The 57,671-nt window shown below is 64.2% G+C and carries 47 protein-coding genes (1 of these 47 running past the window's edge); 23 read left to right on the plus strand and 24 right to left on the minus strand.

The window, feature by feature from the left end; all coding sequences use genetic code 11:
• Positions 1-33: 33 nt before the first annotated feature.
• On the plus strand, positions 34-210 hold the full coding sequence (locus ABID58_RS05385; protein WP_187434946.1) for a hypothetical protein: 177 nt from the start codon (positions 34-36) through the stop codon (positions 208-210).
• A gap of 104 nt (positions 211-314) precedes the next feature.
• On the opposite strand, the gene ABID58_RS05390 is transcribed toward ABID58_RS05385, so the two are convergent.
• The 3 genes from ABID58_RS05390 to ABID58_RS05400 form a co-directional block, all read right to left on the minus strand.
• Positions 315-770, minus strand: coding sequence for an arsenate-mycothiol transferase ArsC (locus ABID58_RS05390; protein WP_354032173.1), 456 nt, complete (start codon positions 768-770; stop codon positions 315-317).
• A gap of 105 nt (positions 771-875) precedes the next feature.
• A complete protein-coding gene (locus tag ABID58_RS05395; RefSeq protein WP_354031835.1) occupies positions 876-1,373 on the minus strand; it encodes a YkgB family protein in 498 nt (165 codons plus the stop codon).
• Between the two features lie 377 nt (positions 1,374-1,750).
• A complete protein-coding gene (locus ABID58_RS05400) occupies positions 1,751-3,481 on the minus strand; it encodes a methyl-accepting chemotaxis protein (protein WP_354031836.1) in 1,731 nt (576 codons plus the stop codon).
• A 221-nt stretch (positions 3,482-3,702) separates the two neighbouring features.
• Between ABID58_RS05400 and ABID58_RS05405 the strand changes: the two genes are divergently transcribed.
• The 4 genes from ABID58_RS05405 to ABID58_RS05420 all read left to right on the plus strand — a co-directional run bounded on the left by ABID58_RS05405 (position 3,703) and on the right by ABID58_RS05420 (position 10,197).
• Complete coding sequence (locus ABID58_RS05405) at positions 3,703-5,085, plus strand: ethanolamine ammonia-lyase subunit EutB (RefSeq protein ID WP_354031837.1); 1,383 nt, start codon at positions 3,703-3,705, stop codon at positions 5,083-5,085.
• 171 nt (positions 5,086-5,256) lie between these two features.
• Complete coding sequence (locus tag ABID58_RS05410) at positions 5,257-6,843, plus strand: B12-binding domain-containing radical SAM protein (RefSeq protein ID WP_354031838.1); 1,587 nt, start codon at positions 5,257-5,259, stop codon at positions 6,841-6,843.
• On the plus strand, positions 6,840-7,625 hold the full coding sequence (gene eutC / locus ABID58_RS05415; RefSeq protein ID WP_354031839.1) for an ethanolamine ammonia-lyase subunit EutC: 786 nt from the start codon (positions 6,840-6,842) through the stop codon (positions 7,623-7,625). The genes ABID58_RS05410 and eutC overlap by 4 nt, the downstream gene beginning before the upstream one ends.
• 205 nt (positions 7,626-7,830) lie before the next feature.
• Positions 7,831-10,197, plus strand: a complete 2,367-nt coding sequence (locus tag ABID58_RS05420) for an efflux RND transporter permease subunit (RefSeq protein ID WP_354031840.1) — start codon at positions 7,831-7,833, stop codon at positions 10,195-10,197.
• Between the two features lie 166 nt (positions 10,198-10,363).
• Here the strand turns inward: ABID58_RS05420 and ABID58_RS05425 are convergent, their stop codons facing one another.
• A complete protein-coding gene (locus ABID58_RS05425) occupies positions 10,364-10,861 on the minus strand; it encodes a hypothetical protein (protein ID WP_148752094.1) in 498 nt (165 codons plus the stop codon).
• 457 nt (positions 10,862-11,318) lie between these two features.
• Between ABID58_RS05425 and ABID58_RS05430 the strand changes: the two genes are divergently transcribed.
• The 8 genes from ABID58_RS05430 to ABID58_RS05465 all read left to right on the plus strand — a co-directional run bounded on the left by ABID58_RS05430 (position 11,319) and on the right by ABID58_RS05465 (position 18,364).
• Complete coding sequence (locus ABID58_RS05430; protein WP_027533949.1) at positions 11,319-11,552, plus strand: hypothetical protein; 234 nt, start codon at positions 11,319-11,321, stop codon at positions 11,550-11,552.
• A 191-nt stretch (positions 11,553-11,743) separates the two neighbouring features.
• Positions 11,744-12,640, plus strand: a complete 897-nt coding sequence (gene hpnC, locus ABID58_RS05435; protein ID WP_354031841.1) for a squalene synthase HpnC — start codon at positions 11,744-11,746, stop codon at positions 12,638-12,640.
• The gene (gene hpnD, locus ABID58_RS05440; protein WP_354031842.1) at positions 12,630-13,469 is read left to right on the plus strand and encodes a presqualene diphosphate synthase HpnD; all 840 of its coding nucleotides are present in this window, start codon (positions 12,630-12,632) and stop codon (positions 13,467-13,469) included. Before hpnC ends, hpnD begins: the two co-directional genes overlap by 11 nt.
• Complete coding sequence (gene hpnE / locus ABID58_RS05445; RefSeq protein WP_354031843.1) at positions 13,469-14,725, plus strand: hydroxysqualene dehydroxylase HpnE; 1,257 nt, start codon at positions 13,469-13,471, stop codon at positions 14,723-14,725. The genes hpnD and hpnE overlap by 1 nt, the downstream gene beginning before the upstream one ends.
• A gap of 63 nt (positions 14,726-14,788) precedes the next feature.
• Positions 14,789-16,756, plus strand: coding sequence for a squalene--hopene cyclase (gene shc / locus ABID58_RS05450; RefSeq protein WP_354031844.1), 1,968 nt, complete (start codon positions 14,789-14,791; stop codon positions 16,754-16,756).
• The gene (locus ABID58_RS05455; protein ID WP_354031845.1) at positions 16,753-17,502 is read left to right on the plus strand and encodes a phosphorylase; all 750 of its coding nucleotides are present in this window, start codon (positions 16,753-16,755) and stop codon (positions 17,500-17,502) included. The genes shc and ABID58_RS05455 overlap by 4 nt, the downstream gene beginning before the upstream one ends.
• A 198-nt stretch (positions 17,503-17,700) precedes the next feature.
• Positions 17,701-17,976, plus strand: a complete 276-nt coding sequence (locus tag ABID58_RS05460; RefSeq protein WP_148752088.1) for an AbrB/MazE/SpoVT family DNA-binding domain-containing protein — start codon at positions 17,701-17,703, stop codon at positions 17,974-17,976.
• Positions 17,963-18,364 (plus strand): type II toxin-antitoxin system VapC family toxin, encoded by a 402-nt coding sequence (locus ABID58_RS05465; protein WP_354031846.1) that lies wholly within the window; start codon positions 17,963-17,965, stop codon positions 18,362-18,364. The genes ABID58_RS05460 and ABID58_RS05465 overlap by 14 nt, the downstream gene beginning before the upstream one ends.
• Positions 18,365-18,469: 105 nt before the next feature.
• Here the strand turns inward: ABID58_RS05465 and ABID58_RS05470 are convergent, their stop codons facing one another.
• From ABID58_RS05470 to ispH, 4 genes are all read right to left on the minus strand, one after another.
• Positions 18,470-18,928 (minus strand): nuclear transport factor 2 family protein, encoded by a 459-nt coding sequence (locus ABID58_RS05470; protein ID WP_354031847.1) that lies wholly within the window; start codon positions 18,926-18,928, stop codon positions 18,470-18,472.
• Positions 18,929-18,992: 64 nt separating this feature from the next.
• The gene (locus tag ABID58_RS05475; RefSeq protein ID WP_354031848.1) at positions 18,993-19,598 is read right to left on the minus strand and encodes a protoglobin domain-containing protein; all 606 of its coding nucleotides are present in this window, start codon (positions 19,596-19,598) and stop codon (positions 18,993-18,995) included.
• A gap of 359 nt (positions 19,599-19,957) precedes the next feature.
• On the minus strand, positions 19,958-21,118 hold the full coding sequence (gene hpnH, locus ABID58_RS05480; protein ID WP_354031849.1) for an adenosyl-hopene transferase HpnH: 1,161 nt from the start codon (positions 21,116-21,118) through the stop codon (positions 19,958-19,960).
• Positions 21,119-21,153: 35 nt separating this feature from the next.
• The gene (ispH, locus tag ABID58_RS05485; protein WP_354032174.1) at positions 21,154-22,080 is read right to left on the minus strand and encodes a 4-hydroxy-3-methylbut-2-enyl diphosphate reductase; all 927 of its coding nucleotides are present in this window, start codon (positions 22,078-22,080) and stop codon (positions 21,154-21,156) included.
• Positions 22,081-22,540: 460 nt separating this feature from the next.
• Here ispH and hpnN point away from each other — a divergent pair, with 460 nt between their 5' ends.
• Positions 22,541-25,129, plus strand: coding sequence for a hopanoid transporter HpnN (gene hpnN, locus ABID58_RS05490; RefSeq protein WP_354031850.1), 2,589 nt, complete (start codon positions 22,541-22,543; stop codon positions 25,127-25,129).
• Here hpnN and ABID58_RS05495 read toward each other — a convergent pair.
• The gene (locus ABID58_RS05495; RefSeq protein WP_187434943.1) at positions 25,097-25,726 is read right to left on the minus strand and encodes a DUF2147 domain-containing protein; all 630 of its coding nucleotides are present in this window, start codon (positions 25,724-25,726) and stop codon (positions 25,097-25,099) included. The genes hpnN and ABID58_RS05495 overlap by 33 nt on opposite strands.
• Before the next feature lie 142 nt (positions 25,727-25,868).
• Here ABID58_RS05495 and hpnO point away from each other — a divergent pair, with 142 nt between their 5' ends.
• Positions 25,869-27,260, plus strand: a complete 1,392-nt coding sequence (hpnO, locus tag ABID58_RS05500; RefSeq protein ID WP_148752081.1) for an aminobacteriohopanetriol synthase HpnO — start codon at positions 25,869-25,871, stop codon at positions 27,258-27,260.
• Between the two features lie 93 nt (positions 27,261-27,353).
• Here hpnO and ABID58_RS05505 read toward each other — a convergent pair whose 3' ends face one another.
• From ABID58_RS05505 to ABID58_RS05525, 5 genes are all read right to left on the minus strand, one after another.
• A complete protein-coding gene (locus ABID58_RS05505) occupies positions 27,354-28,118 on the minus strand; it encodes an anti-sigma factor family protein (RefSeq protein WP_354031851.1) in 765 nt (254 codons plus the stop codon).
• Complete coding sequence (locus ABID58_RS05510; RefSeq protein WP_187434942.1) at positions 28,115-28,663, minus strand: sigma-70 family RNA polymerase sigma factor; 549 nt, start codon at positions 28,661-28,663, stop codon at positions 28,115-28,117. Before ABID58_RS05510 ends, ABID58_RS05505 begins: the two co-directional genes overlap by 4 nt.
• Positions 28,664-28,802: 139 nt before the next feature.
• On the minus strand, positions 28,803-29,141 hold the full coding sequence (locus ABID58_RS05515) for a cupredoxin domain-containing protein (protein WP_148752078.1): 339 nt from the start codon (positions 29,139-29,141) through the stop codon (positions 28,803-28,805).
• A 24-nt stretch (positions 29,142-29,165) separates the two neighbouring features.
• Positions 29,166-30,110 carry a metallophosphoesterase family protein gene (locus tag ABID58_RS05520; protein ID WP_354031852.1) on the minus strand — a complete coding sequence of 315 codons (945 nt, stop codon included), beginning with the start codon at positions 30,108-30,110 and terminating at the stop codon, positions 29,166-29,168.
• 316 nt (positions 30,111-30,426) lie between these two features.
• Entirely contained in the window at positions 30,427-32,046 is a 1,620-nt protein-coding gene (locus tag ABID58_RS05525) for a GMC family oxidoreductase (RefSeq protein ID WP_354031853.1), read from the minus strand.
• Between the two features lie 175 nt (positions 32,047-32,221).
• Here ABID58_RS05525 and ABID58_RS05530 point away from each other — a divergent pair, with 175 nt between their 5' ends.
• The gene (locus ABID58_RS05530; protein WP_354031854.1) at positions 32,222-33,394 is read left to right on the plus strand and encodes a M20 aminoacylase family protein; all 1,173 of its coding nucleotides are present in this window, start codon (positions 32,222-32,224) and stop codon (positions 33,392-33,394) included.
• Between the two features lie 73 nt (positions 33,395-33,467).
• Here ABID58_RS05530 and ABID58_RS05535 read toward each other — a convergent pair whose 3' ends face one another.
• From ABID58_RS05535 to ABID58_RS05545, 3 genes are all read right to left on the minus strand, one after another.
• Entirely contained in the window at positions 33,468-35,090 is a 1,623-nt protein-coding gene (locus tag ABID58_RS05535; RefSeq protein ID WP_354031855.1) for an inorganic phosphate transporter, read from the minus strand.
• 99 nt (positions 35,091-35,189) lie between these two features.
• Positions 35,190-36,632, minus strand: coding sequence for a UdgX family uracil-DNA binding protein (locus ABID58_RS05540; RefSeq protein ID WP_354031856.1), 1,443 nt, complete (start codon positions 36,630-36,632; stop codon positions 35,190-35,192).
• Complete coding sequence (locus tag ABID58_RS05545) at positions 36,632-37,867, minus strand: putative DNA modification/repair radical SAM protein (protein ID WP_148752072.1); 1,236 nt, start codon at positions 37,865-37,867, stop codon at positions 36,632-36,634. The genes ABID58_RS05540 and ABID58_RS05545 overlap by 1 nt, the downstream gene beginning before the upstream one ends.
• Positions 37,868-38,029: 162 nt before the next feature.
• On the opposite strand from ABID58_RS05545, the gene ABID58_RS05550 reads away from it, so the two are divergent.
• Genes ABID58_RS05550 through ABID58_RS05560 form a run of 3 tightly spaced genes read left to right on the plus strand, consistent with a single transcriptional unit; the run spans position 38,030 to position 43,699 of the window.
• On the plus strand, positions 38,030-38,833 hold the full coding sequence (locus ABID58_RS05550) for an ImuA family protein (protein WP_354031857.1): 804 nt from the start codon (positions 38,030-38,032) through the stop codon (positions 38,831-38,833).
• Positions 38,733-40,322: a Y-family DNA polymerase gene (locus ABID58_RS05555; RefSeq protein ID WP_354031858.1), complete on the plus strand. Its 1,590-nt coding sequence runs from the start codon at positions 38,733-38,735 to the stop codon at positions 40,320-40,322. The genes ABID58_RS05550 and ABID58_RS05555 overlap by 101 nt, the downstream gene beginning before the upstream one ends.
• Complete coding sequence (locus ABID58_RS05560; protein WP_354031859.1) at positions 40,319-43,699, plus strand: error-prone DNA polymerase; 3,381 nt, start codon at positions 40,319-40,321, stop codon at positions 43,697-43,699. Before ABID58_RS05555 ends, ABID58_RS05560 begins: the two co-directional genes overlap by 4 nt.
• 156 nt (positions 43,700-43,855) lie before the next feature.
• On the opposite strand, the gene ABID58_RS05565 is transcribed toward ABID58_RS05560, so the two are convergent.
• Positions 43,856-44,143, minus strand: coding sequence for a hypothetical protein (locus tag ABID58_RS05565; protein WP_148752069.1), 288 nt, complete (start codon positions 44,141-44,143; stop codon positions 43,856-43,858).
• 53 nt (positions 44,144-44,196) lie between these two features.
• On the opposite strand from ABID58_RS05565, the gene ABID58_RS05570 reads away from it, so the two are divergent.
• From ABID58_RS05570 to ABID58_RS05580, 3 genes are all read left to right on the plus strand, one after another.
• On the plus strand, positions 44,197-45,612 hold the full coding sequence (locus tag ABID58_RS05570) for a CoA transferase (protein ID WP_354031860.1): 1,416 nt from the start codon (positions 44,197-44,199) through the stop codon (positions 45,610-45,612).
• Between the two features lie 145 nt (positions 45,613-45,757).
• The gene (locus tag ABID58_RS05575) at positions 45,758-47,002 is read left to right on the plus strand and encodes an efflux RND transporter periplasmic adaptor subunit (protein ID WP_148752067.1); all 1,245 of its coding nucleotides are present in this window, start codon (positions 45,758-45,760) and stop codon (positions 47,000-47,002) included.
• A gap of 33 nt (positions 47,003-47,035) precedes the next feature.
• On the plus strand, positions 47,036-50,152 hold the full coding sequence (locus tag ABID58_RS05580) for an efflux RND transporter permease subunit (protein ID WP_354031861.1): 3,117 nt from the start codon (positions 47,036-47,038) through the stop codon (positions 50,150-50,152).
• 8 nt (positions 50,153-50,160) lie between these two features.
• Here the strand turns inward: ABID58_RS05580 and ABID58_RS05585 are convergent, their stop codons facing one another.
• From ABID58_RS05585 to ABID58_RS05600, 4 genes are all read right to left on the minus strand, one after another.
• Positions 50,161-50,790: a LysE family translocator gene (locus ABID58_RS05585; protein ID WP_354031862.1), complete on the minus strand. Its 630-nt coding sequence runs from the start codon at positions 50,788-50,790 to the stop codon at positions 50,161-50,163.
• 200 nt (positions 50,791-50,990) lie between these two features.
• On the minus strand, positions 50,991-51,902 hold the full coding sequence (locus ABID58_RS05590) for an amidohydrolase family protein (protein ID WP_354031863.1): 912 nt from the start codon (positions 51,900-51,902) through the stop codon (positions 50,991-50,993).
• 42 nt (positions 51,903-51,944) lie between these two features.
• Positions 51,945-52,502, minus strand: a complete 558-nt coding sequence (locus tag ABID58_RS05595) for a P-loop NTPase family protein (protein ID WP_354031864.1) — start codon at positions 52,500-52,502, stop codon at positions 51,945-51,947.
• Positions 52,503-52,848: 346 nt separating this feature from the next.
• Positions 52,849-54,246, minus strand: coding sequence for a TolC family outer membrane protein (locus tag ABID58_RS05600; protein ID WP_354031865.1), 1,398 nt, complete (start codon positions 54,244-54,246; stop codon positions 52,849-52,851).
• Between the two features lie 259 nt (positions 54,247-54,505).
• On the opposite strand from ABID58_RS05600, the gene ABID58_RS05605 reads away from it, so the two are divergent.
• The gene (locus tag ABID58_RS05605) at positions 54,506-56,365 is read left to right on the plus strand and encodes an acetyl-CoA hydrolase/transferase C-terminal domain-containing protein (RefSeq protein WP_354032175.1); all 1,860 of its coding nucleotides are present in this window, start codon (positions 54,506-54,508) and stop codon (positions 56,363-56,365) included.
• A gap of 3 nt (positions 56,366-56,368) precedes the next feature.
• Here ABID58_RS05605 and ABID58_RS05610 read toward each other — a convergent pair whose 3' ends face one another.
• The gene (locus ABID58_RS05610; protein WP_354031866.1) at positions 56,369-57,148 is read right to left on the minus strand and encodes an enoyl-CoA hydratase; all 780 of its coding nucleotides are present in this window, start codon (positions 57,146-57,148) and stop codon (positions 56,369-56,371) included.
• A 159-nt stretch (positions 57,149-57,307) separates the two neighbouring features.
• Positions 57,308-57,671: the 3' portion of a hypothetical protein gene (locus tag ABID58_RS05615; RefSeq protein ID WP_354031867.1), read on the minus strand. The gene runs 302 nt beyond the window's last position; only the last 364 of its 666 coding nucleotides appear in the window; its start codon lies off the right edge, out of view — the gene reads right to left on this strand; it ends in the stop codon at positions 57,308-57,310.

Here is a 57,671-nt window from a genome sequence, read left to right on the forward strand (position 1 = left end):
ATCGGCAGCCTGAATCCGAACCTGAACGTCAATTTGAATGCGACCCTGAAAGCCGATGCTGACCTCGCATTGCTCGTCCCGAGCTACACGTTCGCAACTCCGGTTTTAGGTGGTCAGTTGGCGGTACAGATGGCAGCGATCGTCGGGCGCAACGGCGCCACCGTCAACGGGACACTATCCGTTTCGCTGCCGCCCTTCGGCTTGGTGTGAACCGACAGCATCGGCGATTCCGTCACTGGCTTCGGCGACCTCTATCCGAAGATGATGCATCGGGGCTCTTCATTTTGAAGCGCGCATGAACGCGGATATTCGCACTATCGCTGGCGGCTCTGCAGGCTCCCGATCAGCCGCCCAACCAGCTCATCGATTTTGCCCAGCGCCGTTGGCGGATCGAGGAACTCGATATCGTCCACGTTCCAGTATTCGACGCGATGGGCGACACCGGCAAAGCGGCGCTCGATCATGGGGCGATGCTCGGCATCCTTCAGTGCGACCACAAGGGCTGCCTGCGCAAAGTCGTCGTCCGTGCAGAGCACCGGATCGCGCGCAGCGCCTTCAGGCACAATGCCTTTGGCTTGCAAGGCATTCACCGTGTAGGGCGACATCGGCCCCACGTTTTCAGGAAAGAGAAGATCTTCGGCGACGCCGCGCGAGAAGGCCTGCCAACCCAGCCCTTCGAGCCCGGCCTGATGGTTGAAAATCTCCTCGGCATAGCGGCTTCGATAGTAGTTGCCCGTGCAGAGAAACAGCACGCGATTGGTCTTGTTCATCAAGTCGTATGTCCATCAACGATCTGCCACATGCCATGGGGATGTCATGTGGTCCCGCAATTCGAAGAAGCTAACACGTGTTCGTGCCGAAAGACACGTGGCTTCTCAACAGCGCAGCCGCGTAACGACCTGTGGCAGTGACGCCAGCAGCAGCACGACGCAGACGCAAAACAGCACAATGTCCTTGAACAGGAACTCGCCTGCCAGATTCCAGGCCATCGGGTCGGTTGAGATGCTCCATGTCACGACGCCAGGCGTGGTGAAAAAGAACGACCAGGTGACGGCGAAAGTGACCACTCCCATCAACGATCCCAGCGCTGAGAGGATCGGGCTGAACGCACCGGCAGCCAGCAAGGCCGCAATCACGAATTCAGTGACACCGAGGACATAGGCTTCGCCCCTCAATCCGAAGACCGATAGCCACGAGACAAGCGGGCTGTTGCTGATGAATTGCGCGATGCCCTGGGCCGACTGCAGCGTGAACTTCTGCATGCCGAACGACACGAAGATCACGACCATGACCCAGCGCAGGATCGCCAGCGGTCGATAGGACCCGGCCCCGTCCTCTGCAATGTGGAAGGTTGCTCTCGCTAGCTCGTTCATTTCACCGGCCCTCGATGATGCATTATTGGCGGTACGGCCGCATTGCCGGCTCGTTACGTGCGGAGGGCGTGTTTCCGTTCACGATTGTGTGCGGCGCGGCCGGGCTCGGATCACGAAAATAGTCGTTGGACACGTCCGCTGTACGTGTGTCGCGATCGTCTCTGGCCCGCCCCTGGGGTTCGGTTCGGGAGCATCGCCATGATGACATCATGCCGGTGTTTTGCCCGACGCGTCAAGGAAATTTCGTAAAATCAGCAGTCGTGTGACGCCAGCGGTCAAGCCATTGATAAGGCTCACCGCGCCTACTGTGCATGGGGTTGTTTTCGCGTTTTTGGTTGAAGCGGGCCTGCCCTGCGGACAGCGGCAGACGCGCGCGATCATCCCGCCTTCGCGACGCGGCTGTCCGAGCGCAGGTTCTGGAAGAACTTTTCCACCTCGCGCGACAGCGTGTCCGCCGTCGCGGTCAGGCTGCTTGCGGCCGTCAGCACGGACGTCGCCGCCGTGTCGGTCTCGCCGATGGCGTCGCGGAGCGAGGTGATGTTGGCAACCAGCGTCTCGTTGCCCTGGGCGGCGCTTTGCGCGTTGGAGGAGATCTCGCGGGTGGCCTGGTCCTGCTGGCCGACGGCGCCGGCAATCGCGGAGGTGACCTCGTTGATCTCGCGCACAGCGCCGCCGATCTCGCGGACGGCATCGACCGCGCTGCGGGTGGAGGACTGGATCATCGCGACGTTCTCGCCGATGTCGGCGGTCGCCTTCGCGGTCTGTCCCGCCAGCGCCTTCACTTCGTGCGCGACGACCGCAAAGCCGCGGCCGGCGTCACCGGCGCGCGCAGCCTCGATGGAGGCGTTGAGCGCGAGCAAATTGGTCTGCTCGGCGATCGTCTGAATGAGGGTCAGCACGCCGTCGATGCGCTGCGTGGCGGCGGCGAGGCTCTCGATCTCGGCGATCGATTTTTCGGTGCGCTGGCCGGTCTGCTCCACCGCGCCCGCGGATTGCCGCACCTGGCGGCCGATCTCCTCGACCGATGCCGACAGCTCCTCGGCGGCACCTGCCACCGCACTGACGTTGTGCGAGGCCTGCTCGGTGGCGTTCGCCGCCGTGCCGGCGCGGCTGCTCGCATCCGCGGTGACGCGGGTGATGGTCTGTGCGGTCTCGCGCATGACGGTGGCGTTGTCGCTGAGGCCGCGCATGATCGCGCCGATCGCCTCGCGGAACGCTTCGACCGACTGCTCGATGTGGCGCGCGCGCTCTTCGCGTGCCGCAGAATCCTGCGAGACCTGCGAGGCGAGGTTGCGGTTGCGCCCCATCGCGTCCTGGAACACTTCGATGGCGCGGGCCAGTGCGCCGATCTCGTCGGCGCGGCCGGCGTGCGGCACCACGACATTCTCGGCGCCGTCGGCGACCTGCTTGATGGTCGCGGTGATCGCGGCGAGCGGCCGCGCGATCGAGCGGGCGATGATGATGATGCCGATCACGACCAGCGCCAGCGCGACGCCGGCGAGACACGTCAGCACGAATGAGAGCGTACGGTTGGTCTCGGTCTCGCGCGCGATCTGCCTGGCGCGCTCGGCATAGACCTTGGAGAGCGCCTCGAGATCCTTGTTCAGCGCCGAGCGCACGGCGCGGTTGGCGTCGTTGTCGCCCCATTCGCGGCCCGCGGCCGCATTGATCTCGACGCCGCGGCGGACCAGCTCCTTGCGGAAGTCGACGAACTGCTCGATGCGCTTCTTGAAGGTGGCGAACTGCTCGGCGTCGTCAGCCTTGACGATGCTCTCCCATCCCTTCACGACATTCAGGATTTGCCCGTTGAACTTGAGCAGGCCATCGCCGTATTTCTTCACGACCGCCGGTTCGGTCGACATGTAGACGCCGCGCGATTCCATCACGACCGCATAGACCAGCGAGTTGACGCGCTCGACGTTCAGCGCCGCCGCATTCGCCGTCTCGATCGCGCTGGTCAACTCGGCGCCGCGGCGGCTGTTGTAGTCCGACAGCATAGCGATCGCCGCGATGAGCAGGGCGAATAGCGCGAAGATCGCATAGAGCTTGGTGGCCAGCGAGAAACGGCCTGCCAGGCCGGCGGTATTCCCAGATCGGTCTGATGTCATGGTGCGGGGGCCCGAATGGCCAGGAGTGGCCGGACTGCGCGGTCTTCTAAAATTGATGCAAAACTATGCAGAATGAAGATGGACGCAGCGTTAACGCGGCCGTTGGCCCCCCTTCGCCCCAGGTCGAAAGAAAGGTAAGATATTTCAGCGTCTTGATCCAAAGGTATAGTTTCAAGATCGCCTTGGAGTCGGTCACTGGCCGACGAACCCCGGAGGGGCCTTTGGTCTACCGCCACGCCATCGACGCCACGACCTACACCTTTCCCGACCTGCGCGACCTCCTGGCCAAGGCGACGCCGCCGCGCTCCGGCGACCGGCTGGCCGGCATTGCCGCAGAGAGCGCCGAGCAGATGATCGCCGCGCGGATGGCGCTGGCGGACGTCCCACTCGGTCAATTCCTTAACGAGGCCGTCGTCCCCTATGAGGCCGACGAGGTGACCCGGCTCGTCATCGACAGCCATGACGCCAAGGCGTTTGCCCCCGTGGCCTCGCTGACGGTCGGAGCCTTCCGCGACTGGCTGCTGTCGGACGCGGCCACGGCGGAGGTCTTGCGCAAGCTCGCGCCCGGCATCACGCCGGAGATGGCGGCCGCGGTGTCGAAGCTGATGCGCAACCAGGACCTGATCCTGGCGGCGCGGAAATGCGAGGTCATCACCGCCTTCCGCAACACCATCGGCCTGAAGGGCCGGATGAGCACGCGGCTGCAGCCCAACCATCCCTTCGACGATGCCAGGGGCATCACCGCCTCGATCCTCGACGGCCTGCTGCTAGGAGCCGGCGATGCCTGCATCGGCATCAATCCGGCAAGCGACGATCCGGCCGTCATCGCGCAATTGCTGCGGCTATTGGACGAGATCATCGCGCGGCTGAAGATTCCGACCCAAGGCTGCGTGCTGACCCATGTCACCACGACACTGGCGCTGATCGGGCAGGGCGTGCCGGTCGACCTCGTCTTCCAGTCGGTCGCCGGCACCGAGGCCGCCAATCGAAGCTTTGGCATCGACCTCGCGCTGCTGAAGGAGGCGCAGGCAGCCGGGCTGTCGCAGAAGCGCGGCACGGTGGGCGAGAACGTGATGTATTTCGAGACCGGCCAGGGCTCCGCGCTGTCGGCCAACGCCCATCACGGTGTCGACCAGCAGACCTGCGAGGCGCGTGCCTATGCGGTGGCCCGTGCCTATGCGCCATTGCTGGTCAACAGCGTGGTCGGCTTCATCGGTCCGGAATATCTCTATGACGGCAAGGAGATCATCCGGGCGGGGCTGGAGGATCATTTCTGCGGCAAGCTGCTCGGCCTGCCGCTCGGCACCGACATCTGCTACACCAACCATGCCGAGGCGGACCAGGACGACATGGACAATCTGCTGACGTTGCTTGCCGCCGCCGGCGTCACCTTCATCATGGGGGTGCCCGGCGCCGACGACGTCATGCTGAACTACCAGTCCACCTCCTTCCACGACGCGCTCTATGTCCGCGACGTCTTCGGCGCGGCCCGCGCGCCGGAGTTCGACGACTGGCTGGTCCAGACCGGAATTGCGAGCGCCGATTTCCGGCTTGCCGGTGATGCAGGCCTGTTGCCCGATTTCGCCTCCCGGTTGATCGCGTGACGCGAAAGTCCCGCAAAAAACATCATCCGACGGCGTGAACCGGGGAAACCATTGGTGCGTCTCATGAATTAGTTCGGTGCCACAATATTGAGGAATTCCGGTCGCAGCGTTACGCTATGTTTCTGGAGACCTCGTCAGTACCGTTCGTAGAACGTGGTTGGGGGAAGTTCGATGCGCGCTGATAGCAACGGAACGAGCCGGCATATTCTCTGTGTCTTCCCGCGTTACACGTCGTCTTTCGGCACCTTCGAGTATGCCTATCCGCTGACCGACGGCGTCCGCGCCTTCATGCCGCCGCAGGGGCTGCTGTTGCTCGCCGCCTATCTGCCGAAGGAGTGGCAGGTCAAATTCGTCGACGAGAATCTTCGCCGCGCGACAAAGGAAGAGTTCGAATGGGCGGAGGCCGTCTTCGTCAGCGGCATGCACATCCAGCGCCAGCAGATGAACGACATCTGCCGCCGCGCCCATGAGTTCGATCTGCCGGTTGCGCTCGGCGGCCCCTCGGTCAGCGCTTGCCCGGACTATTACCCGTCATTCGACTATCTCCATGTCGGCGAGCTCGGCGACGCCACCAATCAGCTGCTCGAAATCCTGTCGCGCGATACGTCTCGCCCCGAGCAACAGGTCGTGCTGACGACCAAAGACCGCGTGCCGATGACGGAGTTTCCGATTCCGGCCTATGAGCTCGCCGATGTGAAGCGGTATTTCCTCGGCAGCATCCAGTATTCCAGCGGCTGCCCGTATCAATGCGAGTTCTGCGACATCCCCGGTCTCTATGGCCGCAACCCGCGCATCAAATCGCCCGAGCAGATCATCGCCGAGCTCGACCGCCTGCGCGAATGCGGCATGACCGACACGGTCTATTTCGTCGACGACAATTTCATCGGTAACCGCAAGGCGGCGCTGGATCTGCTGCCGCATCTGATCGAGTGGCAGAAGAAGACCGGCTATGTGGTGCGGCTCGCCTGCGAAGCGACGCTCAACATCGCAAAGCGCCCCGAAATCCTCGAGAAGATGCGCGAGGCCTATTTCATCACCATCTTCTGCGGCATCGAGACGCCGGACCCCGACGCGCTGAAGGCGATGCACAAGGACCACAACATGATGGTCCCGATCCTCGAGGGCGTGCGCACCATCAACTCCTACGGGATGGAGGTGGTGTCCGGCATCATCATGGGGCTCGACACCGACAAGCCGAACACCTCGGAGGCGCTGCTCGCCTTCGTCGAGGAGTCGCACATTCCGCTGCTGACCATCAACCTGCTTCAGGCGCTGCCGAAGACGCCGCTGTGGGACCGGCTGGAGAAGGAAGGGCGCCTGGTCGATGACGAGGGGCGCGATTCCAATGTCAACTTCCTGTTGCCCTATGACGACGTCGTCGCATCCTGGAAGCACGCCATGAGCGTCGCCTACGAGCCCGAGAAGGTCTACGCGCGCTTCCAGTACCAATGCGACGAGGTTTATCCCCATCGCCTCAAGATGCCGGTGCCGGACGAGATGAAGACCTGGACCAATATCCGGCGCGGCCTCGTCATGTTGCGCAACATCTTCTGGAAGGTCGGCGTGCTCGGCGACTACAGGCGCGTGTTCTGGAAGTTTGCGCTGGAGCGGATCCGCCGTGGTGACATCGAAGGCCTGATCGGCTGCACAATGATCGCGCATCATCTCATCACGTTTGCGCGCGCGGCATCGAGCGGCAAGCAGAACGCGTCGAACTATTCGATCCGGCTGCGCGAAGCATCCGTTCCCGCCGAATGAGCGACAAGCCCGTTCCGGCACGCCCGACCGTCGACCTGAGATCGTTCACGCCTGCGCGCGTCGCGCTCGGGCGCAGCGGCGCGAGCCTGCCGACAAAACCGCTGCTCGATTTCACGCTGGCGCATGCCCGCGCCCGCGATGCCGTGCACGCCGCCTTCGACGCGCCGGGGCTGGTTGCCGGGGTGAGGGCGCTCGGTCTTGGCGCCACCGAGGTGACGAGCCGGGCCGCCGATCGCAGCGATTATCTGCGCCGGCCGGATCTTGGACGGCAACTCGATGCCAGTTCTGCCGCGGCGCTGGCGGATCGCGCCACTGCGCCGTGCCAGCTTGCGATCGTCATCGGTGATGGATTGTCGGCGGCGGCGGTCCATGCCCATGCAGTCGCGCTGCTGCAAAGCCTGCTACCGCTGCTCCGCGAAGGCGACGCTGTCGCGATCGGCCATGTCGTCGTCGCCTCAGGCGCGCGGGTTGCGCTGGGCGACGAGATCGGGGCCATCCTCGGCGCCCGCATGGTTTTGATGCTGATCGGCGAACGGCCGGGCCTGTCCGCGCCCGACAGCCTCGGTGCCTATCTGACCTTCGCACCGAAGCCCGGGCTGACCGATGCCGCGCGCAACTGCGTGTCGAATATCCACAGGGCCGGGTTGAGCTATCGTGAGGCCGCCCTCAAGCTCGTCTGGCTGGTCCGCGAGGGACTGGCGCGGGAGGTCACGGGCGTGGCGCTCAAGGACGAGAGCGCCGACCGGGCGCCGCGTCGAATTGGCTCGGCGTTGCCCGAATGACGGGCATTCCGGTAAAATCGCCGCATCTTGATCGATTTGGAGACCCTTGGCGTGCTTGCGAGTCGGGCTCATGACCTGCTAAACCGCAGCCGGCGATTTTACGCGCATTTTCAAAGGGCAAGCCTCCCATTCGTATGGCGTTTTCAAGCCGTTCGCAGGGCGCAATAAGCTCACTGACCGAGCCGATTTAGGAACTGGACAAGGCATGCTCGAAAAGCACCGCGAGAATGAGGTTCATGTCGACAAGGTCGAGCAAGGGCCTGCGTCCTCCATCGCCTTCGGGCTGGAGCGCATCGGGCTGATTGCGGTCCGGGCGCCGATCGTCTCCTGCATCATCCTGGTCGTGCTGATCGTCGGCGCGGTGTTCGGCATCTACCGGATCAAGATCGACGATTCGCTGTCCCAGCTGTTCCGCTCCAACACGCCGGAATTCCGCCAGTATGAAGCGGTGACGAAGAAATTCCCGGCCGAGGAATTCGACGTTCTCGTCGTGGTCGAGGGCAAGAACCTGCTGGCGCGAAACAATCTCGAGAAGCTGCGCGACTTCATCACTGACATGCAGCTGGTCGAGGGCACCCGCGGTTTGGTCTCGCTGTTCTCCGCGCGCCAGGCGCCGGCGCCGGGCAAGCTGCCGGCCGCGCTGTTCCCGGCCGAGCTGCCCGAAGGCGCGGCCTATGACCAGTTCATCGAGACCGTCAAAAACAACGAGATCATCCGCGGCAAGCTCTTGTCCGAGGACGGCACGCTCGCGCTGATCGTGCTGTCGCTCGATCCCGAGGTGGTCGCCTCCAGCAAGCTCACGAAGACCGTCGGCGACATCCGCGCGCTGATGAAGGAGGATCTCGGCGAGACCGGCCTCAGCGTACAGCTCTCCGGCGTGCCGGTGATGCAGCTCGAGATCCGCAACGCGGTCGAGCGCGACGGGCTCACCTATAACATCCTCGGCATTCTCGCCGGCTGCGTCATCGCCATCATCTTCTTCCGCAAGATCTCGTTCATGGTGGTGGCGGCGTTCCCGCCGATGATCGCGATTTTGATCGCACTCGGCGCGCTCGGCTGGGCCAATTTCAATCTCAACATGTTCCTGAACGTGATGACCCCGCTCATCATGGTGATCTCGTTCTCGGACTCGATGCAGCTCACCTTCGCCGCACGCGACCGGCTGATCGCGGGCCAGGACAAGTTCACCGCGTTCAGGAATGCGGTGCTGGTGGTGGGCCCAGCCTGCGTGCTGACGCACGGCACCGCCGGCATTTCCTTCATCGCGCTTCAGTTCTCGGACTCCGACCTGATCCGCAAGTTCGGCGAGGCGGGCCTTGCCGCGACCATCATCGCGCTGGTCACGGTGCTATCGCTGGTGCCGGTGTTCGGCGTGCTGTTCGTGCGCAACGAGAAGCTCTTTGCCGTCAAGTTCCAGACCGCGGATGCCGGCGTGCAGGCGCTGCGTAATTTCTGCTACTGGATCGCGGTGCGCATGGTCGGCCGACCCGGCCTGTTCAGCCTGATCGCACTGCTGTTCGTCGCCAGCCTCGGCGTCGTCTACGCCAATCTGCAGCCGCGCTACCGGCTCGCCGACCAGGTGCCGGACAAGCGCCAGGCGGTGGCCGCCAGCAACCGGCTCGACGCCAAGCTGACCGGCGCAAATCCGGTCAACGTGCTGATCCAGTTCCCCAAGGGCGAAACGCTCTACTCGCCGGAGACGCTGCAAACCATTGCGGACGTGCACGCGACCGTGGAGAAGGCGGCCGGCGTCGGCAATGTCTGGTCGCTGGAGACGCTGCGCCGCTGGCTGGCCGAAAAGGCCGGCAGCGACGATGTCGCGACGCTCAAGGAATATGTCAACGTCATCCCCGAGCATCTGGTGCGAAGGTTCATCGATGCCGAGCAGGATGCGGTGGTCGTGGCCGGCCGCGTGCCGGACAAGGACTCCAGCCAGCTCCTGCCGATCGTCGACAAGCTCGACACCGAGCTCGACGCCGTCCGCAAGAAACACCCCGGCTACGAGGTCGCCGTCACCGGGCTTGCCGCCATCGCCGCGCGCAATTCGGCCGGCATGATCGAGAAGCTGAACCGCGGGCTCACCGTCGAATTCGCGATGGTCGCGATCTTCATTGGGCTGGCCTTCCGCTCCTGGGTGGTGATGTTCGCCTGCATCCTGCCGGGCATTTTCCCGGTGGTGATGTCGGGAACGGTGCTGTGGGCGATGGGCGAGGGGCTGCAATTCGCCAGCGTCGTCGCGCTCACCGTCTCGTTCGGCCTGGGCTTGAGCGCCACCATCCACTTCCTCAATCGCCTGCGATTGGAGAGTAAGCCCGGCGTCGGTTCGGCGATCGCGGTGGAGCGGGCGACCGTGCTGGTCGGCCCCGCGCTGATCCTGACCACGCTGGTGCTGGCCTGCGGCCTCGTCGTCACCGTGTTCTCGGACCTGCCGTCGCTGCGGCTGTTCGGCTGGCTCAGCGCCTTCTCGATGGTGGCGGCGCTGGTGGCCGACCTCTTCATCCTGCGGCCGACGGCGATGTGGTTGATCAACCTGCACGCCAAGCTTCAGGGCCCCGACAAGCCGGCGATCTGAGCGGGGCGCGATGCGCGGGCTCAAGCGTCAATGCGCTACAGGTTGACCTTGAAATCGTCCCGCCCAACACCCCAAAGCAGCTGTCTGCGAAATCGGTTCATTCAGTAAAAAGCCCCCGGCTCGCGAAAAACCGGGGGCGTGTTCCTCTTGGAAGCGGGAAGAGCGATCAGCTCTTCGTCATCGTGATATTGACGCCGCGGATCTCGCCCTTGGACGAGATCTGCACCGTCTGCTTGGTGCCGTTGGTGCGCAGCGTCAAATTGGCGGCAAAGCCGTTGGCCTCGACGAACACGTCGATCTGGCCGCCGCCGGCGGTGCCCTGGAGATTGCCGAAGATGTTGCGACTGGACTCGCTCCAATTGCCGGAGATGCGGTCGCCCTGGCTGGTCACGTCGCTGGTGAGGTCGAATTTGTAGCTGTCGGAGGCGCAGTGCAGGGCTTGCTTCAGGTTGAGGCCGGTGCCGCCAACCTTGTAGTCCGCCTTGCAGCGGATGTGCTCGGTGGAACCGTCGGACAGCGCCACAGTGCCGGTACCGGTCCAGGCGCCATCGAAACCGGCGAACGGTCCGGACGACTGAGCGTGGCTTGCCGAAACCGAGAAGAGCAGCGCCGCGCCAATGCCGGCCGCCTTGATCGCCTGTCCAGATCGTCCAAAGAACTTCATCTCAAATATCCCGTTTTGGAACGACGCCGCTCATGGCAGGACGTCTCGCCACATCGAAAGTTTAGTGTTCCGAACCCGTGTCAGGTTCAAGCCTAACCGCCCACGATGTCAGGTGCGCAAAGCGCTCTCGCGTTGGTCCGAGCCCGGATTCCCTCTGTTTCCATGTGTTTCCGGCCGAAAAAGCGGATCGGACAGATGCAGCTCTGCAACAGGTGCCGTCCAAAACGCGACCTGCCCGAATTATGACGTAGTATCAACCTCTTACATCTGCCAATGAAGGCCTAGGGAAGACCTGATTTGGTAGGGGTGGCGCCAATTTGGCCGCATTTGCCAGCGCTTGTGCCTTCTCCGGTGCCGCCCTTTCCGCGGCAACTTGCCATCAGAACAATCCGTTCCCGTCGTCCGCCCTGTGCTGTCCGGGACTGGTGCGATTCTGCCGTCAGAATGAAGGAATACAATGCGTAAGCTTCTCGTCGCTCTCACCGTGCTGTCGGCAACCCTGTCCACGGCTGCGTTCGCCCAGCAGGGGCGTGGCACGGACGCCGAGCAGAAGGCCTGCACGCGCGACGTGCAGAAGTTCTGCCGTCCGGTCATCGACCAGGGCGATTTCACCGTTCTGGCCTGCCTCAAGGAGAACCGGGCCAAGATCTCGCAGGCCTGCGACCAGGTCCTGAAGAACCACAATCAGTAAGCTCGGCCGCTGGCCCACAAAGGCGGCCGTGGGGCCGCCTTTTTCACGCCGGATCCGCAGGGCTGCCATCGAGAGACAGGATTGGTTTTGCGGCCGTATTCCCCTATATGGGGGCCGCGGCGGCGTCGCCGGCATGAGCCTGCGCGAGCGCAAAAGCCTTTCCTGTCCAAACGATTGTTGATCAGCCCTCGATGACCTCTGCGAGCGAATTGCGATCCGGTAAGGGTGACCGCGACGAGAATTTTCCCGTCGCGTCCTGGATCATTCATCCGCGTCATCGCGCGCTGATCCTGGCGTATTACAATTTCGTCCGCACGGCCGACGACATCGCCGACCACGCGACCCTGCCGGCGGACGAAAAGCTTCGCTATCTCGACCTGCTCGAGGCGGAACTGCTCGGCAAGGACGAGACCAAGGGCGACACCCAGGCTGAAGCCGTCGCGCTGCGGCGCGCGCTGGCCGAGCGGGGCATGGCACCGCGCCACGCGCTGGACGTGCTCATCGCGTTCCGCATGGACGTGACAAAACTGCGCTACGAGAACTGGGACGAGGTCATCCACTATTGCCGCTATTCGGCGATGCCGGTCGGCCGCTTCATGCTCGACGTCCATGGCGAGAGCACCTCGACCTGGGCCGCGTCGGATGCGCTCTGCGCGGGCCTTCAGATCAACAACCACCTCCAGGATTGCGGCAAGGATTTCCGCGAGCTCAATCGCGTCTATCTGCCGCGCGATGCACTGGCCGCAAGCGGCGCCGCGGTCGAGCAGCTTGGACTTGCGCGGTCGCCGCCGGCGATGCTGGCCTGCCTCCAGGGGCTCGCCGTGCGCAACGAAGCGCTGCTCAACGAGGGCAGGTCGCTGAGCGCGGAGATCAGGGATGTCCGGCTCGGCGTCGACGTCGCGGTGATCCAGGCCTATGCGGACCGCATCGTGCGCCTCTTGAAGGTGCGCGATCCCCTGCGCGAACGCGTGCATCTGAACAAGCTTGAGCTGCTCACCTTCAGCCTCGCCGGCATGATCGGCGAAATCGGCCGCCGCGCGATCGGCCGCAAGGCCATCTCCAGACCTGGGACTGCCCATGACGCTTGAGGCGACCACGCCCGGCGCCAGTTATGGCTCGACCGCATCCGGCAGCTCCTTCTATGCCGCGATGCGCATCCTGCCGCGCGACCAGCGCGAGGCGATGTTCCAGATCTACAGCTTTTGTCGCCAGGTCGACGACATCGCCGATTCCGACGGCCCGCGCGACGAGCGGCTCGCCGCGCTCCAGGAATGGCGCAACGACATCGACGCGCTCTACCAGGGCAATCCGCCGCCCCGGCTGAAGGACTACGCCGCCTCGGTGAAGACCTTCGGGCTGAAGCGTGAGGATTTCCTCGCCATTGTCGACGGCATGGAGATGGACGTGCCGCAGGACATCCGTGCCCCCGACATGGCGACGCTCGATCTCTACTGCGATCGCGTTGCCAGCGCCGTCGGGCGGCTGTCGGTGCGGGTGTTCGGCCTGCCGGAAGAGGACGGCATCCTGCTCGCCCATCACCTCGGCCGCGCGCTGCAGCTCACCAACATCCTGCGCGACATCGACGAGGACGCAGGCCTCGGCCGGCTCTACCTGCCGCGCGAGGCGCTGCTGCATGCCGGCATCACGTCCAACGATCCGGACCGTGTGATCGCCGAGCGCGCTCTGCCGAAAGTCTGCCTGCCGCTGACGCAGCGCGCGAAGATGCATTTCGAGAAATCGGACGAGATCATGAGCCGCAACAAGCGCCGCGCGGTGCGCGCGCCGCGGATCATGTCGAAGTACTATCACGCCATTCTGGACCTCCTGATCGCGCGCGGCTTCGACGCACCGCGCGAGCCGGTGCGTGTGTCGAAGGTCACACGCTTCGCGATCCTGTTCCGCTACGCTTTCATCTGATGCAAAACACAGCTCACATCATCGGCGCCGGAATTTCCGGCCTCTCCGCCGCCGTGCGGCTCGCCAATGCCGGCTTCAAGGTCGCCGTGCACGAGGCGACGCAGCAGGCCGGCGGCCGCTGCCGCTCCTATTTCGACGGCGCCACCAATCTCACCATCGACAACGGCAATCATCTGCTGCTGTCGGGCAACAGCCACGCGCGCGCCTATGCGCGCTCGATCGGCACCGAGGCAGGCCTGGTCGGCCCTGAAACCGCGCAGTTTCCCTTCGTCGATATCAAGACCGGGCAGCGCTGGCAGATCGATCTCGGTTCCGGCCGGCTGCCGACCTGGGTGCTCGACGAGGGCCGCCGCGTTCCCGACACCGGTCTGACCGACTACCTCAAGCTGGCGCCGCTGATCTGGGCGTCGGAAGCGACGCTGGTCGGTAAATCCATTCCCTGCGAAGGCATTCTCTATCAGCGCCTGGTGCAGCCGCTGCTGCTCGCGGCGCTCAATGTCGATCCCCCCGAGGGTTCGGCGGGGCTTGCCGGCGCAATCGTGCGCGAGACGCTGCTCGCGGGCGGGCAGGCCTGTCGTCCGCTGATCGCGCGCGACGGCCTCAGCGCCGTGCTGATCGAGCCTGCCGTGACGTTTTTGACCGAGCGCGGTCACTCCGTTCAGCTCGGCCATGAGTTGCGGTCCTTCGTCAGCAATGACGGCAAGGTGACCGCGCTCAATTTTGGCGGTGAGGACGTGATCCAGCTTGGCGTCGGTGATGTCATCATAATGGCGGTGCCGCCGCGCTCCGCTGCGAGCCTGCTGCCCGGCCTGAAGACGCCGACCGAATTCCGCGCCATCGTCAACGCGCATTTCCGCATTGAGCCGCCTCCGGGTTCGGCGCCAATCCTGGGTGTGATCGGCGGCGTTGTGGAATGGCTGTTCGCGTTCCCGAATCGGCTCTCGGTGACCATCAGCAACGGCGACCGTCTCGTCGACATGCCGCGCGAGGAACTCGCGCAGGTGATCTGGAACGACGTCTGCGAGGCCGGCGGCGTCTCCGGCGAATTGCCTCCTTGGCAGATCGTACGCGAGCGTCGTGCCACATTTGCGGCCACGCCGGCGCAGAATGCCCTGCGTCCGGGGCCGGTCACCGCACTGAAAAACCTGTTCCTTGCCGGCGACTGGACTGCTACGGGATTGCCAGCAACGATCGAGGGATCGGTCAGGTCCGGCGATCGCGCCGCCGATCTGGTTTGGGCCGCCAAAGGATCCTGAAAAGCGGCCCTGACGGGCAATGTCCCCGTCACTTTCAATCGACTATCGGAGCAATCGAGCGACATGGATTCGGTGAACGCGACCAGCCGCGAAGCTTTGGAATCGAGCACCCTGGAATCGAGCATTGCGTCAGCCACGCAAGGCGTTCTCGGCTTGCAGCAATCCGACGGCCATTGGGTGTTCGAGCTCGAGGCCGACTGCACGATCCCGGCCGAATACATCCTGCTGCGCCATTACCTCGCAGAGCCCGTCGACACCGTGCTCGAGGCCAAGATCGGCAACTATCTGCGCCGCGTCCAGGGCGCCCATGGCGGCTGGCCGCTGGTGCATGACGGCGAGTTCGACATGAGCGCCAGCGTGAAGGCCTACTTCGCGCTCAAGATGATCGGCGATTCCACAGACAGCCCGCACATGGTGCGTGCGCGCGAGGCGATCCACGCACGCGGTGGCGCGATCAACAGCAACGTCTTCACCCGCTTCCTGCTCGCGACGTTCGGCGTGGTGGGCTGGCGCGCGGTGCCGGTGCTGCCGATCGAGATCGTGCTACTGCCGTTCTGGTCGCCGTTCCACCTCAACAAGATCTCCTACTGGGCGCGCACCACCATGGTGCCGCTGATGGTCATCGCCGCGCTGAAGCCGCGCGCGAAGAATCCGAAGGGCGTCGGCATCGACGAGCTGTTCTTGCAGGATCCGCGCTCGATCGGCATGACCGCCAAGGCGCCGCATCAAAGCATGGCCTGGTTCCTGCTGTTCCGCGCGCTCGACGCGATCCTGCGTGTCGTCGAGCCGATGTTTCCGAATCGCCTGCGCCAGCGCGCGATCGATGCCGCGCTCGCTTTCACCGAGGAGCGGCTCAACGGCGAGGACGGCATGGGCGCGATCTATCCGCCAATGGCCAACATCGTCATGATGTATGACGCGCTCGGCAAGGACGAGAATTTTCCGCCGCGTGCGATCACGCGCCGGGGCATCGACAAGCTGCTCGTGATCAAGGGCGAGGAGGCCTACTGCCAGCCCTGCGTCTCGCCGGTGTGGGACACGACCCTGACCGCGCATGCGCTGCTTGAGGCCGGCGGTGACAAGGCGGTGCCTGCTGCGAAGCAGGGCCTCGACTGGCTGATCCCGAAGCAGGAGCTCGAGGTGAAGGGCGACTGGGCGGTGAAACGGCCCGGCGTGCGTCCGGGCGGCTGGGCGTTCCAGTACAACAATGCCCATTACCCCGATCTCGACGACACCGCCGTGGTGGTGATGTCGATGGATCGCATGCGCCGGGAACACGGTGCGACCGGCTATGACGCGGCGATCGACCGCGGCCGGGAGTGGATCGAGGGCATGCAGAGCGACGACGGCGGCTGGGCGGCCTTCGACGTCGACAACCTCGAATATTACCTGAACAACATCCCGTTCTCGGACCACGGCGCGCTGCTCGATCCGCCGACCGAGGACGTCACCGCGCGCTGCATCTCGATGCTGGCCCAGCTTGGCGAGACCGCGAAGACCAGCAAGCACGTCGCCGACGGCGTGGCCTACCTCAGGAAGACCCAGCACCGGGAAGGGTCCTGGTACGGCCGCTGGGGCATGAACTTCATCTACGGAACCTGGTCGGTGCTATGCGCCCTCAATATGGCCGGAATTTCCCACACCGATCCCATGATGCGCAAGGCGGCCGGCTGGCTGGCCTCGATCCAGAACGAGGACGGCGGCTGGGGCGAGGACGCCGTCAGCTACCGGTTGGACTACAAGGGCTGGGAACCCGCCCCGTCGACCGCCTCGCAAACGGCATGGGCCTTGCTTGCCCTGATGGCGGCTGGCGAGGTTGATCACCCGGCCGTCGCCCGCGGGGTGGAGTACCTGATTGCAACACAGAACGAAAAAGGACTGTGGGACGAGAGCCGTTACACCGCCACAGGCTTCCCCCGCGTGTTCTATCTGCGGTACCATGGTTACCCTAAGTTCTTCCCGCTGTGGGCGCTCGCGCGGTATCGGAACTTGCGGAACACCAACAGCAGGGTGGTAGGGGTCGGAATGTGACTTTGGGGACGGGGGACTATGTTACCGCGGGTCAAGCCGTTGACCCGCGACCGATACTGATCGTGACCGGTCTGGTTCAGGAGGCCCGCATTGCTGCCGGGCCCGGAATGGCGGTCATTTGCTCGTCCAGCAGCCCGACGCAATTGCGGGCGCTTCTGACGGTGGTGGATCCCGAAACGATTCGTGGCGTGATCTCGTTCGGCGTGGCCGGCGGGCTCGACCCGACGCTGCGCTCCGGCGACGTCGTGGTGGCGACCGAGGTGCTCTCGGGCGATACCCGCTGGGCCGCGGGCCTTTCGCTCAGCGACGACCTCATCGACAAGCTGACCTCCGGCCGCCGCCGCGTCGTGCGCGGTTCCCTTGCCGGCGCCGAGGAAGTGGTCACGGGCAGCTCGTGCAAGGCGGCGCTGCATTCCGTGACCGGCGCCTCCGCCGTCGACATGGAAAGCCACATCGCGGCCGCCTACGCCGCCGAGGCCGGCTTGCCGTTCGCCGCGGTCCGCGTCATCAGCGATCCCGCCCACCGCGCGCTGCCGGCGCTCGCCCGCGCTGCGATCAAGCCGAACGGCCAGATCGACCTCGCCGCGGTCCTGCGCGGCATCGTGCGAAATCCGGCAACGCTGCATGCGCTGGTCTCGACCGGCATCGACTTCAACCGCGCGCTGCGCTCGTTGCGCGGCTGCCGCGACTTCCTGATCGGCACGGAGCTCGTCGACAGCGAGGCGTTGGTGGCAGAGACGGTCTGAGCGGGTGCTTCGAGCTGACAAGAGAAAGAGCCCGGTCGCGATTGGCGATCGGGCTTTTTATTTGAGCTGCCGCAATCGTCATCACAGGTGAGGTCGCAATCACTCAATGAGGTCTCGGCACCGCCGCCACCGAACGGCTTGAATGTGAGCCCGCCTACGCCTATCTTACGTTCGTCTTACATCAAGAAGGTCAGGCCAATGGCCGGCGCGGAAAAGCTCACCACCACCGTTTCCACCAAGGGACAGGTCATCCTGCCCAGCGCCATTCGCCAGCGGCGGGAATGGAAGGCGGGAACGCGGCTCACGGTCGAGGACACCCCGGAGGGCGTGCTATTGAAGCCGGCCCCGGCCTTTGCCGAGACACGGCCGGAGGACGTATTCGGCGTCTTGGCCCACCGCGGCAAGCCGAAAACACTGGAAGAGATGGACGAAAGCGTGCTTGCCGAAGCCAGGCGGCGGCATGATCGCGATTGATACCAACCTGATCGTCCGCTACCTGACCGGGGACCACGCCACGCAATCCGCACTTGCCCGCGCCTTGATCGACGGCGAGAAAGTCTTCGCCGCTATCACGGTGCTCCTCGAAGTCGAATGGGTGCTTCGAAGCGCGTACGAGTATCAGGCCGCGGACGTCGTGCGCGCGCTTCGCCTCTTCTCGGGGCTTCCGACTGTCACAGTCGAGGACGGCCCGATGGTTGCGGCGGCGCTCGACCTTGCCGGGAAGGGAATGGATTTCGCGGATGCTCTGCATCTGACAAGATCCGGACATTGCGAGAGCTTCGTCACCTTCGATCGCAAGCTCGTCAGGGCCGCGAAAGCGGCCGGCCATGAGGGAGTGCGCGAAGCACGGTCATCGCGGTGAAACTACGCGACGGCACTGAAACGGTCTCAGCCCGCAGGATGGATTGCGCCCTTGCGAAACCCATCTCGTGTCGATTACCGCTCTCGCCTTTGTCCCGTACAACTCTCATGCACCGGGGCCGCTGTGATATTCATTGCGCTGGAGGACGCGGAAGCCGAACCAACCCCAGTACACACAATGGCGCTGAATGAGACCATCGTCGTTGAGATCCATCGCCTCGACGAAGTCCATTTGCTCGCCCTTGCCGGCATCGCGCGGGTATTCCCAAATCAGGCGCTTGCCGTCGGTGAGATAGCCAGTCCGAAAATATTGGCGTACAGGCGGCTTGCGGATCGCGAGAATGTCGAACAGCGGCCGGATTTCCTTGCGCCCGTGAAGATAACCCCGGTCGATGCCCAGAAGGTGCGGCACGAGCGGGCTTTCGAACCAGGCGTCATCGGCATAGAGCGCGAGCAATCCGTCCGCATCGTTATGCGACAGCGCATCGTTCCAGGCAAAGTACATCCGTTCGACCGGCGTCGACCCGGCGGTAACGAGGTTCCTCGGCAGTGTCTTCTCGTCCATTGCGTCACTCCGTCTAGCTGACCACGCCCCCGCATTGTGGAGTGGATTTCGATCTGCTTGCCGATCAGAAGTCGCCTTCCCGGATATATGGTTGCACCCAAAGCGTCGCCTGAAGGATCACCGACTTCCACCACGCATCGTACATTCGGTTGACAATGTCCGGTGGATGGCCGCGCTTGGCGAGAAACGGCCGCATCGGCACGACGATGGTGGAACAAAATGCCAGTAGATCACGTGCACGAATGTGGCCAAGCGTGTGCCCGTGGTCCGTCTTGTTCTTCTTTGTCCGATGGTGCCGCAGCCCAATCTCGTATTGGTAATCGAGCCAGGCCTGATCGTATTTGGCACGGGCCGTATCGGTCACCCACCGCCCGAATCGCTTTGCGACGGCGCCTGCATATTCGGTATCGACCTTATGCGTCTTGGGATCTTCGTCGTAGGCGCGCAGATGAGGGTGATCAAAAATGACACCCCGCCAAACCTTCAGCAAATCATCAACCTGATTGGCAAGTATCTCCTCCGACATTCGGAGGTAGACGACATCTTCCTCGGAAAAGAGCGCCGATTTCTTTAACTCCTCCCATTCCTCCAATGTGATCGGCGATTTGGCGACCTTGTCAGTTCCGTAGTCGTATCCAGGGATCTTCTGTTTCTCTTTCACCTCATCCATTGTGTGTAACTCCTTGCTTGCTCCTGCTTTGATGGGTGAGCGATTGTGCCAGCCGGGTACGCCGGAGTTTCGGAGGCGAGGAACGCGATACTTTGGCTGTAGAGCGCGTAACGCGTCTCCTCGAGATGCATCAGGTAGGTGCCGCGGCCGAGCTTAAAGTCGCGGTTGAGGGGCGAGGGTCCCGAACAGCACCTTTCTGAAGCATCGACGCTCCATTGCAGAGCGAAACGCACGCCCAAAGACATAGTTGCAGAGGCGGCGCGGCTTTCTGGTCGTGCCAAGTGCTTGAGCTGAACAAAGCAAAAGGCCCGATCGCCATTGGCGATCGGGCCTTTTCTGTTCAGTGCAGCCCAGCGCGCTTACGCCGCAGTCGAAGCCTTCCGTGCGGCCTTCTCCTGCGCCGCGGCGGCCTCGTCCTTGCGGATCTCGGAGAGCTTCTTCTGGACCTGCTCCGAGAAAATGTACTGCGCCGGGCGCTGGTTCGACATGTCGATCTCCGGCGCCATCGGGCCCGTGGTCCTGATGCCGCGCAGCGACACCCACATCGCCTTGATCGGGTTGTTGAGAGCGGCGGTCGCTGCCGTCGGCTCGTAGCCGCAATGGGCCATACAGTCGGCGCACTTCTCGTACTTGCCGGTGCCGTAGGTCTCCCAGTCGGTGGTGTCCATCAGCTCCTTGAAGGTTTTTGCGTAGCCTTCGCCGAGCAGGTAGCAGGGCTTCTGCCAACCAAAAATGTTGCGCGCGGGCATGCCCCACGGCGTGCACTCGTATTCCTGGTTGCCGGCGAGGAAGTCGAGGAACAGGCCGGAATGCATGAAGTTCCACTTCTTGCCCTTGCCCATCGCAAAGACGTCGCGGAACAGCTTCTTGGTCTTGGTGCGGTTGAGGAAGTGCGCCTGGTCCGGCGCGCGCTCATAGGCGTAGCCCGGCGACATCGAGACGCCGACGCCGAGCTCGACGGTGAGGTCGAGGAACTTCGCGATCTCCTCGGCCGGATGGCCGTCGAAGATGGTGGCGTTGACGTTGACGGTGAAGCCGCGCGCCTTCGCCGCCTTGATCGCGGAGACGGCGCGGTCGAACACGCCCTGCTGCGACACGGCCTTGTCGTGGTGCTCCTTCAGGCCGTCGAGATGCACGGAGAAGAACAAATAGGGCGAGGGCTCGAACAGGTCGAGCTTCTTCTCGAGCAGCAGCGCGTTGGTGCAGAGCGAGACGAACTTCTTGCGGGCGACGAGGCCGCGCACGATCTCGCCGATCTCCTTGTGGATCAGCGGCTCGCCGCCGGGGATCGCCACCATCGGCGCGCCGCACTCGTCGGCCGCGTCCCAGCACTCCTGTGCGGTCATGCGGCGGTTGAGGATCGCATCCGGATAGTCGATCTTGCCGCAGCCGACGCAGGCGAGGTTGCAGCGGAACAGCGGCTCCAGCATCAGCACGAGCGGATAGCGTTTGCGGCCAAGCAGTTTCTGCTTGAGCAAATAGCCGCCGATACGCATTTCCTTGAAGAAGGGGATTGCCATTACAAGTTTCTTTCTGGGCTTGAAATTCGGATAGGTCAGCTTGCAGCCAGTTGGGCCGGAAGCCTGAATTCGATGTTTTCCTCGCGGCCCGGGAGCACCGAGACCGTCACCGGTCCGATCCGCCGCAGCGCTTCGATCACGTCATCCACCAGCACCTCAGGCGCCGAGGCGCCGGCCGTGAGGCCGACGGTTCTGGCACCCTTCAACCACTCCGGATTGAGCTCGCGGCCATCGGCGATCAGATAACTCGCGACGCCGGCTTCGGTGCCGATTTCGCGGAGCCTGTTCGAGTTCGAGCTATTGGCAGCGCCCACCACCAAGATCACGTCAACCAGTTTGCCCAATTCCCTTACCGCAGATTGGCGGTTCTGTGTCGCATAGCAGATATCCCGGATGTCGGGGCCTTGAATATCTGTAAATCGGGCCTGAAGGGCCCCGATAATGTCCTTGGTGTCGTCGACCGATAGCGTTGTCTGGGTGATGTAGGCCACTGGCGTATCCGCCGGCAGCGCCAGGGCCCTGGCCTCTTCAACGCTCTGGACCAGCAGAACGGGGCCGGCAACCTGGCCCATCGTGCCCTCGACCTCGGGGTGGCCGGCGTGGCCGATCAGGATCAGGGTGCGACCCCTGGTGATGTAGCGCTTCCCCTGGTTGTGAACTTTCGTGACCAGGGGGCAGGTGGCGTTCAACACCGGAAGGTCGCGCGCGGCGGCCTCTTCCTCGACGCTGCGGGCGACGCCATGGGCACTGAAGACGGTAACAGCCTTCGGTGGAACTTCGGACAATTCCTCGACGAAGATCGCGCCTTTGTTCTTCAGGCTCTCGACGACGTATTTGTTGTGCACGATCTCATGGCGCACGTAGACCGGCGGGCCGTATTTCTCCAGGGCCCGCTCCACGATCTCGATCGCGCGCACCACACCCGCGCAAAAGCCGCGCGGCTGCGCTAGATAAACTTCCATTGGACGCCCATCACGCAAGTTGCACCAATCCGCTCAATTGTCCCAGGCGGCACCCCGATACGGGCCAATGCTGCAATATCCGCACCATTGGTGTCGCGACCGCGGTAACCGCCCACCCCATCTCTGCCCAGGCGCATGCAGGCACAGCGCTTTGTGTCAAAAAATCGGCATTAAGGAAAGACGGAACGAGTCTAAGGGTTCCCCGTTAGGCCAATTCGAGGTACTATAATACTTCATTTCGCGTGAGCAAGACTGCGAGATTTGTGCTCACCCCTTCGTCACTTTACCGCCTCAACTCGACGGCTATACCGGCCGCTCCGCATGGTTTTGCCATGGTCTCCCGCAGTTTACTTCGAACCTGGTTCCCGCGAGAGCCACTCAAACAGCAATAGGTTTCGCGTGGGAACTCCGATAAACAGCGGGCGTTTCCGGCAGGCTGTTAACACTAGAAAGAAAAGAAGTGCTGCAGAGCGTAGTCGTTGCCATCGTCAGGGCCTGTACCCGGTTTGCCTCCCTCGTCGTCGTTGTCGGGCTCCTGTTGGCAGTGGGGGCGGGCTATTACGCGTCCCGGCACTTCGCCATCAACACCGACATCAATTCGCTGATTGCCCAGAATCTGGACTGGCGCCAGCGCGACCAGCAGTTCGACCGCGCTTTCGACCGCGACGCGACGATTCTCGCAGTCGTCGAGGCCAGGACGCCGGAGATGGCGACCGCAGCCGCGGACGCGCTGTTTGCCAAGCTGAAGGACAACAAGACCGAATTCCAGTCGATCCAGCAGCTCGGTACCGGTGAGTTCTTCGAGAAGAACGGCCTGTTGTTCCTGCCGACCGAGGAAGTCGGCAAGATCACCGGCCAGTTCGAATCCGCAGCGCCCCTGATCGAGATCATGGCCGGCGATCCGTCGATTCGCGGACTGACCGGCGCGCTGGAGACCGGGCTCGCCGGCGTCAAGCGCGGCCAGGTCAAGCTCGACAGCACCGAGCGGCCGTTCAACCAGATCGCGCAGACGGTCGAGACCGTGCTCAACAAGGGCAATGCGAGCTTCTCCTGGCGCGAGCTCGTCAGCGATCAGCCGCTGTCGGATTCGGACAAGCGTGCCTTCATCGAGTTCAAGCCGGTCCTCGACTACAATGCGCTGGAGCCCGGCAAGGGCGCGACCGACGCGATCCGCAAGGCCGCGCTCGATCTCGATTTTGCGACCAAATATCAGGCGCGGGTGCGGCTGACCGGTCCAGTCCCGATCGCCAACGAGGAATACGCCACCGTCCAGGAAGGTGCTGTCGTCAACGGCGTCGGCACCGTCGTCGTCGTGCTCCTGATCCTCTGGCTCGCGCTGCATTCCTCGAAGATCATCTTCGCAGTGTTCGTCAATCTGTTCGTCGGCCTTGCGCTGACGACCGCTGGCGGCCTGATGATGGTCGGCTCGTTCAACCTGCTATCGATCGCGTTCGCCGTGCTGTTCGTGGGACTGGGCGTCGACTTCGGTATTCAGTACAGCGTCCGCTACCGCTCGGAGCGCTATAAGCACGACGATCTCTCCAATGCCCTGGTGCTTGCCGCCAAGCGCTCCGCGGTGCCGCTGTCGCTGGCGGCGATGGCGACGGCCGCCGGCTTCCTCTGTTTCCTGCCGACCGACTACAAAGGCATTTCCGAGCTCGGCCAGATCGCCGGCGTCGGCATGCTGGTGGCGTTCCTCTCCAGCATCACGGTACTGCCCGCGATGCTGAAGCTGCTGAACCCGCCGGGCGAGAGGGAGCCGGTCGGCTATGCCTTCCTGGCGCCGCTCGATTACTTCCTCGAGAAGCACCGGGTGCTGGTCGTGGGTGGCACGCTGCTGCTGGCGGTGGCCGGCCTGCCGCTGCTCTATTTCCTGAAGTTCGACTTCAACCCGATGAACCTGCGCAACCCGAAGGCCCAGTCGATCGCGACGTTCCTCGATCTGCGCAAGGATCCCAACACCGGCGCCAATGCCATCAACGTGATGACCAGGTCGGAGGAGCAGGCCAAGCAGGTTGAAGCGAAGCTGGAGAAGGTGCCGGAGGTGTTGCGCGTGATGTCGCTCGACAGCTTCGTGCCGGAGGACCAGCAGCCGAAGCTGAAGCTGATCGCGCAGGGCGCCAAGGTGCTGAACCCCGCGCTCAACCCCGACCAGATCGACCCGGCGCCGTCGGATCAGGAGAACGTCGATTCGTTGAAATCCTCGGTCGACAATCTGCGCCGCACCGCCGGTGACGCCAAGGGCCCGGGCGCAGTCGCCTCGCGTCGGCTCGCGGACGCGCTCGAGAAGCTCGCCAATTCGGACGAGGCGACCCGCAACAAGGCGCAGGACGTGTTCGTCACGCCGATGAAGATCGTGTTCGACCAGCTCAGGAACGCGATGCAGGCCGAACCGGTCACCCTGAAATCACTGCCGCCCGATCTCGTGAACGCCTGGAAGAGCAAGGACGGAATCATCCGGGTCGAAGCTCAGCCGAAGGGCGATCCCAACGACAACGATACGCTGCGCAAGTTTGCGGCAGCGGTGCTCGAGGCCGAGCCGACCGCAATCGGCGGCCCGGTCTCGATCCTGAAGTCCGGCGACACCGTGGTGAATGCATTCATCCATGCCGGCATCTATGCGTTGCTTGTGATCGGCCTGTTGCTGTGGATCACGTTGCGCCGGATCGTCGACGTGCTGATGACGCTGGTGCCGCTTCTGGTCGCCGGCGCGGTGACGCTTGAGATCTGCGTGCTGATCGGCCTGCCGCTCAACTTCGCCAACATCGTCGCGTTCCCGCTGCTGCTCGGCGTGGGCGTCGCGTTCAAGATCTATTATGTCGTGGCGTGGCGGTCCGGCAGGACAAACCTGCTTCAGACCAGCCTGACGCGTGCGATCTTTTTCAGCGCACTGACGACGGCGACCGCGTTCGGCAGCCTGTGGCTGTCGAGCCATCCGGGCACATCCAGCATGGGCAAGCTGCTCGCACTTTCTCTGGTGACGACGCTTGCCGCAGTGCTGCTGTTTCAGCCGGCCCTAATGGGCAAACCCCGCAATCTCCGGGAGTAGGCAGATGTCGCCGACTGGATCGGCGGCACCTTTCTGACCGGGCTTGGCCGCGGTGACGCTCTTCGGAGCCGCCGCCGTCGGCGCAGGTGCCGCGGCACCCGGCGCTGCTGCCTTGGGCGCCGCACCTGTCGTCTTGGGCGCACCCTTTGCCGTGGCGCTGGCGGTGCTCAAGGGAATCGGCGGACCGACGCGGGTCCAGGTCTCGCCGCCGCACAGGAAGCCGAGCACGCAGCCCTTGATCTCGAGCTGATCGGTGCCGACAGGCGTGATGGTCGCACTATACATCTGACCATCCTTGGCGTTGTAGACCTGACCTTCCCACTGCTCGGCACCGGCCGTCTTCTTCATGTCGATCAGGGTCGCCATGCCCAGCGTCGGCCTGTTCTTTTTTGAGACATCCGGGTTGTTCTCGTCGCGGCCTCCGGGCTGCTTTTCCCAGGAAACCGCGCCCCACATGCTGCCGTTGCATTGGGCGACGCGGATATTGGCGACCCCGTCGGCGACCCGCCAGTCGCCGGTGGGATCGGCGGCGAGCGCCGGTGTCAGGCCGGCGTAACCGCCTGCCAGTATTATTCCGGTGTAAAGGGCCAAACGCATGAGTGTTCCTTGGCAGTGCAACATGGTCTAAAGCTGTGCTTGCGAAGATGGTCCGAAAAAGGGCAAAAGGCCGCACAGACCCTTTTCCGTTTGCTGACCGTTTTCAGTTGACGAAGCGGCCCTCAACCGAAGTATGTAGCGGATGAACAGTCCAAATCCAGACATGTCCCAGTTGTTCGCGGACCGTCAGGCCCAGCGCAGCACCCTGCATAATCGGTACCTGAACGAGCAGTTCGTCCGGGTTCTCAAGACCATCGGCTACGACGTCGGCTTCCAGAAGGGGCAGGGACAATACCTCTTCGATCGCGAGGGGGCGCGTTATCTCGACCTCTTGTCCGGCTTTGGCGTGTTCGCAATCGGGCGCAATCATCCGGTGATGCGCGATGCGCTGAAAAGCGTGCTCGACGCCGATCTGCCCAATCTCGTCCAGTTCGACGTCTCGGTGCTCGCGGGCGTGCTCGCCGAGCGGCTTTTGAAATACGTTCCGTATCTCGACAAGGTGTTCTTCGCCAATTCCGGCGCCGAATGCGTCGAGGCGGCGATCAAGTTCGCGCGTGGCGCCACCGGCCGCCCCGGCATCGTCTACTGCGCCCACGGCTATCACGGCCTGACTTATGGCGCACTGTCGCTGACCGGTGATTCGAACTTCCGCACCGGCTTCGAGCCGCTGCTACCGGGCTGCACCTCAGTTCCGTTCAACGATCTTGCCGCGCTCGAAAAGGCGCTGGCCTCGCGCGAGGTCGCGGCCTTCGTGGTCGAGCCGATCCAGGGCAAGGGCGTCAACATGCCCTCCGACGAGTTCCTGCCGGGCGCGGCCGCGCTCTGCAAGAAGTACGGCACGCTGTTCGTTGCCGACGAGATTCAGACCGGCATGGGCCGCACCGGCCGCTTCCTCGCGGTCGAGCACTGGAACGTCGAGCCCGACATGGTGCTGCTGTCGAAGTCGCTCTCGGGCGGCCACGTGCCGGTCGGCGCCGTGCTGACGCGCAAGAGCATCTTCGACAAGATCTTCAACCAGATGGACCGCGCGGTGGTGCACGGTTCGACTTTCTCCAAGAACGATCTCGCGATGGCCGCCGGCATTGCCACGCTCGACGTGATGGAATCGGAGAAGCTGATCGAGTCCGCCGCCAAGCGCGGCGCCGAGCTTCGCCTCGCGCTCACCCGGATGGTGCCCGGCTACGAGCTCTTGAAGGAAGTGCGCGGCAAGGGCCTGATGATCGGCATCGAGTTCGGGCCGCCGAAATCGCTGCGGCTGCGGGCGTCCTGGAACGTGCTGGAGGCCGCCAACAAGGGCCTGTTCTGCCAGCTCATCACCGTGCCGCTGTTCAAGGATCACAAGATCCTGACGCAGGTCGCCGGTCACGGCAGCCACACCATCAAGCTGCTGCCGCCGCTCACCATCACCGAAGAAGACTGCAGCTGGATCGAGCGCGCCTTCGACGAGGTCATCGCCGGCAGCCACAAGGTCCCCGGCGCGATCTGGTCGCTCGGCAAGACGCTGGTCGACAACGCGGTGCGAAGGTCGGCCTGATCTCGTCATTGCGAGCGAAGCGAAGCAATCCAGAGTCCCTCCGCGGAGACGATCTGGATTGCTTCGCTCCGCTCGCAATGACGGTGGAGACGTCTACCCCTCCACATTCGCCTTCATCGCCGCCTCGAACTTGTCGACGAATTCGGTGAGCTCGTCGCCGCCGATATCGCTGACGGCCCAGAAGTTCAGGCCGCGCTCGCCCCAGCGGCGGCAGTTGAAGCCCTGCATGGTCTGCGTCTTCGGCGGCCGGTGCTCGGTGCTCGCGGTCTGCGACACGAACAAATTGATGATGTGCTGCCGGCGCCGGTAGACCACGGCACCGATCGCGCGCGCATCGACATAGTCGAGCCGGCCGCCGACCAGGGTAAAGCCTTGCGCGGTGAGGTCGATCACGGGCGGGGCGACATCGAGCTTGCCGTTGAACCAGGGCTTGACCGTGTGCTGATCAGTCGAGACCACGTCGATGAGGTGGCCGGCCTGGAGCGAGCGCAGATGTGCGGAGACGACCTCCGAGAGAATGCGCTGCTGGTCGTCCTGGCGCAGCACCACGGCGACGACGCCGGAGGCGGCGAGCGCCGAGACTGCCGAACCCATCGCAAAACCGCGCAGCACGGAACGCCGGTTCGGCTGCGGCCGCGCTTGCGGCATCGACGCCTCGATACGGGCACGCAAGCCAGCGGGCGCGGTATAGCGCAGCTTGGTGTCGGCCAGCACGCGCTTCATCTCGCGCTGTGCCGCAAGCTCGGCCGTGCAGGCCGGGCAGCTTGCGATATGGGCTTCGACCTCGCGCGCATGGCCGGCATCGAGCTCGTTGTCGAGCAGCGCGTGAAGCAGGATTTGTGCTTCGTCGCAGGTCATTTCGAGTGCTCCTCTTCCGCCGTCCAGGCCGCGCGCAGCATGGCGCGGGCGCGGGCGAGGCGGGACATCACGGTGCCGACCGGGGCACCGACGGCTTCGGCAATTTCACGATAGGACAGGTTGCTGATCTCCCGCAGCACGAAGGTTTCCTTGAATGGCTCGGCAAGCGCGTCGATCATCTTGCGGATGGCGCCGGCGTCGCGGCTGCGCAGCACCTCGGTCTCCGGGCTCGCCTCGCTCTCCTGCCACATCGGCGTCTGGTCGGCGGCGCCGGGCGTGTCCTCGATCGCGGCGTGCGAGTGCGCGCGTCTGGCATATTCGGCGTTGCAGACATTGCGCAGGATCGCGAACAGCCACGGCTTCATCGCCGGGCCGCGATAGCTGTCGAAGTGCTTCAGCGCGCGCAAATAGCATTCCTGCACCGCGTCCTCCGCGTCGGAGGCGTCGCGCAGCAGGTAGCGTGCGAGCGTGTAGACGTCGTCGAGATAAGGGAGCGCCGCCTCGCGGAAGCGCTGCGCCTTCTGGAAATCGTCGCTGACGGGCATCGCCTCTCGCTTTGCCTCTTGCTGCGTTTCGTATGTCGTTGCGAGCTTCGCGTCGTTGTTGGGCCTGACCGAAGGCACGCGAGCCCGGCCGGCGTGGGACCACCGGCCGGGCAAGACAGAGATGCCTTGGTTGGAGACGTTACTCAACCTTGATCATCCCGGTCATGTGCGGGTGCAACGAACAAAAATACTTGTAGTCGCCCGCATTGGTGAAGGTGAACGCGAACTTGTCGTCGGTGTCCAGGGTCTTGGACCTGAACTTGCCGGCCGACACCACGGTGTGGGGGATGTCGTCCCGGTTGGTCCAGGTCACGGTCGTGCCGACCTTGATCTTGAGCTCCGGCGGCTGGAAGACGAAATTGTCGATATGTACCTCCAGGTTGTCGTCGGCGCGGGCGATTGTGGCGGGTAGCAGGATGGCCGCGGCCAAAGTGAGACCGAGGTCGACCCCGAAGTCGCGGCGGTTGAGTGTCTTCATTGTCAGCTTCCGTTCAGCCCTGGATCAACCCTGCAGCGGCGTATCGATGATCGCGAGCCGCTGCTCGTTCTGCTTGAAGTTGATGCTGGCGACCCCGAGCATCGAACGGAGCTTGGCGTCCTCGACCTTCATCGGTCCGGGCGAGGCGGCGGTACCCGGCGCCGGCTGCGGGAACGCGGTCGAACGCGCGGTGTGGAATGTGACGTTGCCCTCGACCTTCTGCATCACCTGGTGGATGTGCCCGTTCAGCACGGTGACCGAGCCGAAACCCTTGACGTATTCGAGTGCGCGGCCGCCGTCCTCGGTGCCCCAGCCCCATTCCGGATAGACGGTCCAGAGCGGGATGTGCGCGAACAAAACGACCGGCGTGGATTTCGACTTGCCCCGAAGATCGTCCTCGAGCCAGGCAAGCTGCTCGGCGCCGAGATTGCCGAGGCCGCCGCCCTTGAGGTCGACGACGTTGACGAGGCCGACGAAGTGCACGCCGCCGGCGTCGAAGGAGTACCAGCCCTGGCCCTTGGTGCCGCGGCCGTAGCGCTCGCGATAGAACTTCACCTCTTCGTCGAGGAAGTCATGCTCGCCCGGCACGTAGTGCACGTCCAGCTTGGACTGCGAGATGATGCGATCGGCGTTGTCGAACTCGGAGGCTTTCGACAGATGAGTGATGTCGCCGGTGTGGATCATGAAAGACGGCTTGAGCGGCATCGCATTGATCTTGTTGACGGCTTCCTCCAGCGTGCCCAGCGCATTGGGGTTGGCCGGCTTGTCGAAGCCGACATGGCTGTCGCTGATCTGGAGGAAGGTCATGCCGGGCGCGGCGGCGGTTGCGGCCTCGGCTGAATCGATAATGCCAAGCGACCGCGGGACGCCGCCCGTGATGGTCCAGAGCACCCCGGTGCCTGCCCACGTCATGCACTCCAGCACCTTGCGGCGGCTGACGCCGTCTTCGCCGTGATCGTGTCCGCTCATCGCACGTCTCCCTTGGCCCGGAATTGGGCTTCGTGGAGGTGATTGGGGGAGGGGGCGGTTTATTCGCGGGGGGCGATGACGATTTCGTGAGGTGGGATCACGTAGGCCGGATGCAGCGCAGCGCCTGTTGGCGGCTCGACAGCGCGCAATTTGCTACGCTGCGCCAGGGAACATGAACGGGGATCTACGCCGAAAATTCCCGGACCGCCCGCAGCACGAGGGCAGGCGGATTGCCGATCTCGCCCGATTGCAACGTGGCGATCTCCGAGCCGGTGGGACCGAGGGAAAAGCGCTGACTGATCATGGTGATTGGACGCTACTTCGCATCCTCCAGGATCATCGCAGCGCCCTTCTCGGCGATCATCGCGGTCGGCGTGTTGGTATTGCCCGAGGTGATCGTCGGCATGATCGAGGCGTCGACGACGCGAAGACCGCTGAGGCCATAGAACCGCAGGCGCTCGTCGACCACGGCCATGGGATCGCTCGCCGCGCCCATTTTCGCCGTGCCGACGGGATGGAAGATGGTGGTGCCGATATCGCCGGCGGCTTTTGCCAGCGAGGCATCGTCGTCGCCGACGGTGGGGCCGGGCAGATATTCGCGCGGGCGATATTTGGCCAGCGCCTTCTGCTGCATCAGGCGGCGCGTGGTGCGGATGGCATCGGCGCCGACCTGGCGGTCGTCATCGGTCGACAGATAGTTCGGCGCGATGATCGGCTTTTCGTCCGGCGTCGCCGAGCGCAGGCGCACGGTGCCGCGCGAGGTCGGCTGGAGATTGCAGGCGCTCACCGTGATCGCCGGGAAGCGGTGCAGGGGATCGCCGAACTTGTCGAGCGACAGCGGCTGCACGTGGAACTGGATGTTGGCGCGCGCGCGTGTCGCATCGGAACGCGTGAAGATGCCGAGCTGCGACGGCGCCATGGTCAGCGGACCGCGGCGGCGGAAGGCATAGTCGAGGCCCATCAGGCCGCGGCGGATCAGATTGTAATAGGTCTCGTTCAGCGTCCGCACGCCCTCGACCTTGTAGATCGCGCGCTGCTGCAGATGGTCCTGCAGATTGCGCCCCACGCCGGGCTTGTCCATCACGATGTCGATGCCGAGCGGCGACAGCCAGTCGGAGGGCCCGATACCGGAGCGATGCAGCACCTGCACCGAGCCGATCGCGCCGGCCGACAGGACCACCTCGCGCTTTGCGCGCGCCTCGATGGTCTCGCCGTTCTGGATGAAGCGCACGCCGACGGCGCGGCCCTGCTCGATGATGAGACGGTCGACCAGCACATTCTTCTCGAGCCGCAGGTTCGGCCGGTTCAGCGCCGGCTTGAGGAAGCCGCGCGCCGACGACCAGCGCCGGCCGCGCTTCTGGTTGACGTGGAAATAGCTCGTGCCTTCGTTGTCGCCGGTGTTGAAATCCGGGATGCGCTTGATGCCCATTTCCTCGGCGGCATCACCAACCGCATCGAGAACGTCCCAGGACAGCCGCGGCGCCTCGATGCGCCAGCCCCCGCCGGTGCCGTGATGCTCGCTTGCGCCCAGGAAATGATCCTCGAGCCGTCTGAACAGCGGCAGCACGTCGTCATAGCCCCAGCCGGTCATGCCGAACTGGCGCCAGTGATCGTAATCGGCGGCCTGTCCGCGCATCGAGATCATGGCATTGATCGCCGAGGAGCCGCCGATCACCTTGCCGCGGGGATAGGCGAGCGCGCGGCCGTTCAGGCCCGGCTCGGCCTCGGTCTTGAACATCCAGTCCGAGCGCGGATTGCCGATCGCGAAGAGATAGCCGACCGGAATGTGGAACCAGATCCAGTTGTCGTCGCCGCCGGCCTCGAGAATGAGGACGCGGTTCTTGAGCTCGGCCGACAGCCGGTTGGCCAGGATGCAGCCGGCCGTGCCGGCGCCCACGACAATGTAGTCAAACTCACCTTCGAGCCGCCTTGGCATTCTGCTTCCACCCGGATGGTCTCTAAACGTTCCATCCTAATAGGCAGACGGAGACGACCGGGACAAGTCCGGCCATGCCGGGCGGGCAGGGCCAGGCCCCGATCCCTGACGGTTGGGTGGACTGGTGCTTGCATGGTAGACAGGCCTGCATTTTCAACAAAGCTCGAGATCCTCCATGCCCATCGTGAACCGCGTCGCTGACCTTCAATCCGATATCCAGGCCTGGCGGCGGGACATCCACCAGCACCCCGAGCTGCTGTATGACGTCCACCGCACCGCAGCATTCGTCGCGGATCGCCTGCGCGAGTTCGGTTGCGACGAGGTCGTGACCGGCATCGGCCAGACCGGCGTGGTGGGCGTGATCAAGGGCAACAAGCCGGCCGGCGAGGGGCTCAAGGTGATCGGCATGCGGGCCGACATGGACGCGCTGCCTGTCGATGAGCAGACCAACCTGCCTTACGCCTCCAAGATTCCGGGCAAGATGCACGCCTGCGGCCATGACGGCCACACCGCGATGCTGCTCGGCGCCGCACGCTATCTCGCCGAGACCCGCAACTTCGCCGGCGATGCCGTCGTGATCTTCCAGCCGGCCGAGGAAGGCGGCGCCGGTGGCGCGGCCATGGTGAAGGACGGCATGATGGAGCGCTTCGGCATCGAGCAGGTCTACGGCATGCACAACGGCCCCGGCATTCCGATCGGCTCGTTCGCGATCCGGCCGGGCCCGATCATGGCGGCGACCGACGAGGTCGACCTCATGATCGAGGGTCTCGGCGGCCATGCCGCACGTCCGCACAAATGCGTGGATTCCGTTCTGGTCGGTGCACAGCTGATCACGGCGTTGCAGTCGATCGTCGCGCGCAGCGTCGATCCCTTGGAATCGGCCGTGATCTCGATCTGCGAATTCCACGCCGGCAATGCCCGCAACGTCATCCCGCAAACCGCTATTCTGCGGGGCACCATCCGCACGCTGACGCCGGACGTGCGCAAGCTGGTCGAGAAGCGCGTGCGCGAAGTCGTGGCGGGCGTCGCCCAGATCACCGGCGCCAAGATCGATCTGCACTACAAGCGCAATTATCCCGTGGTGAACAATCACGTCGCGGAGACCGAGGTGGCGTCGCGCATTGCCAAGCAGGTCGCGGGCGATGCCAATGTGCTCGAGATGTCGCCGCTGATGGGCGGCGAGGACTTTGCCTACATGCTGGAAGCGCGCCCCGGCGCGTTCATCTTCTGCGGCAACGGCGACAGCGCGGGCCTGCATCACCCTGCCTACAATTTCAACGACGAGGCGATCGTGTTCGGTACCTCCTACTGGGTCAAGCTGGTCGAGGAACAGCTCGCGGCGTCGTAAGCCAAGACGCCGGCAGAAATGAAAAGGGCCCGTGCATCGCACGGGCCCTTTGACGTTAGTAAGCGATGGTCTCTCAGAAGAGGTGAGAGAACAGATAGTACAACGTGCCCGAGATGATCATCGCGGCCGGCAGGGTCAAAATCCAGGCCATGGCGATGTTGCGGATCGTGGACCATTGCAGGCCGGAGCCGTTGGCGGCCATGGTGCCGGCGATGCCGGATGACAGCACGTGGGTGGTCGAGACTGGCAGGCCGTAGATGTCGGCCGCGGCGATGGTGGCGGCCGCCGTGATCTCGGCGCAGGCACCTTGCGCGTAGGTCAGATGCGTCTTGCCGATCTTCTCGCCGACGGTCACGACGATGCGCTTCCAGCCGACCATGGTGCCGAGGCCAAGCGCGATGGCGACCGCGATCTTCACCCAGCCGGGGATGAACTTCGTGGCGCTGTCGAGCGAGCCCTTGTAGGCGTTGAGCACGGCGACGTCGCCGGTGCTGAGCTCGGCTTCCTTGTCCTTCATCAGGAATCGCAGTGCTTCCGAGACGAGGTACATGTCGTTGCGGGTGTTGCCGACGAGGTCGGCCGGCACCTTGGCGAGCGAGCCGTAGGTGGTCACCTGCTTGGCGATGTCGCGCACGAGCACGGCGAGCGACGGGAACGTGCCGCCGTTGACCTCATGCTGCGCGACATAGTTGGTCACGGCGGGCCGCGGATTGCCGATCACGCTGTAGCCGGCGGCCTTGCCTTCGATGATCTTGCTGGCGGCGTCCGAGTTCTGGCTGAACGCGGCGATCTGGCTCTCCGGCAGCGCGCGGTTGAGCGCGTAGGCGGTTGGCACGGTGCCGATCAGGATCAGCATGATCAGGCCCATGCCCTTCTGACCGTCATTGGAGCCGTGGAAGAAGCTCACCAGCGTGCAGGTGAGGATCAGGATGCCGCGGATCCACAGCGGCGGCGGCTGGTCGCCCTTCGGCTCGCCGAACAGAGCGGGCGTGGCGCGCAGCAGCGCGGAGCGCAGGATCAGCAGCAGGCCCGCGGCCAGCGCGAAGCCGAACAGCGGCGACAGCAGCAGCGCCTTGCCGATATTGGTGGCCTGGGACCAGTCGACGCCCGAGGTGCCGCTGCGGCCGTGCAGGAGCGCGTTCATGATGCCGACGCCCATGATCGAGCCGATCAGGGTGTGCGAGCTCGAGGCCGGCAGGCCGAAATACCAGGTGCCGACATTCCAGATGATGGCGGAGATCAACAGCGCGAACACCATCGCAAAGCCGGCGCTGGAGCCGACCTGGAGGATCAGTTCGACCGGCAGCAGCGAGACGATGCCGAACGCGACTGCGCCCGAGGACAGCAGCACGCCGAACAGGTTGAACATGCCGGACCACACCACGGCGACGTGGGCGGGCAGCGAGCGGGTGTAGATCACGGTCGCGACCGCGTTGGCAGTGTCGTGGAATCCGTTCACGAACTCGAAGCCGAGTGCGATCAGAAGCGCGACGAACAGCAGGAGGAAGGGAGCAAAGGTCTTGACCTGCGCGCCGGCAGCGTCGACGTCGACCCAGATGCTGTAGGCGACGAAGAGCAGTGCGGCGGCGATCACTCCCATATAGATTACGCCGGTGAGCGGATGGAATCCGCGATTAAGGTCTGGCCCCTTACTCAAGGCCGGCTCGATGGAGCCTGGCAAAGCAACGTCACTCATTGGAAAATCTCCTGTCCCAAGGCCCCGATTTTGCGCGCGGCATGTGACAGGCGGTTGAAATGGCGGACAGGCAGTTGAAATGATGGAATTTATCCACGCTCAGGCGGCGTGCGCGGACTTCTTCTGCAAGCTGGCAGCAATCGTGAGGTCTTCGACAAAGCGCTGATATTCCAGCACCTTCGCTTCCGGATCGGGTAGCCGCAGCAGATAGGACGGATGCACCGTCACCAGAGCCTTGCGTCCGTCGGGGAGGTCTATGAGCCGGCCGCGGTTCTTGCCGATGGGCGTGATCTTGCCGAACACGCTTTGTGCGGCGGTGGCGCCCATCGCCACGATGAGATCGGGCTGGATTGCCGAAACTTCCCGCTCATACCATTGCCGGCAAGCTTTGATCTCCGGCGTCGCAGGCTTCTGGTGCAGGCGGATCTTTCCGCGCGGCACAAATTTGAAGTGCTTCACCGCGTTGGTGACATAGACCTTCTTGCGATCGACGCCGGCTTCCGCGAGCGCGCGGTCGAGCATCTGGCCGGCCGGGCCGACGAAGGGGTGGCCGGCGAGGTCTTCCTTGTCGCCGGGCTGCTCGCCGACCAGCATGATGGTGGAGTTCTGCGGTCCCTCGCCGAACACGGTCTGCGTCGCGTCCTTGTAGAGCGGGCAGGCGCGGCAATGGGCAGCTTCCTCGCGAAGCGCCTCGAGATCGTTGGTGACAGTCTTACGTGTCATCGGAGCCTCCGGCCGTTTCTGAGGCTTGTGCGGATCGGATGCAGCGTTGGCGATCATGGCGCCGGTCATGCGTTCGGCGTCCTCGATCAGAGGCTTAATGATCGAGGCCTCGGGCAGGTTCCTCCAGTATTTCTTCGGCATCTCCGTCTGCATCGCCTTCACCTTCAACCGCGCCGGGTTAAAGATGCTGGCGTAGTAGCGCCGCCAGGTTTCCTCCAGCCGGTCTTCGCCCGGCGCCTCGCTCTTGCTCACGCCCGGCGTGAACGAAAGCGCGTGGCCGTCCCAATGCGCGCAGAGATCGGGCGTCAGGATTGACCAGGGCATATCGGCAAAGCGTCTGGCGAAGAACGGCGCGGCGAGCTCGACGATATAATGCTCCGGCTCGAACCAGGCGACGTAATGCGCGGCACGTTCACGGCCGATCTCGCGGAAGCGCACGAAGGCGTGCATCTTGTGCTCGTCGCGATGGACCGCTCTTGCCATCGCCGTAGCTAACGCGATGTCAGGATCGGTCGCGACCTCGATGAGATCGTGATTGTCCTTCAGTCGCCAGAGCAGGCGATAGAGGATCGCAAAGCGCTGCGGATCGCGATGCAGGATGGCGGTCTGGGCGAGCTCGACGAATTTTGCCGACACGCTGAAGGTGCCGTCGTTCACCTCGAGCATCGGAGATGGCGCGGGCGGTGCGAACAATTCGGCTCCGCCGCCTTGCACGGCCCATGTGACTTCGGTGGGCTTCACATGATGAAGCACGAGCGTGCGGGCGGCTTTGCGCCAGCTTTCGAAATCGGTTTCGGTGTCGAGAATGATGTACTGCATCAGAAGCCAAACCCCAGTTGCGTTGCTTTCGGCTTGAACCGTTCGATCAGCCGCGCCTCGTCGAGGCGGTGCGGCGCGGGCCGGTGATCGCTGAGCACGATGAACGGCAGCACCTTGTTGCGGGGCACGTGCAGCCGCGCGAGATCGGAGAGACGGATCGTGGTGGTGCGCCGTGTGGCGATGATGCGCTCGACCGCCTTGGTGCCGAAGCCCGGTACGCGCAACAGCTCCTCGCGGCTGGCGCGATTGATGTCGAGCGGAAAGCGGTCGCGGTGGCGCAGCGCCCAGGCTAGCTTTGGATCGATGTCGAGCGGCAGCATCGCGCTGTCGTCGACGATCTCGCCGACGTCAAAACCGTAGAAGCGCATCAGCCAGTCGGCCTGGTAGAGCCGGTGCTCGCGCAACAACGGCGGCTGTACCAGAGGCAACGCGCGGCTGGCGTCGGGGATCGGGCTGAAGGCGGAGTAATAGACGCGCCGCAGCCGGTATGAGCCGTAGAGATTGGCGCTGGTGTGGAGAATGGTGTGATCGTTCGCGCCATCTGCGCCGACGATCATCTGCGTGCTTTGTCCTGCCGGCGCGAAGCGCTGCGGCTTGGCCTTCGTCTTGGTGCTGCGGTTGTCCTCGGCTTCGTCCAGTTTCAGCCGCAGCCGGCCCATGGTGCGGCGGATCGCACGCACGTCCTTCTCGGGCGCGAATTGTTGCAGGCTGGTCTCCTCAGGCATCTCGATATTGATGGAGAGACGATCGGCATATCTGCCGGCTTCCGCGATCAGCGCGTCGTCGGCCTCCGGAATGGTCTTGAGATGGATGTAGCCGCGGAAGTGATGCTCCTCGCGCAGTTTTCGCGCGACGCTGACCACCTGCTCCATGGTGTAGTCGGGACTGCGAATGATGCCGGAGGAGAGAAACAGTCCTTCGATGTAATTGCGCCGGTAGAAGTCCAGCGTCAGCTTGACCACCTCGTCGATGGTGAAGCGAGCGCGCGGCACGTTGGAGGAAGCGCGGTTGACGCAATAGAGACAGTCGTAATTGCAGGCGTTGGTGAGCAGCACCTTGAGCAGCGAGATGCAACGTCCGTCCGGCGCGTAGGAATGGCAGATGCCCATGCCCGGCGCGGTCGAGCCCATGCCCTTGCCGTCGCTGGAATCCCGCTTTTCGGTGCCGCTGGAGGCACAGGAGGCGTCGTACTTGGCTGCATCCGCCAGGATCTCCAGCTTGCGTTGTACGTCCATCCCGGAATCCCTTTGATTCAGCTCATGAATCTGATCGAGCGCAATTCGATTGACTCTTCGCGCGCCGTTAGCTTTATATTAGAACATACCATGAACAAATGAGCCAGCCGCTGGTTCTCTTTTTGAGAGTCATCGGCAATCACCTCTGAAGGAGCGGCGAGCATGAGCGGCGCACGCATGAGCGCGCTTGCGACCTTGCGCAGCCAGATCGAACGGATCGAGACGGCGGAGGTCGTGCATCATCACGACCGCGTCGCGCTCGGCCACGGCGAGGTCGACCACGCCTTGAAAGGCGGGCTCGCACGCGCGGCGATCCACGAGGTGTTTTGCGAGGGGCGTCAGGGCGCGGCCGCGACGGGCTTTATCACCGGGCTTGCGGGCCGCGTCACGGTGCGTCGGCCGCTGCTGTGGGTGCGGCAGGATTTCTCGGAACTTGAAACCGGCGCGTTGTCGATGTGCGGGCTCGCCGAGCTCGGCCTCGATCCGCGCCGCGTGGTGATGGTGCGCGCGGCTGACGTGGAGAGCGCGCTGCGCACCTCGGCCGATGCGCTCGCCTGCGATGCGCTCGGCGCCGTCGTGCTCGAGCTCTGGGGCGAGACCAGGCAGTTCGATCTCGTGGCGAGCCGCAAGCTGACGCTGGCCGCACAATCCTCTGGCGTCACCGGCCTCTTGTTGCGGATGGCGGCACAGCCGCTGCCCTCGACGGCGGAAACACGATGGATGCTGCGCGCGGCGCATTCGCCGCCGGGCGCGGCTTCAATGCCTGCGGCGCTTTGGAGTGCCTGGGGCGCGCCGCGCTTCGATGTCGAGCTGTTGCGCAATCGTCATGGCCCGTGTGGCCGGTGGATCATGGAATGGAAGTGTGATGAGTGCCAGTTCAGTGAACCGTCGGCGTATTCTCAGCCTGTGGCTGCCGCGCCTGCCCATCGACCGGATCCAGCGGTTCTTCAACGGCGGGTTGGGTAATAATCCTGAGCCCAGCATTGTCGTCATCAAGGATAACAATGCGCTGGTGATCCATGCGCTGGACGAGGCGGCCGAGCGGCTCGGTCTGTACATCGGCCAGCCGCTGGCGAATGCGCGAGCGATGTGTCCGGACCTGAAAGTGTTCGACGCCGATGTCGTGGCCGATGCAAAGGCGTTGAGCGATATCGCCGACTGGTGCGACCGCTTCACGCCGCTGGTGGCGCTCGATCCGCCGCACGGGCTGTTCCTCGATATCACCGGCTGTGCGCATCTGTTCGGTGGCGAGGCTGCATTGTTGCAGACGCTGGTCCGTGCGCTGGCCCGCCAGGGCTTTGCCGTCGGCGCCGCGATCGCCAGCACCTCGGTCTGCGCGCGTACGCTGACGCGGCAGACGCCTGGCGTTATTGTTGCCAATGGCGGGGAGGCGGCGGCGATCGACCGGTTTCCGGTGTCCGCGCTCGGTGCGGACGAGGCCATCACCACCGGCCTGCGCCGGGCCGGGCTGAAGACGATCGGCGATGTCGCCTTGCGCACGCCGAGCGAAATCACGGCGCGGTTCGGCGCGCGGTTCTCCACGCTGCTCGCGCATGCGCTGGGGCAGGGCGATGCGCCGATCAGCCCGCGAAAACCGCTGCCCGACTACATCGTGGAAAAACGCTTTGCCGAGCCGATCGCGACCGACACCATGATCGCGATGACGCTGTCGCGGCTGGCCGATACGCTGATCGCTTCCATGGAAAAGCAGGGCAAGGGCGCGCGCCGATTAGAGGCCGCGTTCTTCCGCACCGACGGCGTGGTGCGCGCGATCATGGTCGAGACCGGGCGTCCCGTGACGCGAAGTGCCGTCATAGACCGGCTGTTCCGCGAGCGGCTCGATGCGCTTGCCGATCCCCTCGATCCCGGCTTCGGCTTCGACATGGTGCGCCTGTCGGCGAGCCGCACCGAGATCGTGGTGCAGGAGCAGCGCGATCTCGATGCCAATGTCCATGACAATGACGAGCTCGCCGCGCTGATCGACCGCATCGCCGCGCGTATCGGCGGAAAACGCGTCGTCGTGCACCTGCCGCAGGACACCCATATCCCTGAAAGTGCGGTGCTGGCCGCGCCCGCGCAGCATCATCTCGCCGCCGCCATGCAGGCCGAATGGCCGGCGCGTGCCGCGAGCGAGCCGCCGCTGCGCCCCTTGCGCCTGTTCGACAAGCCGGAGCCGGTCACAGTGCCGTTCGCGACCGTGCCTGATGGCCCGCCGCATCAATTCACCTGGCGGCGTGCAAAACATGCGGTGGTGCGGGTGGAAGGACCTGAGCGCATCGCCATGGAATGGTGGCGGCAGGACGGCAAGCAGCTGACGCGGGATTATTTCCGCATCGAGGATGCCGAGGGCCTGCGCTTCTGGATTTTTCGCGATGGTCTTTACGAGGGGGAGGTGTTCGACGCCGACGGCAAGCCCGCTTCTCCCGGCTGGTACGTGCACGGTCTCTTCGCATGACGACATCAGCTTATGCCGAGATCGGCATCACCACAAACTTCTCGTTCCTGCGCGGCGGCTCGGATCCGCGCGCCTATGTGCATCAGGCCAGCAAGCTCGGCATTCCCGTGATCGGCATTGCCGATCACAACACGCTGGCCGGCGTGGTACGGGCCTGGAATGAGCTCGACAATGACACGGTGCTGCACAAGCCAAAGCTCCTGATCGGTGCGCGCATCGTCTTCATCGACGATACGCCCGACATTTTTGTCTATCCGCGCGACCGCGCCGCCTATGGCCGGTTGTGCCAACTCCTCACCAGAGGCAAGCGTGGCGACGACATCACGCGAATCGAGAAGGGCGAATGCCATCTCAGCTTTGCCGATCTTCTGGAGTTTTCTGAAGGCCAGCTCCTGGTGCTGACGCTGCCGCATCGGTTTGATGATGCGAAAGCGCTGGATGTGCTTTCAAGGCTCGAGGCCAGCCGCGCCGAAGGCGTGTGGCTGGCCGCGAGCCTGGTCTATCGCGGCGACGACCGTCGCCGTCTCGCGCGGCTCGACGATCTCGCGGCCAAAGCAAGGGTGCCGCTGCTCGCGACCAACGAGGTGCTCTATCATGATCCCGGCCGCCGGCCGCTTCAGGACGTGCTGACCTGCATCCGGGAAAAGACCACGATCGAGGCGGTCGGACGCAAGCTGGAAGCCAACGCCGAGCGCTTTCTGAAGACGCCGCGCGAAATGGCGCGGCTGTTTCGCGATTTCCCCGAGGCGATTGCGGAGACCATGCGCTTTGCCGACAAGATCGACTTCTCGCTCGACCAGCTCAAATATCAATATCCGGACGAGCCGGTGCCGCCAGGCAAGACCGCGCAGGGGCATCTGGAGGATCTGACCTGGGCAGGCGTCGATAAATACTTTGGCGGGATCGACAATGTCGACGCAAAGCTCCGCGCGACCTTGCACAAGGAGCTCGCGCTGATCGCCGAGCTGAAATACGCGCATTACTTTCTCACCGTGCACGACATCGTCCATTACGCGCGCAGCCAGAACATCCTGTGCCAGGGGCGGGGATCGGCGGCGAATTCGGCGGTGTGCTACGTGCTCGGCATCACCTCGGTCGATCCGACCAAGGTCGATCTGCTGTTCGAGCGCTTCATCTCCAAGGAGCGGCTGGAGCCGCCGGATATCGACGTCGATTTCGAGCATTCGCGGCGCGAGGAGGTGATGCAATATGTCTATCGCCGCTACGGCCGCCACCGCGCCGCGATCATCGCCACCGTCATCCATTACCGCCCGCGCAGCGCCATCCGCGATGTCGGCAAGGCGCTGGGGCTGACCGAGGACGTCACGGCCGCGCTCGCCGACACCGTCTGGGGCAGCTGGGGCAAGGGTCTCAACGACATGCAGGTCAGGCAGGCCGGGCTCGATCCGCAAAATCCCATGATCAATCTCGCGGTCGAGCTTGCGACCGAGCTGATCGAATTCCCGCGTCATCTCTCCCAGCATGTCGGCGGCTATGTGCTGACGCAGGACCGGCTCGACACCTATGTGCCGATCGGCAACGCCGCGATGGACGACCGTACTTTCATCGAATGGGACAAGGACGACGTCGACGCGCTCAACATGATGAAGGTCGACGTGCTCGCGCTGGGCATGCTGACCTGCATCCGGAAGTGTTTTGATCTGATCGATCGGCATAAGGGCGAGCGCTGGGTTCTGGCGACCGTTCCGCAGGACGATCCCAAGGTTTACGACATGCTGTGTGCTGGCGAGTCGCTCGGCGTGTTCCAGGTCGAGAGCCGCGCGCAGATGAACATGTTGCCGCGCCTGAAGCCGCGGACCTTCTACGATCTCGTCATCGAGGTCGCGATCGTGCGCCCGGGTCCGATCCAGGGCGACATGGTGCATCCATATCTGCGCCGGCGGAACGGGCTGGAGAAGGTGATCTATCCCTCGCCATCGCCCGAGCATGGTCCCGCGGACGAGCTCTACAAGGTGCTGCACAAGACGAAGGGCGTGCCCCTGTTCCAGGAACAGGCGATGCGTATTGCGATCGAGGCGGCGAAATTCACCTCCGAAGAAGCCAATGGCCTGCGCCGCTCGATGGCGACCTTTCGCAATGTCGGCACCATCGGCCAATACGAGGAGAAGCTGATCGGCAACATGGTCGCGCGCGGCTATGATGCAAACTTCGCCAGAAGCTGTTTTGACCAGATCAAGGGCTTCGGCTCCTACGGTTTCCCGGAGAGCCATGCCGCGAGCTTTGCCCAGCTCGTCTATATCTCGTCATGGCTGAAGTATCATCACCCCGACGCCTTCTGCTGCGGGCTTCTGAACTCGCAGCCGATGGGCTTTTACGCGCCGGCGCAGATCGTCGGCGACGCCCGCAAGAACGGCATCGAGGTGCGCGAGATCGACGTGTCCTACAGCTTTGCGCAGAACACGCTGGAGAGCACGGACGACAGATATTGTGCCGTTCGCCTCGGCTTCCGCCAGATCGACGGCTTTCACTGGCTCGATCCGGATGAGGAATTCCTCAAAGCGGAGCAAGCGAAGCGGCAGGGCAAGGTCTATGTCACTCAGGAAGACTGGGCCGACCGCATCATCAAGGCTCGCGACCGCCAACGGTTCACCTCGCTCGAAGATTTTGCCCGCGACACCGGCCTGCCCAAGCGCGCGCTGATCCTGCTGGCGGATGCTGATGCATTCCGCTCGCTCGGGCTCGACCGCCGCGAGGCACTGTGGCAGGTGCGACGGCTGCCCGACGATGTGGCGCTGCCGCTGTTCGAGGCAGCCACCGCGCGCGAGCAGCCGGACGAGCAGGCCAAGCCGTTGCCGGTGATGCCGCGTCCCGAACAGGTCGTCGCCGACTATCAGACCATCCGGTTGTCACTCAAAGGCCATCCGATGGAATTCCTGCGCGAGACGTTTTCGCGCGAGCGGATCGTCGCCTGCAAGGAGATCAGCCATGAGAACGAACGGCGCCGCGTCCGCTGCGCCGGCGTGGTGCTGGTGCGGCAGCGGCCCGGCAGCGCCAGTGGCGTCGTGTTCATGACGCTGGAGGACGAAACCGGTATCGCCAATGTCGTGGTGTGGCCCAAGATCATGGAGCAGTACCGCAAGGAGGTGATGGGCGCGCGCCTCATCCTGGTCGAAGGCTATATCCAGAGCAGCCCCGAGAAGGTGACGCATCTGATCGCGCAGCGCATGATCGACCGCTCGCACGATCTGGTCGGTCTTGCCAACGATGCCCTGAGCCGCAAGCATCCGGTCCCGGCAGGCGCCGACCTGATCGAGCCGCTCAATGACGACCGCCGCGACCACGCGGACATGCCGGCGCAAAAAATCCGCCACCCCCGCAACGTCCGCATCCTGCCGCCGTCGCGGGATTTCCATTGAGGAGTGGTGGGGGGCCGCCACACCCGTCATTGCGAGCGTAGCGAAGCAATCCAGTCTTTCCGCGGAGGGATTCTGGATTGCTTCGCTGCGCTCGCAATGACGAGGATAGAGGATTGCTTCGCTTCGCTCGCAACGACGGCGGAAACAGCACGCCCCTCACTCCGGCGCCGCTCCCACCGGCGGGCCGCCGGGCGGGCGGTGCAGGAAGGTCAGCGAGGCGTAGGCGCCGGCCCAGGAACCCATCGCCGCGAAAGCGACATAGAAGGCGTTCTCGGTGTAGCTGATCACGGCGTAGGAGGAGAGCAGGTACCAGACCGCGCTCCAGTTCGCCGCCGGGACGCGCTTGCGCGCGATCACGGCCGAGGTGAACATCACATAGACTGCGTCGGTGGCCGCCGTTGCGATGAACACGGCGCCCGCGGTGAGGGGATCGATGGCAGCCATTGCATTCCTTTGTGTGCTAATGGAAGTCGCAAAGCTAAGGGAGAGAAGCGGTCATGCAAAGCCCTGCCGACATTCTCAGCGACATCTGGGCCTCCGCCGACGGCGACAAGGCTGCGCTCGCGCGCGTACGGCTGACCGGCGAAGAGCCGCAGATCCCATCCTCGTTTCGCGTTGCCGTTGCCGGACAAACGACGATTGCCGCTGCCGGCCTTGCCGCTGCTGAAATCTGGCGGATGCGCGGCGGCGAGGCGCAGGATGTCGCCGTCGACATGCGTCACGCCGTCGTCGAATGCCGTTCCGAGCGTTATCTGCGCCTCGACGACAAGCCGCCGCCACCGGCCTGGGATGCCATCGCCGGCGTCTACAAGACCGGCGATAGCCGCTTCGTTCGCTGCCACACCAATTTCAGGCATCACCGCGACGCCGTCTGCAAGGTGCTTGGCTGTGTGCCCGAGCGCGAGAAGGTGCAAGCCGCGCTGATGCAATGGAAGGGCGAGGATTTTGAAGCCGCGACCTATGCCGCCGGCGGGGTCGTCGCTCTGATGCGCTCTTACGATAAATGGTCGGCGCTGCCGCAAGCACGTGCGCTCGCGCAATTGCCGCTGATCTCGATCGAGAAGATCGGCGACGCCTCTCCAAAATCTTGGTCTAAAGAGCCGTGGCCCAAAGGCGATCGCCCGCTCTCGGGTCTTCGCGTGCTCGATCTCTCCCGCGTCATCGCCGGTCCCGTCGCCGGCCGCACGCTTGCCGCGCACGGTGCGGACGTGTTGCTCGTCTCAGGGCCGGAGCTGCCTGCCATTCCCTGGCTCACCATCGACACCGGCCGCGGCAAGCTCACCACCTTCATCGAGCTGAAGAGCGAGGCGGGCCAGGCGCAGCTGCGCACGCTGTTGAAGGAGGCCGACATCTTCTCGCAAGGCTATCGCCCGCGCGCGCTCGCAGCCCTCGGCTTTTCGCCGGAGCAGGCCGCGGAGATCAATCCCGGCATCGTCTACGTCACGCTGTCGGCTTACGGCCATGCCGGCCCATGGGCCGAGCGGCGCGGCTTCGATTCGCTGGTGCAGACCACGACCGGCTTCAACGACGCGGAAGGCAAGGCCGCCGGCATCAACGGTCCCAAGGAATTGCCGGCGCAGATGCTCGACCACGCCACCGGCTATCTGATGGCATTCGGCGCGATGATGGCGAGGGCGCGCCAGGCGCGTGAAGGCGGCAGCTGGCACGTGCGCGTGTCGCTGGCGCAGACCGGACGCTGGCTTTGGAATCTCGGCCGTTTCGAAGGTGGTCTTAACACCCCGGATCTTACGGGTGAGGCTGTACATGCAACGTTCATGGAGACAGTGTCATCTGGCTTCGGCATGTTGACGGCGGTGCGCCATTCGGCGGTGCTGTCGCGGACACCGGCGCGATGGAGCCGTCCGGCCATGGCGCTCGGCAGCCATCCGCCGCAATGGCCGGCGCGAAGCTGACGTGAAGCTGACGCGTCGCAAAATTTTAACGCAAACCGCAGGACGCCCAGCGTTTTTTAGGTTGTTTGAAATCTCAATTCGGCACTATTAGCGCGACCGATGAGGCAGTCGTTTGCCGAGATCGTCGCAGACTTGACCGGGCCCCATGGTAGTTGAAAATACCAAGCGATTGCAGGTGCTTACAAAACGACGGGTGATTACATCCGTAGTTTTACTGGCGCTTGCCGGGGCCGGGGCCTACGGCTTTCTCCATGCGGGCGCCAAGGACAAGAGCCATTCCGAAGTCTCCAGCCAGTCGCGCCGGAATGCGCAGAACTTCACGCCGACACCGTCGGAATGGGCGACGCTGACGATCGAGCCGGTCAATGCCAAAAGCTTCCGCGCCGAGTATGTCACCGAAGGCAAGGTCGCGGTCGACGAAGACCGTTCGACGCCGGTGTTCTCGCCTTATGCGGGCCGGGTGACCAAGCTGCTCGCCAAGCCCGGCGAGAGCGTGACCCAAGGTCAACCGCTGTTCACAATCGAGGCCGCCGACACCGTGCAGGCCCAGAACGATTTCATCGCGGCGATGACGTCGCAGAACAAGGCGAAGTCGGCGCTCGAGCTTGCCGACATCCAGTACCGGCGCGCCAAGGATCTCTACGAAGGCCGCGCCATTCCACTCAAGGACTATCAGCAGGCGGAAGCGACCCAGGTCCAGGCGCAGAACGACATGCGCTCCTCGGTGACGGCGCTGGAGGCTGCAAACAACAAGCTGCGGATCCTCGGTTTCACCGACGAGACGATCAAGGCGTTCCAGACCAAGAGCACCATCAATCCGGAAATCACGATCTATGCGCCGATCTCGGGCACGGTCGTGCAGCGCAAGATCGGTCCCGGCCAATACGTCAACTCCGGCGCCAGCGATCCGGTCTTCGTGATCGGCGATCTCTCCACGGTCTGGCTCACCGCTTTCGTGCGCGAGAGCGACGCCGCCTCCGTCAGCGTCGGGCAGGACATCAGCGTCAACGTGATGGCGCTGCCGGGCCGTCCGCTGACCGCCAAGATCAACTACGTCGCCGCCGCGATCGATCCCAGTACCCGCCGCCTGCTGGTCCGCGCCACGATCGACAACAAGGATGGTCTGCTCAAGCCGGAAATGTTCGCCAACGTCACGATCTATTCGGCCGGCGACCGCGGGGCGCCTGCGGTGCCGAAGCAGGCGCTGATCTACGAAGGCGACCAGGTCCGCATCTGGGTCGCGCGCGAGGACAAGTCGGTCGAGCTCCGCCAGATCAAGACCGGCCTCATCAACGGCAACCTCGTCGAGGTGACCAGCAACCTGAAGCCCGGCGAACAGATCGTCGTCAAAGGCAGCCTGTTCATCGACCGCGCGGCGTCCGGTAGCTGATCGACGAGCCCCAAGAAACTGCGAAAAACCTGAATGGACCGTCTCGTCGCCCTAGCCGTCAACCGGCGCTTCCTGATGGTCGGCATGTTTGTCGCCGTGCTCATCGGCGGCCTGATTGCGTTCAATCAGCTCAACATCGAGGCCTATCCCGATCCGACCCCGCCGATGGTCGACATCGTCACGCAGAGCCCGGGCCTGTCGGCGGAAGAGATCGAGCGCTACATCACGATCCCGATCGAGACCCAGGTCGCGGGCCTGAAGAACCTCACGACCATCCGCACCATCTCGCTCTACGGCCTTTCCGACGTCAAGCTGCAGTTCTCCTTCGCCTACACCTATGACGAGGCGTTGCAGCAGGTCTTGAACCGCCTGGCGCAGCTCGCGCCGCTGCCGGGCAACGTCCAGCCGCAGATCTCGCCGCTGAGCCCGATCGGCGAAATCTTCCGCTATCGGCTGGTCGGCCCGCCGAACTACAGCGTGCTCGACCTCAAGACCATTCAGGACTGGATCCTCCAGCGTCGCTTCCGCGCCGTGCCCGGCGTGATCGACGTCACCGGGTGGGGCGGCAAGAGCAAGACCTATGAGCTCCAGGTCGACAACAACAAGCTGGTCGCCAACGGCCTGACGCTGCCGCAGCTGCTCCAGGCGGTCAGCAATTCGAACGTCAATGTCGGCGGCAACACCGTCAATATCGGCCAGCAATCGGCCGTGGTGCGCGGCGTCGGCCTGATCCGCTCCATCGACGACCTCGCCAACACCATGATCGCCCAGACCAACGGCAATCCGGTGCTGGTGAAGGACGTCGCCACCGTCACCGTCGGCCAGAAGCCGCGTCTCGGCATCGCCGGCATCGACGATTCCGACGATATCGTGCAGGGCATCGTGCTGATGCGCCGCGGCGAGCAGAGCTCGCCAACCATCAAGCGGGTCCACCAGCTCGTTCAAACCATCAACGAGTCCAGTATCCTGCCGCCCGGCGTCCGCATCGAGCGCATCTATGACCGCGGCGACCTGATCGAGCTCACCACCCACACCGTGCTGCACAACATGGTGGTCGGCATCCTCCTGATCGTGCTGTTGCAGTGGATATTCCTCGGTGATCTGCGAAGTGCGTTGATCGTCGGCGCCACGATTCCGTTCGCCTTGTTCTTCGCCGTGATCATCCTGGTGCTGCGCGGAGAATCGGCCAACCTGCTGTCGGTCGGTGCCATCGATTTCGGCCTGATCGTGGATGCCACCGTCATCATGGTGGAGGCGATCTTCCGCCGCCTGACGCAGACCACGCCGCCGGCGGAATCCGAGCAGATGTCGCCCGACACGCTGTTCGGCATGAAGAGCCACGCTATCCTCAGCGCCGCGGCCGACGTCTCGCGCTCGATCTTCTTTGCCGCTGCGATCATCATCGCGGCCTTCCTGCCGCTGTTCACGCTGTCAGGCGTCGAGGGCAACATATTCGGGCCGATGGCGCGCACCTATGCCTACGCGCTCGCCGGCGGCCTGCTGGCGACCTTCACCGTGACGCCTGCGCTGTCCGCGATCATCCTGCCGGCGCATGTCGAGGAGACCGAGACCAAGGTGATGCAGATCCTGCACCGGATCTACATGCCGGTTTTGAATTGGGCCGTCGCCAACCGCAGCATCATGCTCGGCGCCTCGGTCGGCCTCGTGCTGATGACGGTTGCGCTCGGCCGGCTGCTCGGCCTCGAATTCCTGCCCAAGCTCGAAGAGGGCAACCTCTGGATCCGCGCCACGCTGCCGCCGACCATCTCGCTGCAGGAAGGCAACTCCTACGTCAACGAGATGCGCAAGCTGATCCGCGCCCGGCCCGAGGTCGAATCCGTGGTGTCGCAGCACGGCCGTCCCGACGACGGCACCGACGCCGCGGGCTTCTTCAACGCCGAGTTCTTCGCGCCGCTGAAGCCTGTAGACCAGTGGCCCGGCACGCATGACAAGGAAGAGCTGACCGCGCAGCTGCTCAAGCAGCTCGACGACCGCTTCCCCGGCGTCGAGTTCAACTTCTCGCAATATCTCCAGGACAACGTCTCGGAAGCCGTTTCCGGCGTGAAGGGCGAGAACTCGATCAAGCTGTTCGGCAGCGATCTCCAGGCGCTGACCGACACCGCCAACAAGATCAAGTCGGTGCTGGCGACCGTGCAGGGCGTCACCGACCTCGCGGTCTTCACCTCGCTCGGGCAGCCGACCGTGCAGATCGACATCGACCGCGCCAAGGCCGCGCGCTACGGGCTCGCCCCCGGCGACATCAACGCTACCATCAAGGTCGCGATCGGCGGCGACACCGCGGGCGATATCTACGAGCCGGGCTCCGACCGTCACTTCCCGATCATCGTTCGCCTTGCGCCGGAGTACCGCCGCAGCGCCGAGGCGATCCAGAACATACGGATCGGCGCGCCCGGGCCGAACGGCTCCGTGACACAAATCCCTTTGAGCGAGGTCGCCAACATCAGCCTCGTCTCCGGCGCCGCCTACATCTATCGCGAGCAGCAGGAGCGCTATCTGCCGATCAAGTTCTCGGTGCGCGAGCGCGACCTCGGCAGCGCTATCCGCGAGGCACAGCAGAAGATCGCTGACCAGGTTCAGCTGCCGCCTGCCTCGCACATGGAATGGGTCGGCGAGTTCGGCAATCTCCAGGACGCGATCCGGCGGCTGTCGATCGTGGTGCCGATCTCGCTGGCGCTGATCGGCATCCTGCTCTGGTTCAATTTCGGCTCGATGACCGATACCTTGCTCGCCATGAGCGTGATCCCGATGGCGATCTTCGGCGGCGTGCTCGGTCTGCTGATCACCGGCACCGCCTTCAGCGTCTCGGCGGCGATCGGGTTCATCGCCCTGTTCGGCATCGCGGTGATGGATGGCATCATTATCCTCTCGCAGTTCAACCAATTGATCGATGAAGGCATGGACCGCGTCAGCGCAGTGATCCGCACCGGCGAGCTCCAGCTCCGCCCGGTGTTGATGACCTGCGTGGTCGCCGGCGTCGGCCTGCTACCGGCTGCGCTGTCGGCGGGCATCGGCTCGCAGGTGCAGAAGCCGCTCGCGGTCGTGGTCGTCACCGGCATGATGCTGGCACCGGTCGTGATCCTGGTGACGCTGCCGGTGCTGATCTCCTTCTTCTCCCGTCGCGCGCGCTGACGCGCGAGCTAGCCCAACGCGCGCTGCGCGATCCGCAGCAGCATCAAGGTCCCGAGCCCGAGCAGCATCAGGCTGGCGAACCGGCTGCTCAATGACAGCATCCGTGGCGTCAGCCGCGAGCGCGCGGTTGCGACGATCGTGCTGAGGATCATCCACCAGACCGCCGAGCCGACGAAGACACCCGCGATCAGCGGTGCGGCTGCGGCCTGCGTGGAGAATGCGTGCAACGCTGCGAGAAACAGGATGACCGTCAATGGATTGGTCAGCCCGAGCGCGATGGCGCTGAGATAGGCGCGAGCGAGATGCACTCTGTCGATCTCACCGGCGTCCTGGAGCACGATGGAGCACCGGTGCGTGCGGAGCGCGAACCACAGCAGCGTGAGTGCCGAGACGATGCCGAAGACAACAGCATTCGCCTCGACCCAGGGCTGTGCAAGCGCGCCTAATCCCAAAACTGCGAAGGCGCTGTAGGTGAGATGCACAGTCGCCGCGCCGAAGCCGGTGGCGAGGCCTGTGGCGATGCCCGACTCCAATGTGCGCTGAATGCACAGCATGCCCATTGGCCCGATGGGGGCGGCGACGGTGAAACCAATTCCGATGCCGGACAAAAGCGCGGCAAGATAATGCGATAAAAGCATGCACCCGCACGAACAAATGAAATCAGTGCGTGTGCGTACCCGGATGCGAGGGCCCGTGCCTCAACCGAAAGGGTGAAAAGCGAAAGGAACCACGAACACGTTCGTGTGAATCCAATCTCGTTGCACTCGTGCGACAGAGTTCCGCCACTCGACATGGAGCTGCGTCGCACTTCATTGAACCTAATTGCGCGTGTCGCGACTCAGAAACCGTACAGCCGCGCCGGATTGTCGACCAGGATCTTCCTGCGCACATCCGCATCCGGTGCCCATACCGGAAGCTGGTTGAGCAGGCGGCCGTCGTCGATCTCGTGGAACGGTGCGAGGTCGCAAGTCTTGCGGCCCTCGACTTGGGCCGAATCCGGATGTGGCCAGTCGGTGCCCCAGACGATGCGGTCCGGGTTTGCGGCGATCAGTGCGTGCGCATAGGGCATCATGTCCTGATAGTCGGGCGCGAGGTTCGACGAGCGATAGGCGCCCGAAATCTTCACGTACGCCTTGCCCGATGTGACGAGTGCGACGAGGTCCGCAAATCCGGGCTGCTCCAGTCCGAGCGAGGCCTCGAGGCCGCCAAAGTGGTCGAACACCGCGGGCACCGGTGAGGCCAGCACGAGATCCCTGATCGCCGAGATCATCGCCAGCGTGGTGTAGAGCTGCACGTGCCAGCCGCGCGCTTTCATGCGCTCGATGGCGGCGGTGAGGCGGGTGCGGCCGACATCGGGATTGTTGACGCCGTCGGTGGCAAGATTGATGCGGATGCCGCGAAAGCCGTCCGCATGCATCGTGTCGAGCTGAGCTTCCGTGGTCTTGTCGTCGATCACGGCCACTCCGCGTGCGGTCGCGCCGCGCGCCTTGATTCCGAACAGGCTGGAGGAATTGTCGGTGCCGTAGACGCTCGGCGTGACGATCACGACGCGCTCGATATGGAGCGCCTTGTGCAGCGCTGCCATTTCTTCCGGGCTTGCTGGCCCTGGCGTATAGACGCGCCCGGCAAAGAAAGGAAACTTTTCGACATCGCCGTGGATATGGGTGTGACAATCGCACGCATGCGCCGGCACGTCGAAGTTGATCGGCGTCGCGGGTTGCGCTGCGCGCGCGTACTTTTTGTCGGTCATGGCTGCTCCGGCGGCGAGGAAGGCGCTCGGAACGATATCACATCAGCCGGGCAGTCGAGCCATTTCGGCGCATAGCTGCTCGACCAGCTCCGCAATCGGCCGCGCACCGTCGACGCGGACCACAGGGGAGGTTAGACGCGCGAGCCACGCCTCATCTTTTGCGAGGTTGCGGCCGTCACGATCGCCGGCTTCGTAGTGCGAGGCCCAGTCGACGAACGACTCCGTCTCCTCGTGGCGCCAGCCGCCCTGTGCGACGGCATCAGCACCGAAATGCGCAGCCTCGCGGGCACGCAGGCGCTGCATACGAAGCTCGCGCGACGTGGTCACGAAGATAACGAGATCGAACAGCGGGATGAGCTCGTCGCCCCAGCCGGTGACGGTTCCGCTCAGCACCCAATCGAGACGCGGCAGGAACATCTCGCACATCAGGCGCAGACGCTCGGCGGCAGGACGCGTCGTCTGGTACGGCGGCGCCGTCGGCAGCCAGAAATAATCGTCGCTGTCGTGATGCGGCAGCGCCAACCGTCCCGCAAGCGCGCGGCCGAGCGTCGTCACGCCGGAGCCTGAGGCTCCCATCAGATGGATGCGGCGGCTCTTCATCTTCACATTCCAGGAAAGCCGGCCCGATGGGCGGTTTTGAGGTCATGGCTGCGAGTCCAACGACGTCCGATGCCATCACCTCTCTCGACAGGAAGTGATTAGGCTACGCCTACGTCGACGGGTTTCGCAACGGCGCTACAAATCCACACATTGCGAGGATGACATTGTGCCCCTGTTTTGCCCGACGCGTCAAATAAAATTCGTAAAATCCGCAATCCTCGCGCGCGACTTCATCGGCTACTGTGCATGGGGTTGTTTTCGACATTTTTAAAGGTGGCCGCCAAAGCGGCAGGCCGAAGCCGGCCACCGCCAGCATGCCCAGCGCGGCGCTCACCCGGATAATGGATCACTGCCCCGACGGCGTGCGCAGTCCTTGCCAGGCGTCGCGGACCTGGTGGTAGTGCATCTCGGGCAGATAGTCGGGCGTGTTCAGGCTCAGCGTCTTGACGTCGAGATGGCCGACGGCGCTGAGCAGGGTGTAGGAGGCGATGACGCGGTCGCGCAGCGCACTGATCAGGCGGGCTCTGGCCTGGATCAGATCGGCCTGCGAGTTCAGCACATCGACCGTGGTGCGCTGTCCGCCGGCGGCCTCGCGCTGCACGCCCTGGAGCGCGACGGTTGCGGCCTTCACCTCGGACTCCGAGGCCGAGACCGCGATCTTGGCGCCTTCATTGGTGACCCAGGCGCTGACGGCTGCCGTGCGCGCCTGGTTGCGCATCTGGTCGAGCACGAGCCGGCTCTGTGCCGTCACTTCCTTGGCCTGCCGGGTCTGCGAGGCCGCCTGGCCGCCGTCATAGATCGGCGCGGTGACATTGGCGACGATCGAGGCCTGGTCGGTGGCGAAGGTGCCGAGCGTCGGGTCGCTGTCGCGGCTGCGGCTGACGCTGCCCTGCAGGCTGGCGCTCGGCAGCAGCGCGCCTTCAGCGACGCGGATATTGGTCGAGGCGACGTCGACGTCGAAGCCCGCGGCCATTACCGCCGGATGCTCGCGGATCGCCATCGCGATCGAATCCTCGCGGCTCTTCGGCAGATAGCGATCGACCACTTCGGCGGGGCGAAGCGCCGAAGGCGCATTGCCGATCACCTGGGAATAGGTCGCCTGGCTGACCGCGAGTGCGACCTCGGCGGCATTGAGATCGGCAAGGCCGCGATTGAGGCGCGCCTCGGCCTGGGCGCTGTCGGTCGGGGTGACGTCGCCGGCATTGAGGCGGCGCTGGGTGATCGAGAGCGTCTCGCGCAGGAAGGCGACGTTGGAGCGTTGCGCCTCGACCAGCGACTGGTTCGCCAACACGTTGGTGTAGGCGGTGACGGCGTCGAGCAGCACGCCCTGACCGACATTGCGCAGCGCCTCGCGGCCGGACTGCACCTGAAGTTCCGCGACCCGCACGCTGTTGGCGGTGCGGAAGCCGTTGAACAGGGTCTGCGACACCGTGACCCCGATGGTCCAGGGTTTTAGCGTCGCGGTCTGGATGGTGTTGTCCGGAAGCAGGTTGCGTACGGCCTGCAGGCCGGCGCTGAGGCTCGCCACGATCTGCGGCCGATAGCCTGCCAGCGCCTGCGGCACGTTTTCGTCGGTGGCGCGCTGCCGTGCGCGCTCGGCGTTGAGTTGCGGATTGGTCTGGTAGGCCTTGACCAGCGCCTCCGGCAGGGCCTCCGCGCAGGCCGCGGCGGGCATGGCGCAACAGAGCGCCACCGTGGTCCACGTCGCGAGGACAGGACCCACGCCCGATCGACGCCGCGTCATCACGCGACCAGCTCTGGCGGTACGCCCAATCATGTAATCCCGCAAAAATCCTGGCTGTCCGCCCCGCCGACGGCGGCTCTCTTAACTGTTTACCCAGCGCCGGTCTCGCAGGCAAACTGCCGCGGAGGAAACCCCCATGAAATCCGTGCTTGTTGCAGGTGCGTCACACAGCGATTCCGGCTCGAATGCGCTATAGGGGACTGGCGGCGCCTGCCAATTCCGTCGGGCGCCTTTGCAATGTGGTCCGGACCCACGGATGATGCCGAAATTCTTCTCCGATCCCGATGCGCTTGCGGAGGAGATCATTCGCGACGTCGGAATCGATCTGGTGGTCGGTCTGCCGCTCGGCCTCGGCAAGGCCAATCACGTCGTCAACGCACTCTACGCGCGGGCCAGTGCCGATCCTTACATCAAGCTGACATTGCTCTCGGCGCTGACACTGGAAAAGCCGAAGCCGCAGGCCCTGATCGAACGCCGGTTCATCACGCCCGTGATCGACCGCCTGTTCGGATTGTATCCCGATCTGGCCTATGCCGAGGCGCTGCGCGAAAATCGGCTGCCGCCCAACATCAACGTGGTCGAATTCTTCTTTCTTGCCGGACGCTGGCTGCACGTGCCGGCGGCGCAGCAGAATTACATCTCGGCCAACTACACCCACGCCGCGAGCTACCTGCTGGCGCGCGGGATGAACGTGGTGACACAGCTGGTGGCCAAGCGCGTCGTCGACGGCGTGCCGCGCTACAGCCTGTCCTGTAACACCGATACGACGCTGGATGTGCTGCGTGAGCGCCGCGCCGGACGTGCGTCGTTCAAGCTGATCGCGCAGGTGAATTCCGAGCTGCCGTTCATGCCGGGCCCTGGCGATCTTCCAGCCGACGAGTTCAGCGCCGTGCTGGACAGCACGGCGACGGATTTTCCCCTGTTTGCGCCGCCGTCGGAGCCGATCTCCGATACCAAATACGCCATCGGACTGAACACGGCATCCCTCGTGCGCGACGGCGGTACGCTTCAGATCGGCATCGGTCAGATCGGCGATGCGCTCGCGCAGGGCCTGATCCTGCGCCATCGCAATAGCGTAGCGTTTGATGAGGTCGTCGCGCGGCTGTCTCCGGCGCGACCAGCCGTTGCGCAGGAAGCCGGCGCCTTCGAGGCGGGCCTCTACGGTGTCAGCGAGATGGTGACCGAGGCGTTCATCGGCCTGATCGACGCCGGCATTCTCAAGCGCGCCGTCGAAGGCGTGGTGCTGCACGGCGCTTTCTTTCTCGGTCCGAAATCCTTCTATCGCGCGTTGCGCGAAATGCCGCCGGACCAGATCGCGAGCATCCAGATGATGCCGGTGTCGTTCACGAACGAGCTCTATGGCGAGGAGGATCGGAAGCGCCGTGAACGCGTCGATGCACGCTTCATCAACAACACGATGATGGCGACGCTGCTGGGCGCGGCCGTATCCGACGGCCTCGACGACGGCCAGGTCGTGAGCGGCGTCGGCGGGCAATACAACTTCGTGGCGCAGGCCTTCGCGCTTCACGGTGCGCGATCGGTGCTGACGCTTGAAGCCACGCGGCAAGCGGGCCGTACGCTGAAATCCAACATCCTCTGGCGCTACGGACACGAGACGATTCCGCGCCACCTGCGCGATGTTTTCGTCACCGAATACGGCGTTGCCGATCTCAAGGGAAAGCCGGACGCCGACGTGATCGCGGCTGTGCTCGATATCGCTGACTCGCGCTTCCAGGACGAGCTGGCGCGGGTTGCAAAGGACGCCGGCAAACTGCCGCGGGGCTACGAGATTCCGGCGGTTCACCGCGAAAATCATCCCGAGCGGATCGCAACGGCGCTCAAGCCTGCGCGAGACGCCGGGCTCTTGCCGTCGTTCCCGTTCGGCTGCGATTTCACCGAGGTGGAGCAGCGCCTCATTCCGGCGCTGGAGATTCTCCAGGGCGCGCAACATTCATCGCGCGCGCTGGCAGGCCTGCTGTGGCAGGGATTGATGCGAAAGCCGGATACGGCCGACGAGGCGTGTCTCGCACGCCTCGGCCTCGATCAACCAAAAACGTGGGCCGAGCGCTTCTATCGCGCGCTCGTCAGCGCGGCCCTCGCACAGAGCCGCGCCCCGTAGATCCTACCGGTTCTTGTTCACCGGCTTGCGCTTCTCGATGAATGCCGCCATGCCCTCGGAGCGGTCTTCGAGCGCGAAGGTCGAGTGGAACAGATTCCGCTCGACACTCATGCCTTCGGCGAGCGTGGTCTCGAAGGCGCGATTGACTGCTTCCTTGGCCATTGCGACGGCAGGGCGTGACATCGCAGCAATCTTCTCCGCGGCCGCCATTGTCTCGTCCATCAGCTTGTCGGCCGGCACGATCCGGCTGACGAGGCCGCTGCGTTCGGCCTCAGCTGCATCCATCATGCGGCCGGTGAGGCAGAGATCCATTGCCTTGGACTTGCCGATCGCGCGGGTGAGGCGCTGGGTGCCGCCGATGCCGGGGATGGTGCCGAGCGTGATCTCGGGCTGGCCGAATTTGGCAGTGTCGGCGGCGATGATGAAGTCGCACATCATGGCGAGCTCGCAGCCGCCGCCGAGCGCATAGCCGGCGACCGCTGCAATGGTCGGCTTGCGGCAGCGCGCGATGCGGTCGCCGCCGATCGCGGCGAAATCTTCGGAGAACATGTCGATGAAGCCCTTCGGCTGCATCTCCTTGATGTCGGCGCCGGCGGCGAAGGCCTTCTCGCTGCCGGTCACGACGATGCAGCCGATGGCGTCATCGGCTTCGAGATCGTCGACGGCGGCGGCAATCTCGCGAAAGACGCCGAAGGAGAGCGCGTTGAGCAACTTCGGCCGGTTTAGCTTGATGATGCCGACCGCGTCTTTGCTTTCGACGATGATGTGTTCGAACGTGCTCATGCTCCACCCACGCTTTTGATTGGGCGGGCAATGTGCCTGCTGTCGCGGATGCCTTCAAGGGGGCCAAAAGCCGCCGGGACGCGCGGGTAGCGCGCGCCCCAAAATGAGCCGTTAGGCCAAGACTTGGGCCAAGACCTAGGCCAAGAATTGGGCCAAGACCTAGGCCATGAACATGCGCGCGGCGGAGGCCAGCGTCAGCAGCGTGCCGACGCCGATGAAGATCTTCCCGATCAGGGAGCTCTGGTCCCAGGCCGAGCTCGGCTGGCTGCTTGCCATCACCGGCGCCGGGCGCGGCTGCGCGTCGGTTGCGGCGACCACCGCCTTCTGCACGGGCGGATTGTCCTGTTGCAGGGCGCGATCGAGGTCGTTGAGCTGGTCGGGCGCGACCACCTGGTTTTCGGCGCCCGGAGCGGCGGGACTGTCGGCCGCGGCCTGCACATTGTCATTGGCGCGGCCCGTCATCGCCGAGGCTGCGGCCGCGGGCGGCGTGTCGGCGGCGAGCTGCGCGTTCGCATTGGCGACT

Source organism: Bradyrhizobium sp. S3.2.6 (genome assembly GCF_040546885.1).
Classification (GTDB): domain Bacteria; phylum Pseudomonadota; class Alphaproteobacteria; order Rhizobiales; family Xanthobacteraceae; genus Bradyrhizobium; species Bradyrhizobium cytisi.

What these genes read in the sequence shown, in the direction of transcription:
- ABID58_RS05390 (WP_354032173.1), bottom strand. Translation starts at nt 770, where the DNA reads ATGAACAAGACCAATCGCGTGCTGTTTCTCTGCACGGGCAACTACTAT.
- ABID58_RS05395 (WP_354031835.1), bottom strand. Translation starts at nt 1,373, where the DNA reads ATGAACGAGCTAGCGAGAGCAACCTTCCACATTGCAGAGGACGGGGCC.
- ABID58_RS05400 (WP_354031836.1), bottom strand. Translation starts at nt 3,481, where the DNA reads ATGACATCAGACCGATCTGGGAATACCGCCGGCCTGGCAGGCCGTTTC.
- ABID58_RS05410 (WP_354031838.1), top strand. Translation starts at nt 5,257, where the DNA reads ATGCGCGCTGATAGCAACGGAACGAGCCGGCATATTCTCTGTGTCTTC.
- eutC (WP_354031839.1), top strand. Translation starts at nt 6,840, where the DNA reads ATGAGCGACAAGCCCGTTCCGGCACGCCCGACCGTCGACCTGAGATCG.
- ABID58_RS05420 (WP_354031840.1), top strand. Translation starts at nt 7,831, where the DNA reads ATGCTCGAAAAGCACCGCGAGAATGAGGTTCATGTCGACAAGGTCGAG.
- ABID58_RS05425 (WP_148752094.1), bottom strand. Translation starts at nt 10,861, where the DNA reads ATGAAGTTCTTTGGACGATCTGGACAGGCGATCAAGGCGGCCGGCATT.
- ABID58_RS05430 (WP_027533949.1), top strand. Translation starts at nt 11,319, where the DNA reads ATGCGTAAGCTTCTCGTCGCTCTCACCGTGCTGTCGGCAACCCTGTCC.
- hpnC (WP_354031841.1), top strand. Translation starts at nt 11,744, where the DNA reads ATGACCTCTGCGAGCGAATTGCGATCCGGTAAGGGTGACCGCGACGAG.
- hpnD (WP_354031842.1), top strand. Translation starts at nt 12,630, where the DNA reads ATGACGCTTGAGGCGACCACGCCCGGCGCCAGTTATGGCTCGACCGCA.
- hpnE (WP_354031843.1), top strand. Translation starts at nt 13,469, where the DNA reads ATGCAAAACACAGCTCACATCATCGGCGCCGGAATTTCCGGCCTCTCC.
- shc (WP_354031844.1), top strand. Translation starts at nt 14,789, where the DNA reads ATGGATTCGGTGAACGCGACCAGCCGCGAAGCTTTGGAATCGAGCACC.
- ABID58_RS05460 (WP_148752088.1), top strand. Translation starts at nt 17,701, where the DNA reads ATGGCCGGCGCGGAAAAGCTCACCACCACCGTTTCCACCAAGGGACAG.
- ABID58_RS05465 (WP_354031846.1), top strand. Translation starts at nt 17,963, where the DNA reads ATGATCGCGATTGATACCAACCTGATCGTCCGCTACCTGACCGGGGAC.
- ABID58_RS05470 (WP_354031847.1), bottom strand. Translation starts at nt 18,928, where the DNA reads ATGGACGAGAAGACACTGCCGAGGAACCTCGTTACCGCCGGGTCGACG.
- ABID58_RS05475 (WP_354031848.1), bottom strand. Translation starts at nt 19,598, where the DNA reads ATGGATGAGGTGAAAGAGAAACAGAAGATCCCTGGATACGACTACGGA.
- hpnH (WP_354031849.1), bottom strand. Translation starts at nt 21,118, where the DNA reads ATGGCAATCCCCTTCTTCAAGGAAATGCGTATCGGCGGCTATTTGCTC.
- ispH (WP_354032174.1), bottom strand. Translation starts at nt 22,080, where the DNA reads ATGGAAGTTTATCTAGCGCAGCCGCGCGGCTTTTGCGCGGGTGTGGTG.
- ABID58_RS05495 (WP_187434943.1), bottom strand. Translation starts at nt 25,726, where the DNA reads ATGCGTTTGGCCCTTTACACCGGAATAATACTGGCAGGCGGTTACGCC.
- hpnO (WP_148752081.1), top strand. Translation starts at nt 25,869, where the DNA reads ATGAACAGTCCAAATCCAGACATGTCCCAGTTGTTCGCGGACCGTCAG.
- ABID58_RS05505 (WP_354031851.1), bottom strand. Translation starts at nt 28,118, where the DNA reads ATGACCTGCGACGAAGCACAAATCCTGCTTCACGCGCTGCTCGACAAC.
- ABID58_RS05510 (WP_187434942.1), bottom strand. Translation starts at nt 28,663, where the DNA reads ATGCCCGTCAGCGACGATTTCCAGAAGGCGCAGCGCTTCCGCGAGGCG.
- ABID58_RS05515 (WP_148752078.1), bottom strand. Translation starts at nt 29,141, where the DNA reads ATGAAGACACTCAACCGCCGCGACTTCGGGGTCGACCTCGGTCTCACT.
- ABID58_RS05520 (WP_354031852.1), bottom strand. Translation starts at nt 30,110, where the DNA reads ATGAGCGGACACGATCACGGCGAAGACGGCGTCAGCCGCCGCAAGGTG.
- ABID58_RS05525 (WP_354031853.1), bottom strand. Translation starts at nt 32,046, where the DNA reads ATGCCAAGGCGGCTCGAAGGTGAGTTTGACTACATTGTCGTGGGCGCC.
- ABID58_RS05530 (WP_354031854.1), top strand. Translation starts at nt 32,222, where the DNA reads ATGCCCATCGTGAACCGCGTCGCTGACCTTCAATCCGATATCCAGGCC.
- ABID58_RS05535 (WP_354031855.1), bottom strand. Translation starts at nt 35,090, where the DNA reads ATGAGTGACGTTGCTTTGCCAGGCTCCATCGAGCCGGCCTTGAGTAAG.
- ABID58_RS05540 (WP_354031856.1), bottom strand. Translation starts at nt 36,632, where the DNA reads ATGCAGTACATCATTCTCGACACCGAAACCGATTTCGAAAGCTGGCGC.
- ABID58_RS05545 (WP_148752072.1), bottom strand. Translation starts at nt 37,867, where the DNA reads ATGGACGTACAACGCAAGCTGGAGATCCTGGCGGATGCAGCCAAGTAC.
- ABID58_RS05550 (WP_354031857.1), top strand. Translation starts at nt 38,030, where the DNA reads ATGAGCGGCGCACGCATGAGCGCGCTTGCGACCTTGCGCAGCCAGATC.
- ABID58_RS05555 (WP_354031858.1), top strand. Translation starts at nt 38,733, where the DNA reads ATGAGTGCCAGTTCAGTGAACCGTCGGCGTATTCTCAGCCTGTGGCTG.
- ABID58_RS05560 (WP_354031859.1), top strand. Translation starts at nt 40,319, where the DNA reads ATGACGACATCAGCTTATGCCGAGATCGGCATCACCACAAACTTCTCG.
- ABID58_RS05565 (WP_148752069.1), bottom strand. Translation starts at nt 44,143, where the DNA reads ATGGCTGCCATCGATCCCCTCACCGCGGGCGCCGTGTTCATCGCAACG.
- ABID58_RS05570 (WP_354031860.1), top strand. Translation starts at nt 44,197, where the DNA reads ATGCAAAGCCCTGCCGACATTCTCAGCGACATCTGGGCCTCCGCCGAC.
- ABID58_RS05575 (WP_148752067.1), top strand. Translation starts at nt 45,758, where the DNA reads ATGGTAGTTGAAAATACCAAGCGATTGCAGGTGCTTACAAAACGACGG.
- ABID58_RS05580 (WP_354031861.1), top strand. Translation starts at nt 47,036, where the DNA reads ATGGACCGTCTCGTCGCCCTAGCCGTCAACCGGCGCTTCCTGATGGTC.
- ABID58_RS05585 (WP_354031862.1), bottom strand. Translation starts at nt 50,790, where the DNA reads ATGCTTTTATCGCATTATCTTGCCGCGCTTTTGTCCGGCATCGGAATT.
- ABID58_RS05590 (WP_354031863.1), bottom strand. Translation starts at nt 51,902, where the DNA reads ATGACCGACAAAAAGTACGCGCGCGCAGCGCAACCCGCGACGCCGATC.
- ABID58_RS05595 (WP_354031864.1), bottom strand. Translation starts at nt 52,502, where the DNA reads ATGAAGAGCCGCCGCATCCATCTGATGGGAGCCTCAGGCTCCGGCGTG.
- ABID58_RS05600 (WP_354031865.1), bottom strand. Translation starts at nt 54,246, where the DNA reads ATGACGCGGCGTCGATCGGGCGTGGGTCCTGTCCTCGCGACGTGGACC.
- ABID58_RS05605 (WP_354032175.1), top strand. Translation starts at nt 54,506, where the DNA reads ATGCCGAAATTCTTCTCCGATCCCGATGCGCTTGCGGAGGAGATCATT.
- ABID58_RS05610 (WP_354031866.1), bottom strand. Translation starts at nt 57,148, where the DNA reads ATGAGCACGTTCGAACACATCATCGTCGAAAGCAAAGACGCGGTCGGC.